This window comes from Apolloniradiicaulis salifontis (assembly GCF_053756655.1).
The window spans coordinates 1,916,078-1,971,913 of record NZ_CM132387.1 but is presented as its reverse complement, the minus strand read 5'-3'; the positions used below and the strand labels follow the sequence as shown (position 1 = coordinate 1,971,913).

General features: G+C 64.9%; 55 protein-coding genes and 1 tRNA gene (2 of these 56 only partly in view). 39 read left to right on the top strand and 17 right to left on the bottom strand.

Annotation, left to right across the window (positions count from 1 at the left end):
- On the top strand, positions 1–430 hold the 3' end of the coding sequence (locus tag ACWCOP_RS09535) for a DUF3137 domain-containing protein (protein ID WP_478248053.1). 557 nt of this gene lie to the left of the window's left edge; only the last 430 of its 987 coding nucleotides appear in the window; its start codon lies off the left edge, out of view; the stop codon is at positions 428–430.
- On the opposite strand, the gene ACWCOP_RS09530 is transcribed toward ACWCOP_RS09535, so the two are convergent.
- From ACWCOP_RS09530 to ACWCOP_RS09515, 4 genes are all read right to left on the bottom strand, one after another.
- Entirely contained in the window at positions 427–1,617 is a 1,191-nt protein-coding gene (locus tag ACWCOP_RS09530; RefSeq protein WP_478248052.1) for a vWA domain-containing protein, read from the bottom strand. The genes ACWCOP_RS09535 and ACWCOP_RS09530 overlap by 4 nt on opposite strands.
- An 86-nt stretch (positions 1,618–1,703) precedes the next feature.
- Positions 1,704–2,282, bottom strand: coding sequence for a DUF427 domain-containing protein (locus tag ACWCOP_RS09525; protein WP_478248051.1), 579 nt, complete (start codon positions 2,280–2,282; stop codon positions 1,704–1,706).
- A complete protein-coding gene (locus ACWCOP_RS09520) occupies positions 2,283–3,128 on the bottom strand; it encodes an AAA family ATPase (RefSeq protein ID WP_478248050.1) in 846 nt (281 codons plus the stop codon).
- Positions 3,129–3,245: 117 nt separating this feature from the next.
- Positions 3,246–5,057 carry a tetratricopeptide repeat protein gene (locus tag ACWCOP_RS09515; RefSeq protein ID WP_478248049.1) on the bottom strand — a complete coding sequence of 604 codons (1,812 nt, stop codon included), beginning with the start codon at positions 5,055–5,057 and terminating at the stop codon, positions 3,246–3,248.
- Positions 5,058–5,251: 194 nt separating this feature from the next.
- On the opposite strand from ACWCOP_RS09515, the gene flbT reads away from it, so the two are divergent.
- The 7 genes from flbT (at position 5,252) to ACWCOP_RS09480 (ending at position 10,849) form a co-directional block, all read left to right on the top strand.
- Positions 5,252–5,671, top strand: coding sequence for a flagellar biosynthesis repressor FlbT (gene flbT, locus ACWCOP_RS09510; RefSeq protein ID WP_478248048.1), 420 nt, complete (start codon positions 5,252–5,254; stop codon positions 5,669–5,671).
- A 5-nt stretch (positions 5,672–5,676) separates the two neighbouring features.
- A complete protein-coding gene (gene flaF / locus ACWCOP_RS09505) occupies positions 5,677–6,036 on the top strand; it encodes a flagellar biosynthesis regulator FlaF (protein WP_478248047.1) in 360 nt (119 codons plus the stop codon).
- A 311-nt stretch (positions 6,037–6,347) separates the two neighbouring features.
- The gene (locus ACWCOP_RS09500; RefSeq protein WP_478248046.1) at positions 6,348–7,178 is read left to right on the top strand and encodes a flagellin; all 831 of its coding nucleotides are present in this window, start codon (positions 6,348–6,350) and stop codon (positions 7,176–7,178) included.
- A gap of 359 nt (positions 7,179–7,537) precedes the next feature.
- Entirely contained in the window at positions 7,538–8,362 is an 825-nt protein-coding gene (locus tag ACWCOP_RS09495) for a flagellin (protein ID WP_478248045.1), read from the top strand.
- A gap of 110 nt (positions 8,363–8,472) precedes the next feature.
- On the top strand, positions 8,473–9,300 hold the full coding sequence (locus tag ACWCOP_RS09490) for a flagellin (RefSeq protein ID WP_478248044.1): 828 nt from the start codon (positions 8,473–8,475) through the stop codon (positions 9,298–9,300).
- A 125-nt stretch (positions 9,301–9,425) separates the two neighbouring features.
- A complete protein-coding gene (locus tag ACWCOP_RS09485) occupies positions 9,426–9,797 on the top strand; it encodes a flagellar protein FlaG (RefSeq protein WP_478248043.1) in 372 nt (123 codons plus the stop codon).
- Between the two features lie 203 nt (positions 9,798–10,000).
- Positions 10,001–10,849, top strand: coding sequence for a flagellin (locus ACWCOP_RS09480; RefSeq protein ID WP_478248042.1), 849 nt, complete (start codon positions 10,001–10,003; stop codon positions 10,847–10,849).
- Between the two features lie 63 nt (positions 10,850–10,912).
- Here ACWCOP_RS09480 and purD read toward each other — a convergent pair whose 3' ends face one another.
- Positions 10,913–12,205, bottom strand: coding sequence for a phosphoribosylamine--glycine ligase (gene purD, locus ACWCOP_RS09475; protein ID WP_478248041.1), 1,293 nt, complete (start codon positions 12,203–12,205; stop codon positions 10,913–10,915).
- Positions 12,206–12,351: 146 nt separating this feature from the next.
- On the opposite strand from purD, the gene xseA reads away from it, so the two are divergent.
- Complete coding sequence (gene xseA, locus ACWCOP_RS09470) at positions 12,352–13,827, top strand: exodeoxyribonuclease VII large subunit (RefSeq protein WP_478248040.1); 1,476 nt, start codon at positions 12,352–12,354, stop codon at positions 13,825–13,827.
- 13 nt (positions 13,828–13,840) lie between these two features.
- Here the strand turns inward: xseA and ACWCOP_RS09465 are convergent, their stop codons facing one another.
- Both ACWCOP_RS09465 and ACWCOP_RS09460 read right to left on the bottom strand, forming a co-directional pair.
- Positions 13,841–15,967 (bottom strand): hypothetical protein, encoded by a 2,127-nt coding sequence (locus ACWCOP_RS09465; protein WP_478248039.1) that lies wholly within the window; start codon positions 15,965–15,967, stop codon positions 13,841–13,843.
- A 131-nt stretch (positions 15,968–16,098) separates the two neighbouring features.
- A complete protein-coding gene (locus ACWCOP_RS09460) occupies positions 16,099–16,320 on the bottom strand; it encodes a hypothetical protein (protein WP_478248038.1) in 222 nt (73 codons plus the stop codon).
- A gap of 172 nt (positions 16,321–16,492) precedes the next feature.
- Here ACWCOP_RS09460 and ACWCOP_RS09455 point away from each other — a divergent pair, with 172 nt between their 5' ends.
- Together ACWCOP_RS09455 and ACWCOP_RS09450 are read left to right on the top strand one after the other, a co-directional pair.
- Positions 16,493–17,755: a DUF418 domain-containing protein gene (locus ACWCOP_RS09455; protein ID WP_478248037.1), complete on the top strand. Its 1,263-nt coding sequence runs from the start codon at positions 16,493–16,495 to the stop codon at positions 17,753–17,755.
- A 1-nt stretch (position 17,756) separates the two neighbouring features.
- Entirely contained in the window at positions 17,757–18,152 is a 396-nt protein-coding gene (locus ACWCOP_RS09450) for a gamma-glutamylcyclotransferase family protein (RefSeq protein WP_478248036.1), read from the top strand.
- Here ACWCOP_RS09450 and maiA read toward each other — a convergent pair.
- On the bottom strand, positions 18,149–18,823 hold the full coding sequence (gene maiA, locus ACWCOP_RS09445; RefSeq protein WP_478248035.1) for a maleylacetoacetate isomerase: 675 nt from the start codon (positions 18,821–18,823) through the stop codon (positions 18,149–18,151). The two genes, ACWCOP_RS09450 and maiA, sit on opposite strands and share 4 nt — an antisense overlap.
- A gap of 140 nt (positions 18,824–18,963) precedes the next feature.
- Between maiA and hppD the strand changes: the two genes are divergently transcribed.
- The 5 genes from hppD (at position 18,964) to ACWCOP_RS09420 (ending at position 24,409) form a co-directional block, all read left to right on the top strand.
- Entirely contained in the window at positions 18,964–20,025 is a 1,062-nt protein-coding gene (gene hppD, locus ACWCOP_RS09440; protein ID WP_478248034.1) for a 4-hydroxyphenylpyruvate dioxygenase, read from the top strand.
- 3 nt (positions 20,026–20,028) lie between these two features.
- Positions 20,029–20,514: a MarR family winged helix-turn-helix transcriptional regulator gene (locus tag ACWCOP_RS09435; protein WP_478248032.1), complete on the top strand. Its 486-nt coding sequence runs from the start codon at positions 20,029–20,031 to the stop codon at positions 20,512–20,514.
- 114 nt (positions 20,515–20,628) lie between these two features.
- Positions 20,629–21,297: an alternative oxidase gene (locus ACWCOP_RS09430; RefSeq protein WP_478248031.1), complete on the top strand. Its 669-nt coding sequence runs from the start codon at positions 20,629–20,631 to the stop codon at positions 21,295–21,297.
- A gap of 102 nt (positions 21,298–21,399) precedes the next feature.
- On the top strand, positions 21,400–23,343 hold the full coding sequence (locus ACWCOP_RS09425) for a calcineurin-like phosphoesterase C-terminal domain-containing protein (protein ID WP_478248030.1): 1,944 nt from the start codon (positions 21,400–21,402) through the stop codon (positions 23,341–23,343).
- 58 nt (positions 23,344–23,401) lie between these two features.
- The gene (locus ACWCOP_RS09420; RefSeq protein ID WP_478248029.1) at positions 23,402–24,409 is read left to right on the top strand and encodes a Vgb family protein; all 1,008 of its coding nucleotides are present in this window, start codon (positions 23,402–23,404) and stop codon (positions 24,407–24,409) included.
- A gap of 118 nt (positions 24,410–24,527) precedes the next feature.
- Here the strand turns inward: ACWCOP_RS09420 and ACWCOP_RS09415 are convergent, their stop codons facing one another.
- Positions 24,528–27,182: a TonB-dependent receptor domain-containing protein gene (locus tag ACWCOP_RS09415; protein ID WP_478248028.1), complete on the bottom strand. Its 2,655-nt coding sequence runs from the start codon at positions 27,180–27,182 to the stop codon at positions 24,528–24,530.
- Positions 27,183–27,505: 323 nt separating this feature from the next.
- Here ACWCOP_RS09415 and ACWCOP_RS09410 point away from each other — a divergent pair.
- From ACWCOP_RS09410 to ACWCOP_RS09395, 4 genes are all read left to right on the top strand, one after another.
- Positions 27,506–27,581: transfer RNA gene (locus tag ACWCOP_RS09410), tRNA-Phe, on the top strand.
- 533 nt (positions 27,582–28,114) lie between these two features.
- Positions 28,115–29,038, top strand: a complete 924-nt coding sequence (locus ACWCOP_RS09405) for a hypothetical protein (protein WP_478248027.1) — start codon at positions 28,115–28,117, stop codon at positions 29,036–29,038.
- Positions 29,039–29,292: 254 nt separating this feature from the next.
- Positions 29,293–30,378, top strand: a complete 1,086-nt coding sequence (locus ACWCOP_RS09400) for a VOC family protein (RefSeq protein ID WP_478248026.1) — start codon at positions 29,293–29,295, stop codon at positions 30,376–30,378.
- 131 nt (positions 30,379–30,509) lie between these two features.
- A complete protein-coding gene (locus ACWCOP_RS09395; protein ID WP_478248025.1) occupies positions 30,510–32,702 on the top strand; it encodes a TonB-dependent receptor in 2,193 nt (730 codons plus the stop codon).
- 55 nt (positions 32,703–32,757) lie between these two features.
- Here ACWCOP_RS09395 and ACWCOP_RS09390 read toward each other — a convergent pair whose 3' ends face one another.
- The 3 genes from ACWCOP_RS09390 to ACWCOP_RS09380 all read right to left on the bottom strand — a co-directional run bounded on the left by ACWCOP_RS09390 (position 32,758) and on the right by ACWCOP_RS09380 (position 34,012).
- Entirely contained in the window at positions 32,758–33,090 is a 333-nt protein-coding gene (locus ACWCOP_RS09390) for a hypothetical protein (protein ID WP_478248024.1), read from the bottom strand.
- Positions 33,091–33,216: 126 nt separating this feature from the next.
- Positions 33,217–33,378, bottom strand: coding sequence for a hypothetical protein (locus ACWCOP_RS09385; protein ID WP_478248023.1), 162 nt, complete (start codon positions 33,376–33,378; stop codon positions 33,217–33,219).
- A gap of 4 nt (positions 33,379–33,382) precedes the next feature.
- The gene (locus ACWCOP_RS09380) at positions 33,383–34,012 is read right to left on the bottom strand and encodes a TetR/AcrR family transcriptional regulator (RefSeq protein ID WP_478248022.1); all 630 of its coding nucleotides are present in this window, start codon (positions 34,010–34,012) and stop codon (positions 33,383–33,385) included.
- Positions 34,013–34,362: 350 nt separating this feature from the next.
- On the opposite strand from ACWCOP_RS09380, the gene ACWCOP_RS09375 reads away from it, so the two are divergent.
- From ACWCOP_RS09375 to ACWCOP_RS09310, 14 genes are all read left to right on the top strand, one after another.
- Positions 34,363–35,160 carry an outer membrane protein gene (locus ACWCOP_RS09375; protein ID WP_478248021.1) on the top strand — a complete coding sequence of 266 codons (798 nt, stop codon included), beginning with the start codon at positions 34,363–34,365 and terminating at the stop codon, positions 35,158–35,160.
- A gap of 125 nt (positions 35,161–35,285) precedes the next feature.
- Positions 35,286–36,260, top strand: a complete 975-nt coding sequence (locus ACWCOP_RS09370) for an NADPH:quinone oxidoreductase family protein (protein WP_478248020.1) — start codon at positions 35,286–35,288, stop codon at positions 36,258–36,260.
- 185 nt (positions 36,261–36,445) lie between these two features.
- A complete protein-coding gene (locus tag ACWCOP_RS09365) occupies positions 36,446–36,946 on the top strand; it encodes a Na+/H+ antiporter subunit E (RefSeq protein ID WP_478248019.1) in 501 nt (166 codons plus the stop codon).
- Complete coding sequence (locus ACWCOP_RS09360) at positions 36,943–37,263, top strand: MrpF/PhaF family protein (RefSeq protein WP_478248018.1); 321 nt, start codon at positions 36,943–36,945, stop codon at positions 37,261–37,263. The genes ACWCOP_RS09365 and ACWCOP_RS09360 overlap by 4 nt, the downstream gene beginning before the upstream one ends.
- Positions 37,263–37,622 carry a monovalent cation/H(+) antiporter subunit G gene (gene mnhG / locus ACWCOP_RS09355; RefSeq protein ID WP_478248017.1) on the top strand — a complete coding sequence of 120 codons (360 nt, stop codon included), beginning with the start codon at positions 37,263–37,265 and terminating at the stop codon, positions 37,620–37,622. Before ACWCOP_RS09360 ends, mnhG begins: the two co-directional genes overlap by 1 nt.
- Entirely contained in the window at positions 37,619–38,176 is a 558-nt protein-coding gene (locus ACWCOP_RS09350) for a DUF4040 domain-containing protein (RefSeq protein WP_478248016.1), read from the top strand. The genes mnhG and ACWCOP_RS09350 overlap by 4 nt, the downstream gene beginning before the upstream one ends.
- Positions 38,176–38,619: a Na(+)/H(+) antiporter subunit B gene (locus ACWCOP_RS09345; protein WP_478248015.1), complete on the top strand. Its 444-nt coding sequence runs from the start codon at positions 38,176–38,178 to the stop codon at positions 38,617–38,619. The genes ACWCOP_RS09350 and ACWCOP_RS09345 overlap by 1 nt, the downstream gene beginning before the upstream one ends.
- Before the next feature lies 1 nt (position 38,620).
- Positions 38,621–39,025 carry a cation:proton antiporter subunit C gene (locus ACWCOP_RS09340; protein ID WP_478248014.1) on the top strand — a complete coding sequence of 135 codons (405 nt, stop codon included), beginning with the start codon at positions 38,621–38,623 and terminating at the stop codon, positions 39,023–39,025.
- A 3-nt stretch (positions 39,026–39,028) separates the two neighbouring features.
- The gene (locus ACWCOP_RS09335) at positions 39,029–40,564 is read left to right on the top strand and encodes a monovalent cation/H+ antiporter subunit D family protein (protein ID WP_478248013.1); all 1,536 of its coding nucleotides are present in this window, start codon (positions 39,029–39,031) and stop codon (positions 40,562–40,564) included.
- A complete protein-coding gene (locus ACWCOP_RS09330) occupies positions 40,561–42,033 on the top strand; it encodes a proton-conducting transporter transmembrane domain-containing protein (RefSeq protein ID WP_478248012.1) in 1,473 nt (490 codons plus the stop codon). Before ACWCOP_RS09335 ends, ACWCOP_RS09330 begins: the two co-directional genes overlap by 4 nt.
- Entirely contained in the window at positions 42,030–42,395 is a 366-nt protein-coding gene (locus ACWCOP_RS09325; RefSeq protein ID WP_478248011.1) for a hypothetical protein, read from the top strand. The genes ACWCOP_RS09330 and ACWCOP_RS09325 overlap by 4 nt, the downstream gene beginning before the upstream one ends.
- Positions 42,388–44,112 (top strand): Na(+)/H(+) antiporter subunit D, encoded by a 1,725-nt coding sequence (locus ACWCOP_RS09320; RefSeq protein WP_478248010.1) that lies wholly within the window; start codon positions 42,388–42,390, stop codon positions 44,110–44,112. The genes ACWCOP_RS09325 and ACWCOP_RS09320 overlap by 8 nt, the downstream gene beginning before the upstream one ends.
- A gap of 144 nt (positions 44,113–44,256) precedes the next feature.
- Positions 44,257–44,601 carry a helix-turn-helix domain-containing protein gene (locus tag ACWCOP_RS09315; RefSeq protein ID WP_478248009.1) on the top strand — a complete coding sequence of 115 codons (345 nt, stop codon included), beginning with the start codon at positions 44,257–44,259 and terminating at the stop codon, positions 44,599–44,601.
- Positions 44,601–45,335 (top strand): DUF6456 domain-containing protein, encoded by a 735-nt coding sequence (locus ACWCOP_RS09310; protein ID WP_478248008.1) that lies wholly within the window; start codon positions 44,601–44,603, stop codon positions 45,333–45,335. Before ACWCOP_RS09315 ends, ACWCOP_RS09310 begins: the two co-directional genes overlap by 1 nt.
- A 164-nt stretch (positions 45,336–45,499) precedes the next feature.
- On the opposite strand, the gene fliP is transcribed toward ACWCOP_RS09310, so the two are convergent.
- Both fliP and ACWCOP_RS09300 read right to left on the bottom strand, forming a co-directional pair.
- Positions 45,500–46,258, bottom strand: a complete 759-nt coding sequence (gene fliP, locus ACWCOP_RS09305) for a flagellar type III secretion system pore protein FliP (protein ID WP_478248007.1) — start codon at positions 46,256–46,258, stop codon at positions 45,500–45,502.
- Positions 46,255–46,659, bottom strand: a complete 405-nt coding sequence (locus ACWCOP_RS09300; protein WP_478248006.1) for a hypothetical protein — start codon at positions 46,657–46,659, stop codon at positions 46,255–46,257. Before ACWCOP_RS09300 ends, fliP begins: the two co-directional genes overlap by 4 nt.
- A gap of 159 nt (positions 46,660–46,818) precedes the next feature.
- On the opposite strand from ACWCOP_RS09300, the gene flgB reads away from it, so the two are divergent.
- Genes flgB through fliE form a run of 3 tightly spaced genes read left to right on the top strand, consistent with a single transcriptional unit; the run spans position 46,819 to position 48,015 of the window.
- Complete coding sequence (gene flgB, locus ACWCOP_RS09295; protein ID WP_478248005.1) at positions 46,819–47,235, top strand: flagellar basal body rod protein FlgB; 417 nt, start codon at positions 46,819–46,821, stop codon at positions 47,233–47,235.
- Positions 47,236–47,263: 28 nt separating this feature from the next.
- Positions 47,264–47,680, top strand: a complete 417-nt coding sequence (flgC, locus tag ACWCOP_RS09290) for a flagellar basal body rod protein FlgC (RefSeq protein ID WP_478250674.1) — start codon at positions 47,264–47,266, stop codon at positions 47,678–47,680.
- Positions 47,681–47,691: 11 nt separating this feature from the next.
- The gene (gene fliE / locus ACWCOP_RS09285; protein WP_478248004.1) at positions 47,692–48,015 is read left to right on the top strand and encodes a flagellar hook-basal body complex protein FliE; all 324 of its coding nucleotides are present in this window, start codon (positions 47,692–47,694) and stop codon (positions 48,013–48,015) included.
- A 138-nt stretch (positions 48,016–48,153) separates the two neighbouring features.
- Here fliE and ACWCOP_RS09280 read toward each other — a convergent pair whose 3' ends face one another.
- The 3 genes from ACWCOP_RS09280 to ACWCOP_RS09270 form a co-directional block, all read right to left on the bottom strand.
- Complete coding sequence (locus tag ACWCOP_RS09280) at positions 48,154–50,034, bottom strand: DUF885 domain-containing protein (RefSeq protein ID WP_478248003.1); 1,881 nt, start codon at positions 50,032–50,034, stop codon at positions 48,154–48,156.
- Between the two features lie 173 nt (positions 50,035–50,207).
- Positions 50,208–52,016, bottom strand: a complete 1,809-nt coding sequence (locus ACWCOP_RS09275; protein WP_478248002.1) for a tetratricopeptide repeat-containing sulfotransferase family protein — start codon at positions 52,014–52,016, stop codon at positions 50,208–50,210.
- 68 nt (positions 52,017–52,084) lie between these two features.
- Positions 52,085–55,063, bottom strand: coding sequence for a TonB-dependent receptor domain-containing protein (locus ACWCOP_RS09270; protein WP_478248001.1), 2,979 nt, complete (start codon positions 55,061–55,063; stop codon positions 52,085–52,087).
- Between the two features lie 458 nt (positions 55,064–55,521).
- Here ACWCOP_RS09270 and fliQ point away from each other — a divergent pair, with 458 nt between their 5' ends.
- The gene (fliQ, locus tag ACWCOP_RS09265; RefSeq protein ID WP_478248000.1) at positions 55,522–55,785 is read left to right on the top strand and encodes a flagellar biosynthesis protein FliQ; all 264 of its coding nucleotides are present in this window, start codon (positions 55,522–55,524) and stop codon (positions 55,783–55,785) included.
- A gap of 5 nt (positions 55,786–55,790) precedes the next feature.
- Positions 55,791–55,836, top strand: the beginning of a protein-coding gene (gene fliR / locus ACWCOP_RS09260) for a flagellar biosynthetic protein FliR (protein ID WP_478247999.1). It continues 713 nt past the right edge of the window; only the first 46 of its 759 coding nucleotides appear in the window; it begins with the start codon at positions 55,791–55,793; its stop codon lies off the right edge, out of view.

Genomic DNA, 55,836 nt, shown 5'->3' with positions numbered 1-55,836 from the left:
GGTGTTCAACGCGCTTGAAAGCTTCGCCAACAAGACGTTCGGCAAGGCCGGGCGAAAGCTGGACCGCATCGGGCTCGTAGATCCCAAGTTCGAGAAGCTTTTCGAGGTCTATGGCACCGACCAGGTCATGGCGCGCTATCTTCTGACGCCGACCTTCATGGAGCGCCTGCTGGAGCTTGAAAAGCTCTTGTCGGGCAAGAACTCACGCGCCGTGTTCGACGAGGCGCTGGCGCCGGAGAGCGGACGCGGCGAGCTGCTTATCGCCGCCGAGACCGGCAATAATTTCGAGCCGGGCACCCTGTTCAAGCCCCTGACGGACCGCGCCCGCGTTGAGACGCTCCATGCCGAGATCAAGCTCATCGACGACATCATCGCGACGCTGCTGAAGCCGGCCGATTTTCGCGACAGCGAGGCCGGCGCAAACGCCTAACGCTTGGCCAGCTCCTTCATCGCCCGGTCCACCCCGTCGATCGTCAGCGAGAACATGCGTTCCGGGCCGATGATCTCGCGGATCAGCTGCACCGAATAGGTGTGCGGCCACCAGGTCTCCGGCGTCGGATTGAGCCAGATCGTATGGGGATAGGTCTCGGTGATGCGCCGCAGCCAGGCGCCGCCCGCTTCCTCGTTCCAGTGCTCCACCGAGCCGCCGGGATGGGTGATTTCGGTGGGCGACATGGCGGCGTCACCCACAATCACAACCTTGTAATCGCTGGGGTATTTATGCAGCACGTCCATTAGCGGCGTGGTCTCGCTCATGCGCCTCTTGTTTGATTTCCAAACCGCCTCGTAGGGGCAGTTATGGAAGTAGAAATATTCCAGATTCTTGAACACCGAGGCCGCAGCCGAGAAAAGGCGTTCGGTCAGGTCGATATAGGGGTCCATTGATCCGCCTACATCGAAGAATACCAGCACCTTGACTGCGTTACGCCGTTCGGGGCGCATCTTCACGTCCAGATAGCCGTGGCGGGCGGTGGAGGTGATCGTGTCGTCGAGGTCCAGCTCCTCGGCGGCGCCCTCGCGGGCAAACCGGCGCAGGCGGCGCAGGGCGACTTTCAGATTGCGCGTGCCCAGCTCGCGGTCCTGGTCGTAATCTTTGAAGCGGCGGGTCTCCCAGACCTTCACCGCCTGCTTGTTCTTCGACTTGCCGCCGATTCGCACGCCGGCCGGATTCCAGCCTGAATGGCCGTAGGGGCTGGTCCCGCCGGTGCCGATCCACTTGCTGCCGCCCTCATGGCGCTCGGTCTGTTCGGCCAGGCGCTGTTTCAGCGTCTCCATGAGCTGGTCGAAGTCCATACCCTGGATCTCGGCCATCTCGTCCTCGCTCAAATGGCGCTGCAACTCGGCGCGCAGCCAGTCCTCGGGGATCTCCTCGGCCTTGAACAGGTCGCCCAGCGCCTCCACCCCTTCGAAGAAATGGGCGAAGACTTTGTCGAAGCGATCAAAATTGCGCTCGTCCTTGACCAGCGTCGCGCGGCTCACCGCATAGAAGCTGTCAATGTCCTGATCGATCGCGCCCTTCTCCAGCGCTTCGAGCAGGGTGAGATATTCGCGCGTGGACACCGGAATCTTCGCCGCGCGAAGATTGGTGAAGAAGCGATGGAAGAGTGCGTTGGCCATGGCTCCAACCTAGCGCTTGTGCGCCCCTGCGACAAACCGGCGACCCCATGCAAAACACCCGCGTAGAAGCGCGGGCATTGGCCAGCTCACCAGTGTCCTGTGCCGGGGGCGCCCTTGACCGGACCCTTGATTCGCGGCGTCACCCAGCCGGCGTAAAGCCCGCCCGGCTGAGGCGCCGCGCGCATCCCGTCGATCCACGCCTCGTCCACCACAGCGGGATGAAAGGCGATCCAGCCGGCGATTCGCGAATAGCCCAGGTCCAGATCGTCCAGCGGGTGGGGGTAGGCGAAAGCGGCGCGCTGCGCGGTGCTCCCGCCGGCGATGACGTCGAAATAGATCGCTTCACCCTTCCACTCGCACAGGCTGGTTCCGGCGGCGCGTTTGAGATGATCCATCGCCACGTCGGCGGGCGGGATATAGGGGACCGCCGCACTCGCGGTTTCGCACATCTCCAGCGCGCCGGTCGTGTCGGCGATGGTGACGCCGCGGTGGCGCACCATGACGCGGCCCGGCGCCGGGCGCAGCACCGGCGGTCTTGGATAATCCCAGACGCTTTCCTCGCCCACGCCGACCGGCTCGGGCGTCACCTCGGGAGGGCGCGGACCCCAGCCGTCGCGGTGGGGCGCCAGACGCTTCAGCAGCGCGCGATTGCGCTCCGCGTTCACCTAGCCGCCTTCGCGCCGGTTCATGAACGCCAGGCGCTCGAACAGCTGCACGTCCTGCTCGTTCTTCAAAAGGGCGCCGTGCATGGGCGGGATGAGTTTGCGCGGGTCACGCTCGCGCAGGACTTTCGGGTCGATGTCTTCGGCCAGGAGAAGCTTCAGCCAATCCAGCAGCTCGGACGTGGAGGGCTTCTTCTTCAGGCCGGGAACCGAGCGCAGCTCAAAGAACATGTTGAGCGCTTCGGAGAGGAGCCGGCCCTTCAGGTCGGGGAAGTGCACCTCGACGATCTTCTCCATGGTCTCCTCGTCGGGAAACGCGATGAAGTGGAAGAAGCATCGGCGCAGGAAGGCGTCGGGCAATTCCTTCTCATTGTTGGAGGTGATGATCACGATGGGCCGGACTTCGGCGCGCACCGTCTCGCCGGTCTCGTAGACATGGAACTCCATCCGGTCGAGTTCCTGCAGGAGATCGTTGGGAAACTCGATATCGGCCTTGTCGATCTCGTCGATCAAGAGGACCGGGCGCTGGGGCGCGTCGAACGCCTCCCACATCTTGCCCTTGCGGATATAGTTCTTCACGTCGTGGACGCGGTCATCGCCCAGCTGACTGTCGCGCAGGCGCGCCACCGCGTCGTACTCGTAAAGACCCTGGCGGGCCTTGGTGGTGGACTTGATATGCCACTCCAGAAGCGGCGCGCCGGTGGCGGCGGCGACCTGGCGAGCAAGCTCGGTCTTGCCGGTGCCCGGCTCGCCCTTCACCAGGAGCGGGCGCTCCAGGATCATGGCGGCGTTCACCGCGGAGGCGAGCTCTTCTGTGGCGATGTAGGATTTGGTTCCGTCAAAGCGCATGGCGGTCCCTTGCTGAACTGATGCGGGTCGCAGAGTCGTATTAAGACTAGAGCGCGCAAGCCCTACCGCCTAGGGGCGCTGTTCACCCGCCCCGGTCATAAAAGCGTCCTCAGCCCGTCACGCCGCTCCGCGCGCCCGCGTCGAAGCGCGCTCACGCAGGGCCCCGGCGATGCGCCCGATCGGGTCGGCCCAGTCGCGGAAGCGCTCCGGTGCGAACACCGTGGAGCCCGGCGCCCAGGGATGGCGATCGGTTCCGAAACTGGTCCACTGGCGCTTTGCCGGCGACAGCAGGAAGCTTTCCCCGCCGCAGGCGCCGGTCATGGCCAGGGAGGCGTTGTGCTGGCCCACGCTGATATCCATCAAGGATCCCAGCGCGCCGACGCCCTCCAGATCATTCATCAGATCCAGCCCGTCTATGGTGTGGATGGTGACGCCGTACTCTTTCGCACACAGCGCCAGCTCGGTGTCCACGTCGCCGTATTGGAGCGAGACGAACGTGCAGCCGGGCGTCTCCAGCACCGGGCGCCACATCTCGAAGGGTGAGAAATATTTGGTGCGGTTGCCCTTCATCAGCTTGGACTTCCAGCAAAAGCCGACGCGAAGCCCGGGCGGGAGGGCGTCCACCTTTTCTTTCAACGCAGAGAGCGTCTCGTCGGCGGGACGCAGATACGCACCAAGTTCAGGAAAGCTTTCAGGGGTTGGACGCAAGGCGCGCTGGATCGAGCTTAAGGGCCCCCAGAGATCGGGCTTGAATGCGGTCTCCGCGTCCAGCACAGAGCGGATCTGCCGGCCTTCCTTGAAGACGGTCGCGTGCCGCCCGATGAAGGCGAGCCTTGGAAAGCTGCGCTTGAACAGCTCGATCAGGCGACGCTCGCAAACCAGGCCCACCGCGCCGTCCGGGCCCACTGCGTCTATGGCTTCTTCAAGGGCGGTGGTGTGCATGATTTCGTCGCCAAGGCCCTGTTCGCCAACCAGCAGGAGGCGCTTGCCCTGGATGGAGTCCAGCTCTTCTCCCGACCAGTAGGGCGCGGTGACATTGAAATGGACGCAGTTCTTGTAGAGCGGAGAGAGGCGGGCCTCGTAGCGCGTCCAGCCCTCTTTCAACTCACCCACCGACAGAAGCGCCAACGACAGGCCGTGATCCATGGTGGCCTTATCCACCGGCGTCGGGTCCAGGCTGAGGGCCTTGCGAAAATGGGTGATGGCGCTCTCCACATCGCCGGTGAGGTCCTGACAGAATGCCAGATTGTGGTGGGCGCGCGCAAAGTCAGGCTGAATCCGCAGGGCCTCCTGATAGAAGGTCATGGCCTGCAAAGGATCGCCGCTTTCCAGCAATGTGGTGCCCAGCGAATTCCACAGTTCGGGATTGTCCGGCCAGCCATAGATCGCGGCGCGCAGAAGCTCGATGGAATCGGCGAATTTTTGCTGGTCGCGCAACAGGCCGGCCAGGTTGGACACGCCCGCCAGCGAACCGGGCTCCATCTGATTGTGCAGGCGCAGGAACTTTTCGGCCGCATCCAGCATGTCGAGCTTCCAGGCGATCATGCCCAGATTGAGATAGAGCTCCGAATTATTGGGCTCGAGGGCGTAGGCCTTCTGATAAAAGCTCAGCGCCGTAGACAGCCGCCCAAGCCGCTCCATGGTGAGCGCCATGGCCTGGTGAGCCAGGGCGAAATCGGGCGAAAGCTCGATCGCCTTCAGGCAAAGCTGGGCCGCCTTCGCGGTGGCGGCGGGACCGTCGTCCATGGTCTTTACGGCTCGGCGTACAAATCCCAGCGCTTTGGGATTCAGTTTTTTCGACGCCGTACTCTTGGCGTCCAGCGCTGCGGCGAGCGCTTTTCCGGCGCCGGTGCGCTCGCGCTCCACTTGACGTTTGGCGTCCTCGCGGCCTGCGGCGAGTTCGGCGTCCAGATCAAAGCCGGCGGCCATGGCGGCTCCTTTGAAGGCTTGGGAGACATAGTTGACTCCATGGCGGGCCGCTTCGATTAAGGTTTCGCTAACGAACCGCACACAGGCCTGCGGCGCGGGCCCGTCGCGAAACGCTTTGTTCACCCTGAGCTGAAAAGACTAGGGTCGAAGAACAGCGAATCTGCTGTACGTCACCGTGCCTGGAGGGGCTCCGCATGCCGCTGAAGCTGTCACTGAAGCCCGGCGAAAAATTCGTGCTCAACGGCGCGGTCGTGGAGAATGGCGACCGGCGCGCCACGCTGATCCTGCAGAACAAGGCCAGCGTTTTGCGCGAAAAGGACATCATGCAGGAGCATGAGGCCGATACGCCGGCCAAACGCATCTATCTGCCGGTCATGATGATGTATCTGTCCGCCTCCAGCCAGGACGGGCTCTATGACGAGTTCGTCATGCGCATGACCGAGTTCATGGGAGCGATCTCCAATCCCGATGCGCTGTCAGACTGCGTCGCGGTGAGCCGAGAGGTGATGTCGGGCGAGTATTACAAAGCGCTTTTGAGATGTCGCAAAATCATCGCCTATGAGGCGGAACGCCTTGGCGGCGCCCAGGGCGGGAAAGCCGGCGGCGAGGGCTGAAACCAATGTCCTATCAGGCCTACCAGACCGCGTCCGCGCGCACCGAAGATCCGCGCTCGACCGAGTACCGTCTCATGGGCCAGGTGACCCGGGCCCTGATGGAGGTCAAGGAGGCGGCGCCCACCGAGATTCGCAAGCGCGCCGCAGCCCTGGACTGGAACCGCCGGGTCTGGACCGCGTTCGCCGCCGATTGCGCCAGCCCCGACAACCGGCTGCCGAACAATCTGCGCGCCTCGATCATTTCGCTGTCCATCTTTATCTCCAAGGAGACCAGCAGCGCCATGCGCGGCGCCGGCGACATCGACGTGCTCATCGATATCAACCGCACCATCATGCAGGGCCTGGCCCCCAAGGCCGCCGCCTGACGGTCTCGCCGGCTTCATCAGTGTGAAAAGCGCCGCGCCGGCTTTCGGCGCGGCGCTTTTCGTTTTGCGCCAGGCTGGATCGCCAGCCGGGTGCGGTGGGCGGGGTCTGCCCACCGGCCATTCTTGCCGGGGCGAACGCTCCACGCCTTGCGAGCGGGTCGGGGCCGCCATGAGGCAAGTCATTCTTTTATCATGAGGATTGAGTTCGGCGCTGGGGCCCATCCCGGCACGGGCCTTGCGGGTGCGTGTACGGGACAAAAGGTCCGCCGGCCGAGAACGGCCGTTCGCTTCCAGAATGGAGGAACCCCACAATGACAAATTCGGTGAACACCAACGCCGGAGCGATGATCGCGCTCCAGAACCTGAACAAGTCCAATATGGAGCTGCGTGAAGTGCAGAACCGTATCAATACCGGCCTCGAGGTCGCAGGCGCGAAGGACAATGGCGGCTTGTTCGCCATCGCCCAGCGCATGCGTAGCCAGGTGGCCGGCTATGGCGTTGTTCAGCAATCCCTGGACCGCGGCGACGCGACGCTCGACGTCGCGCTCGCCGGGGGTGAAGCGATCTCGGATCTGCTTATCGAGATGAAGGAAAAGGCGCTCGCCGCTGCGGACGCATCGCTGGATACGGCCAGCCGTTCGGCCCTGAACGAAGACTTCACGGCCCTGCGCGACCAGATCGCAACGATTGTCAGCAACGCCGAGTTCAACGGCCTGAACCTCATCGACGGATCGACCTCGGCTTTCGTGGCCCTGGCCAACCAGGACGGCTCGAACACGCTCACCGTACCGGCGGAGGACTTGTCCCTCTCCGGCACCATCGTGACCGTGACCGCGACCGCCTCGTTCGCCACCGCGACCCAGGCCGATGCGATCGCTTCGCAGATCGGGGTCTCACTGGACAATGTGAACGAGGCGCTCGCGCGCCTTGGCACGAAGTCCAAGGCTATCGAGATCCATTCCACCTTCGTCACCAAACTCTCCGATTCACTGGAGAAGGGGATCGGCAATCTCGTGGACGCGGACATGGCCAAGGAGTCCGCCCGGCTTCAGTCGCTGCAGGTCAAGCAGCAGCTGGGGATTCAGGCGCTCTCCATCGCCAACTCCGCACCGCAGAGCGTGCTGTCCTTCTTCCGCGGATAAGAGGCCGAGCCGGAGCCGCCTCATGGGCGGCTCCGGTTTCTTTTTGTGTCCGGCCGCACTTAAGGTTTTGCTAACCAAATCATTGATCCGACTGAATTTTTACACCGCGTTTACCGGCAGATTGTGCCGACGCGGCAAATATTGCCGAGCTAAGAGGCGTCAATCCGGCAGATTTTGCCGGGCAAGGGGGTGGTCGGCGCCATCATCGTTTCCGGATAGCCGATATATTTCATAATTTTAGGCCCTTCTTCTTGAGTGGATCCTGAAACTGGCCCCGCCCTTGCTGTTGCTTCTGTGGGTCAGAAGACCTGTCGCGCAAAAAGCGCGTCTCCAACGTAGAAACGTCAAGGAGCCAAGAAATGGCGACGATCAATACGAATCCGGGGGCGATGATCGCCCTCCAGAACCTGAACAAGACCAATTCAGAGCTGCAGACTGTCCAGCAGCGCATCAATACCGGTCTTGCTGTCAGCTCCGCCAAGGACAATGGCGGCGTCTACGCCATCGCCCAGTCGATGCGCGCGGACGTGGGCGGCTACAAGGCCGTCTCCCAGTCCCTCGACCTGGCCCAGTCCACCGTGGATGTGGCCCTGGCTGCGGGCGAAGCGATCTCCGATCTGATGATTGAAATGAAGGAGAAGGCGCTCGCTGCGTCTGATGCTTCGCTCGATACGGCTTCGCGCAACGCGCTGAACGAAGACTTCACCGCGCTCCGCGATCAGATCGGCACGATTGTCCAGAACGCCGAATTCAACGGCGCCAATCTGATCTCCAACGGCGCCGCGGACATCACGGCTCTGGCCAATTCCAACGGGTCCAATGTGATCACGATCGGCGCGGAAGACCTGTCTCTGACGGGCACCACGCTGACCATCAGCGCCGGCACCTCGATCGCCACCCAGACCAACGCTGCGGCTGCGGCCACAGCGATCGAGACCTCGCTGAACAACCTGAACTCCTCGCTTGCGCGTCTGGGTACGGGTTCCAAGGCGCTGGAGGTTCACAAGACCTTCGTGGGCAAGCTGTCGGATGCGCTCGAAAAAGGCATCGGCAATCTGGTCGACGCGGATCTCGCCAAGGAAAGCGCACGGCTTCAGTCGCTGCAGGTCAAGCAGCAGCTGGGCATTCAGGCGCTCTCGATCGCGAACTCCGCGCCGAGCTCGATCCTTGGTTACTTCCGGTAATCGAGACTGACGATTCTCCGGGGCCGGCGTAGAACGCGTCGGCTCCGGCGAACGCGTGCAAAACGCACGTGAAACCAACCGTAGAAACGGATCATTGAAGGAGCCAAGAAATGGCGACGATCAACACCAACCCGGGCGCGATGATCGCCCTCCAGAACCTGAACAAGACCAATTCGGAGCTGCAGACTGTCCAGCAGCGCATCAATACCGGTCTTGCTGTCAGCTCCGCCAAAGACAACGGCGGCGTCTACGCCATCGCCCAGTCGATGCGCGCGGACGTGGGCGGCTACAAGGCCGTCAACCAGTCCCTCGACCTGGCTTCGTCCACCGTGGACGTGGCCCTGGCCGCCGGTGAAGCGATCTCCGACCTGCTGGTCGAGATGAAGGAGAAGGCCCTTGCCGGCTCTGACTCCTCGCTCGACACCGCGTCGCGGAGTGCTCTGAACGAAGACTTCAAGGCGCTGCGTGATCAGATCAGCACCATCGTCTCGAACGCCGAATTCAACGGCGCCAACCTGATCGACGGGTCGCAGACCGCCGGCATTTCGGCCCTGGCCAACGCCGACGGCTCGAACACGCTCGACATCGACGACGAGAACTTCAGCCTTGGCGGGTCCATCGTGACCGTCGCGGCGACGGCCTCGTTCGGCACCGCTGCAGCCGCCTCTACGGCCGCCGCTGCGATCGAGACGTCCCTGGATAACCTGAACTCGTCGCTCGCGCGTCTGGGTACGGGCTCCAAGTCGCTCGAAGTGCACAAGACCTTCGTGGGCAAATTGTCGGATGCGCTCGAAAAAGGCATCGGCAATCTGGTCGACGCGGATCTGGCGAAAGAAAGCGCCCGTCTTCAGTCGCTGCAGGTCAAGCAGCAGCTGGGTATCCAGGCGCTCTCGATCGCGAACTCCGCGCCGAGCACGATCCTCGGTTACTTCCGGTAATCGATAGGGAAGAGCGGCCGGGGCGTTCTGTGGGGTTCCTCCCGGCCGTTCAACCTATTGCCCATGATGTATTCGCAATGAAAGGAGGCGCCGGACGCGGCGAAAGCGTCTTGCGATGAGGCAAGATGGATATTTCAAAACTTATGTCGGGCAGCGCGATCGCCCGTTCCGCCATGATGGCGGAAGATGAGATCGTGGTTCGCAAGCTCAAACCCGCCCCGCCGGCGAAGCCGGAAGCCGTGGACCAGAGCGAAGACGCGGCGAAAGAAGACGAACGGGCTGTGGTTGAGCGCATCGAGGCGATGCGGGCCGACATCAACGCCAACTCCCGCTCGCGCCTGCAGATTGATCGCGAAGGCGACGCGGGGCGCTTCGTCTACCGCATTCTTGATCCTGACACCGGCGAGACCATGCGCCAGTGGCCGCCTAAGAAATATCTCGAGCTTGTCGCCTATCTGCGTGATCAGCAGGGCGGTCTGGTGAACGAGCGCGCCTGAGCGACCCGGCAAAAAGCGACCGGTTCACAGGCAAGAATTAACCATGCGCACCCCCGTCGCGGCGACGCCCGGCGGGGCATTTTGTTTTTAGGTATATGAAATAAATAAGAGAACTCCCGTGGCCCCGTGTTGGCCCGCAGGTTGCTCCTGTCACTGGCGAATGCCGCCGAATGCGGCGCGGCCAGCCACGCGGGAGAATTCCAATGACGCTGAGCGTCCACACCAACACCTCGGCGATGATCGCCCTTCAGAACCTGAACAAGACCAACACGTCGCTCGCGGATGTGCAGCAGCGCATCAATACGGGCCTGAAAGTCTCCGGCGCGAAGGACAACTCCTCGATCTTTGCGGTGGCGCAAGGCATGCGTTCGGATATCGGGGCGCTTGGCTCTGTGGAATCCTCGCTGGACCGCGCGGTGTCGATCGGCGACGTGGCCATCGCGGCGGGTGAAAGCATCTCCGATCTTCTCATCGAGATGCGCGAAAAGGCGACCGCGGCGATGGACCCGTCCATCGACACCTTCTCGCGTCAGGCCTTCGATAGCGATTTTCGGTCGCTGATGGAGCAGGTCTCGGTGATCATCGACAACGCCGAGTTCGACGGCGCGAACCTGCTCAACGGCACGCTGACCAACGGGATCGCCTTCCTGGCCGACGCCGACGCAACCCGCACCGTGACGCTGGGCGCACAGAACATGTCGCTGGCTGCAACGCCAGGCGCCAACGCCATCTTCACCATTCCTTCCGGGACGAGCCTCGGCTCGGCCTCGCTCGCCGGCGTGGCGGTCTCCCAGATCCAGGCGACGCTGGACAATGTCAATCAGGCGCTGGCCAATCTGGGCTCGGACCTGAAGAAGATGGAGGCTCACCGCACCTTCGTCGGCAAGCTGATGGATAGCTTGACCGAAGGGGTCGGCAATCTGGTTGACGCCGACATGGCCAAGGAGAGCGCGCGGTTGCAGGCGCTGCAGGTCAAGCAGCAGCTGGGCGTTCAGGCGCTCTCCATCGCCAACTCCGAGCCGCAGATCATCCTGTCCCTGTTCGGCCGTTAGACGCCGCGCCTCCCACGCGCAAAAATTCGCCCGGCGTGTACGCGCCGGGCGTTTTCTTTTGCGCTATCCGCGCCCCAGCGCCCGCCATCCGATATCGGTGCGGTGAACGCCTTCCGGCCAGTCGATCTTCCCGACGCCGTCATAGGCGCTTGTGATCGCCTGCTGCAGCGTGTCGCCCACGGCGGTGACGGTGAGCACGCGCCCGCCTTGCGCGGTCCACCAGCCGTCCTCGTTGACGCTGGTGCCGGCGTGAAAGACCGTCACGCCCTCCACCTCGCCGGCTTCCTTCACACCCTTGATCACCGAGCCTTTTTCATAGGCGCCCGGATAGCCGGAGGTGGCCATCACAATGGTGGCCGCTGGCTTTGCAGCGGCGAGATCCGGCAGCAGGCGGGCAAAATCAGCCTGGGGCATGCCGCCGGTGGCGCACGCCAGCAGGGCCGGCACGATGTCATCGTTGAGCGAGGCCATCAGCACCTGGCATTCAGGATCGCCGAAGCGTACGTTGAACTCGACGACCTTGGGCCCGTCCGGAGTGACCATCACGCCGATATAAAGCACGCCCTTATAGGGGTGGCCGGCGTCTCGAAGCCCGTCGATCATCGGCTTTGCGATGGTCTCGTCGACCTCCTGCATCAGCGCCGCACTCATCACCGGGGCGGGGCAATAGGCGCCCATGCCGCCGGTGTTCGGGCCTTCATCGCCGTCCAGAAGGCGTTTGTGATCCTGGCAGGCGGGCAGGGTGAGGCGGTTGGTCCCGTCGGTGAGCACGAAGATGCTCGCTTCTTCGCCCGGCATGAATTCCTCGATCACCAGCTCCGCGCCCGCATCACCAAACTTGCCGCCGAGCATGGCTTCGGCCTCGGCCTGCGCCTCCTCCAGCGTCTGCACGATGACCACGCCCTTGCCGGCGGCCAGCCCGTCGGCCTTGAGCACGTAGGGTGCGGGCAGGGCGGCCAGGAAGGCCTTGGCCTCGCCGGCGTCGGTGAAGCGGCCATATCCGGCGGTGGGCACGTTGAACGTCGCCATCAAATCCTTGGCGAAGCCCTTGCTGGCTTCCAGCTGGGCGGGTTCCCGGTCAGGGCCGAACACGTCAAAGCCGCGCGCGCGCAGCCGGTCAGAGAGGCCGCCGGCCAGAGGCGCTTCGGGGCCGATGACGATCAGGTCCGGCTCCAGCTGCAGGGCGAGCGCCTGCAATCCGTCCACATCGTCGGCCGCCACGTCGAAGCAGGGTCCGATCTTGTCCAGCGCCGCCGACCCGGGCGCGGACCAGACAATGTCCACCAGAGGGCTCTGCGCGATCTTCCAGGCCAGCGCATGTTCGCGACCGCCTGAGCCGACGATGAGGATGTTCATGGCGCGCTCCGTTTTCGTTAGCGCGCTGAATGGCGGGCGCAGGGCGAAAGGTCAACGGGTCAGGACGCGCGGCGCGCGCGCCGTTGCGGCCGGCTTGGTACACCCGCCGCGATGGCTCAGCGGCGAATCCGTATTAGGTTGGGCGTATGACCGACGCGCCCGTTTCCAACATGCCCGAATATACCGTCTCCGAGCTGTCCGGCGCCCTGAAGCGCACGGTGGAGGACGCCTACGGCCATGTGCGCGTGCGCGGTGAGCTGGGCCGGGTGATTCGGGCCAAATCCGGCCATCTCTATCTCGACCTCAAAGATGAGCGCGCGAGCCTGGACGGCGTGATGTGGAAGGGCATGGCCGGCGTTTTGAACTTCCGGCCCGAAGAGGGGCTGGAGGTGATCGCCGAGGGCCGGCTCTCCACTTTCCCCGGCCGCTCCAAATACCAGATGATCATCGAGCGTCTGGAGCCCGCCGGAGAGGGCGCGCTCATGGCGCTTCTGGAGGCGCGCAAGAAGCAGCTCGCTTCCGAAGGCCTGTTTGCGGAAGAACGCAAACGGCCTCTGCCCTTCCTGCCCCGTGTGATCGGAGTGGTGACCTCGCCCACCGGCGCGGTGATCCGCGACATACTTCACCGCCTGGAGGACCGATTTCCGGTCCATGTCCTGCTCTGGCCGGTGCTCGTGCAGGGGGAGAAGGCCGCCGATCAGATCACAGCGGCCATCAAGGGCTTCAACGCGCTGCCCGAGGACGGGCCGGTCCCGATCCCCGATGTTCTCATCGTGGCGCGTGGTGGCGGCTCGGTGGAAGATCTGTGGTGCTTTAACGAGGAGAGCGTCGTGCGCGCCGCGGCCGCCTCGCGCATTCCGCTGATCTCGGCTGTAGGCCACGAGACAGACACCACGCTCATCGACTACGCCTCGGACCGGCGCGCGCCGACGCCCACGGGCGCCGCCGAGATCGCCGTGCCTGTGCGCCGTGAGCTCGCCGAGCGCATCGCCCAGGTGCAGCTGCGCCTGGCCGGCGCCCTGCAGCGCGGCGTCGACCGCAAGGCGGCGGACCTCAAAAGCGCCGCCCGGGCCCTGCCGCGCCCGGAAATGCTGATCAGCGACGCCCGCCAACGCATGGATTATGCGGCTGGGCGCCTTGAGGGCGCGGGCCGCACGCTGGTTCAGGCCCGCAAAAGCCGCTTCGAGGCGGTGGCGGCGGGCCTTCGCCCCAATGCGCTGCGCCGTGACATCGCCGAAAAGCAGCGCCGCTTCGCCCAGAGCGCCGAGCGGCTGGCGCCGGTCTATGCGCGCTCGCTGTCACAGTATGAAAGAACGCTTGTGAGCCTTGGCGCGCGCCTTGAGTCGCTGAGCCATAAATCAGTGCTGGCGCGCGGCTTTGCGCTGGTGACCGGCGCAGACGGAAATCTCGTGCGCGCCGCATCGGCGCTGCAGGATGGCCAGGCGGTGACGCTGGGCTTCGCCGACGGCGAGCGGGCGGCTCGCATTGGAGAGGGTGCAGCCGCTTCGCCGGGCACCTCTGCTGGCGCTCCTGCTCGCGCCTCGACATCCGAAAATCCGGGGCCGGCCAAGCGCCGGCCGGCGAAGCCGAAAGCCCCGCCGGGGCAGGGCTCGCTCTTCTAATACGTCCCCGACACTATCTGCGAGGCCGTTTGCGAGGCTCGGGCTTGCCCTCGTTCTTGTCCTCGCCCGTCTCGCGGCGCGGTTCCCTAGCGCCGTCCTCAGGGTCCATGTTGGCCAGAAGGTCACGCCAGCGCCAGCCGCCGTCACGGCGCGCGCTCTCGGGGTCGGGCTTGCGGCGCGCCTCGCCCTGGCGCTCGGCGTCGGCCAGATCCAGCGGCTCGTCGGGATCATCGGTCGCCGGGTCCTTGAGCTCGAAGGGTTCGGGCTCCTCCGGCTGCGCGCGCGCAGAGCGGCGCGACGGCGCAGGCTTCGACTCGCTACGCGGTTCCGGTCTCGCTTCGGACTTTGGTTCCGGCCGATCTTCAGAGCGGGCTTCGGATCTGGCGCCACGGCGGCCGGTGAGGGGGTCGGGCACTTCATTGATCGCCAGATCGATGGGTTTGCGCCCTGAGGAGACGCCGCCCATGCGCAGGATGAAGTCGGAAAGCAGCTCGTAATTCTGGCGGATGCGCGCCTGGAACTGGGAGTCGATCTCGCGCGCCTGATCGCTGGCCTCGGCGGCGGTTTCGTTGAGGCGGGCCAGCCCGTCCTCCAGCATGCGCTCCATGGCGTGGACGCTCTCGCGCGCATTTTTCGGAGCCGCGTCCATCTTCTCGCGCAAGCCCTCCAGCGCAGCCTCCATGGCGCGGCCTTCCTCTCGGGCGGCCGTCAGCGTATCGGCGAGCCGGCGCTTGACCGCGGCGGAGGCGTCTTCGGCGGCGCGCGCCGCGCGTTCGGTGAGGTCTTCAGCTTCGCGAAGGCGCGCCTGGAAGGCTTCGTCGGAGCGCCGGGCGGCTTCAAATCCGGCTTCGCTGACGCGCTCCAGGGCCGCTTCGGCGTCGCCGGCCTGCTTGCCCAGAGACTCCCCGGCCTTCTCGGCCGCTTCGCGGGCGGCCCTGGCTGCGGCTTGCAGACGTTCCAGCGCGGCTTCCTGGGCTTTCGCGGCGGTTTCGCTCTGACCGGCGATCTCGCTGGACAGGCTCTCGGCGCGCTCCAGCGCTTCGCTCACCGCAGCCTCGAAGACTTCGCCGGCGCGGCGCGCGGCGCTCTTGAGCGTTTCTGCGCCGTCGGCGGCGGTCCGGCTCATGGTCTCCAGCTCGGCCTTGTGGAAATCCAGCGCGGCGGCGATCTTCTCCTGCTCCTTGCGCAGGGTCTCGCTGGCGTCTCCCAGGCGGTCCTTGTGCTTGAGATAGGCCGCTTCGAGCCCTTCGGTGCGCTCCTTCAGCCGGTCCGAGAAATCGCGCAGCTCGGTGGCGCGCGCGTCCAGTGCCAACGCCACGCGGTCGCCGCTGTCCTCAGCCGATTTTCCAGCGCCTTCAAGGCGTTGTGCGGCGGCGCGGATCATCTTGTCGCCGTCATGGGCGCGCGACTCGGCGAGCTCTGCTGCGGCGGCGACCATTTTCGACTGATCCTGGATCGCGGCGGCGATGAGCGCGGCCTTGTCGTCCAGGGTCTCGGAGACTTCCGACAGCTTCTCACGTTCGCCCCGAAGGGACTTGACCAGGCTGTCGGCCTTTTCCTTGGCGCGGCCCGAACTGTCTTCCAGGCTGTCGGCGTGGTGGGCGATCACCTCTTCCATGGCGGCAAGGCGCGCCAGAGCGCTTTCCACCGCGGAGTTGACCCGGTCCACCTGCATGGTGATCGCATCGGCCAGGCGCGCCGCGTCTTCGTCGGCGTGGCGGGCCGGGCTGGCGAGGCGCGCCACCGCCGCATCCAGGCGCCGGGCGCGGGCGCCGGCGCGGGCGACCTCGCGGCCCAGAAGGCCAGCGACCATGAAGAGAAGCGCCGGTGCGACGGCGAAGATCGATACGCCGGCGATCTGAGCCGGAGTAAGGCTGGCCAGATCCATATAACCGGCCAGGTATGCGCCGGCGCCGCCCATCCACAACAGCCCGAAAGCGAGGCCGGAGAAGGCGATCCAGCCTCCGCCTCCGCCTCCACCGCCGTGGCCGGGGTCTTCGCCGGGTTCAGACCGCATTGGCGCGCGCGCCTTGCGTTCGGTCAGGGCGCCGCCCTGGGGCGTATCGAACCCGGTCTCGCCGCGATCCTCAGCGGCCTCGGACCAGTGTTCATCGCGTTCGGAGGCATCTTTCGCGGCCATGGCGGCTCGTCGTCTCCCAGCCGCGTCTGACGCGCAGCTTCATCCACACAGGGGCCCAGACTGACGTGAGTCGCAGCGGGCGCGACGCCGGTCAGGGGCGATTTCCTGTTGTACGTGTGAATTGCGCGAAATTAAAGCGCGGGCATCCGAAGTGCGCGGCGATCGGCCTCGCAATTATCGATTCTCTGCAGACCCGGCAGGGCCGATTCGCCAGTTTCCAGCTCGGCTGTCTCAACGATGGCGGCGGGCTGGAAGCGCACCGGATTGCACTCTTCCTCACGCTCATAGCCGAACCCGATCAGCGAAAGCGCTGCTGCGGCGACCAGATGAAGAAGATCAATCAGGATATGCATGAGTTCCAGCTACGCCCGGGAGACGCCGGGAGCAAGAAAAACCGGCTCCGGTGAACATGAAACCTTGGTAATAAAACCCCGCGGCGCCCCCCGTGAAGGCTTGCAATGCCTGTTGATCGCGGCGAACTTTAAACCCGTGGGTCACGCTTTGGGGGGCGAAATGAGCGCAACAGTGCCGAAGACAGAAGCGCAGAGCGCGGCGAGCGCCGGGTCCGGCCGGGCGCCGGTGGCGTCAGGCGACCGCTATGAGAGCCTGGACGTCCTGCGCGGCGTGGCCGTGCTCGGCATCGCGATGGTCAATGTGCAGGCCTTCATGATGTATTACGGCGCGCTCAGCTATCCGCCGGCCCACATGGACGCGACCGGGGCGAATGCGTCCGCCTGGTTCTTCACCCACGTCTTTTTCGAGCAGAAATTCGTCACCCTGTTCTCCGCCCTGTTCGGAGCCGGGATCGTGCTGATGGTGGGTGAGGCCGCCGACGCGTCGCGCAAGCTCCATTTTTCGCGCATGCGCTGGCTGCTGCTCATCGGTCTGATCCACGGCTTCGTGTTCTGGTTCGGCGATATTCTGACACCCTACGCCCTGGTCGGCTTGATCGCGGTCGCCTTCCGCAAGATGGGAGTCGTCAAATTGCTGGTCTGGGGCGTGCTGCTGGTGCTGCTCACCAACGCGCTCATCGTCGCCAGTCTCTGGGCCACGAGCGCCCTGCCGGGCGGGCTTGATCCGGCGCCGTTCAGTACGGTCCCGGACGCTGAAACGCTGGCCATGTTCACCGGCACCTACCAGGCGGGTTTTATCGAAAGCCGGATTTATAACGCGATCGGCAACGCTGTGGCGCTCTTGAGCCAGCTGACGCTGTTCGGTCCGCGCATCCTGGGCATGATGCTCATCGGCATGGCGCTTTTCAAAAGCGGCTTTTTGCTGGCCCGCTGGAGCCCTGTCGCCTACGGCGCGATCACGGTGGTCTGCCTGGGCTCGGGCCTTCCCGGGCTTTGGATAGCGACCGCGCCCGCCGCCGCTAACGGGTTTCCGGCCGAAACGCTATGGGTGCACGGCTCGGTAAACGCCTTCCTCAGTCTCGTGGTGGCGTTTGGTTACGCAAGCCTTGTCATGCTGATCTGCAAGGCGCCCTGGCTGAAGCTTGTGCGCCTGCCATTCGCCGCCGCGGGCCGCATGGCCTTCACCAACTACCTCACCCAGACCTTCGTCATGGTCGCGCTCGCCACCGGCGTGTTCGGACCGGCGCTGTGGGGCGAGATCGAGCGGGTGCAGCAGGTGCAGCTGGTGATCGTGATCTGGGTCGTCCAGCTCATCATCTCGCCGATCTGGCTTTCGGTCTTCCGGTTTGGTCCCTTTGAATGGCTTTGGCGTTCGCTGAGTTATGGAAAGGCCCAGCCTTTCCTGAAAGGCGCCACGACGACCGGGCCAGCCTGACATGGCGGGCGGCGTGGTGAGGGCCGGCGATCTGATCGCCGTCTACGGGCTATTGCGTGCGGGCCAGTCCGGATTTGCGCAATTCGGCCTGGCACATGCATTCCGGGACGCCGGCCCCTGCGTGCTGAAGGGCGAGCTCTGGGATCTGGGCCGCTATCCCGGCCTTGTGGACGGCGAGGGCCGGGTGCTGGGCGAATTGTTTGAAGTCATGGACCCGTCCGTCATGGCCAGGCTGGACGTGTTCGAGGACTACTGGCCCGGCGATCCGGCCCGCTCTCGCTATGAGCGGCGCAAGGTCCAGCTTGCCGAACCGGACCGCGAGGCCTGGGTCTATGTCTGGATTCTGGGCCTGAACGACGCCCGGCGCATCGAAAGCGGCGACTGGCTGAACCGCTAGGCTTTGGGCGCATCCGGCTGGTTTTCCGGCGCAGCGCGTTCGAACGGCGGCAGGGCGCGCGCGGCGGCGTCGGCGGCCACCAGGCGCGGATAGGCGGCCAGATCCACGCCGAACCGGCGGGCGTTATACATCTGCGGCAGAAGATAGACTTCCGCCAGCGTCGGCCCGTCGCCGAACAGGAAGCCGCTCCCGCCGCCGGCCGTTTCGCCAGCCCCCTGCGCTGAGACCTCCGCGAGCTGCTCCAGCGCGTCAAACCCGGTGGTGATCCAGTGGCGCGCCCAGGCGGTGGCGCCCTCCTGATCGGCGCCGTAGTCGGCCTTCACCTTCTTCAGCACGCGCAAATTCTGGATCGGGTGAATGTCGCAGCCGATGGCCGCTGCAAACGCGCGCACCCGCGCCCGCGCCGCCGGATCTGACGGCAGGAGCGGCTTGTCGGGAAACACCTCCTCCAGCCATTCGAGAATCGCCGGGCTCTGGGTGAGAATCACGCCGTCGGCCTCAAGCGCCGGTACGAGGCCTTGAGGATTGCGGGCGAGATAGTCGGGACGCGATTGCTCGCCTTCAACCAGGTTCACCGGCACGAAATCATAGTCCAGGCCCTTCCAGTTCAGCGCCAGACGCACGCGATAGGTGGTGCCGGAGCGAAAATAGCCGTGCAAAACCAGCTTCATGGTGGGTCTCCCTGTACCGTCGACGCTCTTCGGGGGTGAATTTAGTTGCAAATGATACTATCTTACTTCAGCAACGATGCGCGCGCGGCCCGGCGAACTCAAGCCCCCGCGCGACCACGCCGAAATCAAGGAGCGCGATCATGGCCGATCTGTTCGAGAACCCGCTGGGCACCGACGGTTTCGAATTCGTCGAATTCACAAGCCCGGAACCGCAAAAGCTGGAAGAGCTGTTCAAGCTCCTCGGCTTCACGCCGGTCGCAAAGCACAAATCGAAGGACATCACCCGCTTCAAGCAGGGCGACATCAATTTCCTGGTCAATCGCGAGACCGAAGGCCAGGCGGCCGAATTCCGCGCCATTCACGGCCCCAGCGCCAACGCCATGGCGTTTCGCGTCAAGGACGCGAAAGTGGCCTATAAAGACGCTCTGGAGCGCGGCGCCGAACCCTTCCCGGGAGGGCTGTGGACCGACGCCGTGCCGGCCATCAAGGGCATTGGCGGCTCTGCGCTGTATCTCGTCGACACGTACGGCGATGACGACATCTACGCCGACGAGTTTGAACCCACCGGCGAAGTGGACGAGGGCGGCGCCGGGCTGGAAGTGCTCGATCACCTGACCCACAACGTACTCAACGGCAATATGGACACCTGGGCGGGCTTTTATGAGCGCGTCTTCAATTTCCGTGAAATCCGTTATTTCGACATCAAGGGCCAGCACACCGGCCTTTTGTCGCGCGCCATGACCGGCCCCTGCGGCAAGCTGAAGATTCCGCTGAACGAAAGCTCGGACGACCAGTCGCAGATCAGCGAATACCTGCGCGAATACAATGGCGAGGGCATTCAGCACATCGCGCTCACGACGCCGGACATCTACGCCACCATCGAACAGCTGCGCGACGCCGGCGTCGAGTTCCAGTCCACCCCGCTCACCTATTACGAGCTCGTGGACGAGCGCGTGCCGGGCCATGGCGAGGATCTGGAGCGGCTGAAGAAGAACTCCATCCTGGTGGACGGCGATCCGGAAAACGGCGACGGCCTGCTGCTGCAGATCTTCACCACCACCAATATCGGCCCGATCTTCTTCGAGATCATTCAGCGCAAGGGCAATGAGGGCTTCGGCGAGGGCAATTTCAAAGCCCTGTTCGAATCCATCGAACTCGACCAGATCCGCCGCGGCGTGATCAAGACCGACGCGGCCGAGTAGGCCTTGGCCGGCGCCGGTTCCGGAAATGATCAGGCAGGCGCCGTCGCCTCCCTGCGCCTGCCGTCCTACCTGCCCTACCGGCTAAGCGTCGCGTCCAACAAGGCGTCGAGCCTCATCGCCCGCGCCTATCAGGCCAAGTTCGGGCTCTCCATCTGGGACTGGCGGGTGATTGCGGTGCTGGGCGAGGGGCGTGCGCTCACCGCCCAGGCGGTGTGCGAAGCCACCGCCATGGACAAGGTGACGGTGAGTCGCGCCATCCGCGCCCTGGACGAGCGCGGCCTCGTCCAGCGCAAACCCAATCCCGGCGACAAGCGCGCCAGCGATGTGACGCTGACCCCGGCGGGCGCCGAGGTCTACGGCGAAGTCGCCCCGCTGGCGCTGCGCTACGAGCGGGCGCTGCTGGAGACCTTCTCCGATGCGGAGCGCGATCAGCTCATGGCGCTTCTTGAAAAGCTTGAAGCGCGGCTGGACCAGGGCGGGTTCGAGTAGGGCGCGCGGCGTCCCCCGGCCCGCCTGCGGCATTTCTGCCCTTTCTGTTGCGCGGGGCGCCGGCGATCCCAAATCTGCTAGTGTAAGTTTGATGTCCTGATGGAGAGCCGACCAATGAGCCGTAACCCTGAAGACTCCCTCGAGCTGCGCCGCGCCCCGAAAGGTCTTGGCGACCGCTTTGCGCTGGGCCTGGTGCGGTTCATGCGCGTGTTCGCCGATCTGTTCTTCACGAGCCGCTATGGCCACCGGGCCGTGGTTCTGGAGACCGTCGCGGCGGTGCCCGGGATGGTGGGCGGATTGTTGCAGCACCTGAAAAGCCTGCGCCATATCCGCGACGATCAGGGCTGGATCCGCGAACTGCTGGATGAGGCCGAAAACGAGCGCATGCACCTGATGACGTTCGTGGAAATCGCCAAGCCGAGCCCGTTCGAGCGCGGCCTCGTGATGATCGCCCAGGCGATCTTCTACAACGCATATTTCTTCCTCTACCTCTTCGCGCCTCGCACCGCGCACCGGTTTGTGGGCTATCTCGAGGAAGAGGCCGTGGTGAGCTATACGCGCTATCTCGAGGCGATCGATTCCGGCAAGATGGAGAATGTCCCGGCGCCGAAAATCGCCCGCGATTACTGGGATCTGCCAGCCGATGCGCGCCTGCGCGACGTGGTGTTGAAGGTCCGCGCGGACGAGGCCAAGCACCGCGACGTCAATCACCGCTTCGCCGACACGCTGACCGGCTCGCGCGACAGCCGGGACGAACCCAGGGCGGCCAACGCCGACGCATAGCCGGACGCGCCGGCGCGTGAGCGCCGGCGCCCCGTCCCTGTCATGCGCCCGTCACGCCGGCTTGTTACCCCTCAATGCGACAGCGTCGCAAAGGGGCCCGCCATGATCGTCCGTTTTCTCACTGCATCCGCCATCGCAATCGTCACCGCCGCGCCGGTCCTGGCGCAGGCCTGGTACGGCCAGCCCGAAGTCATGCGCGACGGGGGCGGCGGAGAGATGATCTCCGGCGTCGTGTTTGAGGACTCAAACCGCGACAGCCGGCTTGGCGAAGGCGAAACGGGCGTCGCCGGCGTTCTGGTCTCCAACGGGCGCGACATCGTGCGCACCGGCGAGGACGGCCGCTACGAAATCGCCGTGCGCGACGACATGGATCTCTCGATCGTGCAGCCGTCGGGCTGGCGCGTGCCCACCGACGCGCGGCTGGTTCCCCAGTTCTCCTACACCCACAAGCCCGGCGGCACGGGCTATGAGATGCGCTATGGCGGCCTGCCCGACACCGGCGCGGCGCCGGCGGCGGTGAATTTCCCGATCATCCGCGAGGGCGCGGCTGGAAGCGACTTCACCTGCGCCATTGTCGGCGACAGCCAGACCTATTCCAATCAGGAGGTGAGCTGGCTGCGCGACGGCGTGATCGCCGACATGCTCGACGCCGATCTGGGCCTTGATGACTGCGCCCTCTATGTGGGCGACGTGGTGGGCGATGATCTGGGCCTGCTGGACCGCATCCTGGAAGTCGGCGCCATGGCCGGCGCGCCGCAATGGCTTGTCCACGGCAATCACGATTACGATTTCGACGCGCGCACCGACGAGGATTCCGCCGATAGCTGGCGGCGCATCTACGGTCCGAACTATTACGCCTTCGAGATGGGCGAAGCGCTCTTCGTGGTGCTCGACAACGTGGTCTATCCCTGCACCGCTGAAGACGCCGCCGCAGGCCATGATTTCTGCAGCGATCCGGACCGCCCCACCTATAACGGCCGCGTCACCGAAACGCAGCTTGAGTGGCTGGAAGCGCTGATCAACGAGACCCCGGAAGACCGGCTGATCGTTCTCGCCCACCATATCCCGTTCGTCAGTTTTGTGGACGCCGGCTCCAACAAGCATCAGACCGATGCGCTGGACCGCATTCACGCCATGGTCCAGGGCCGCGAGGCGCTGTCGCTCTCCGGCCATACCCACACGATCGAAAACCACGCGCCGGGCCAGATCTTCGAAGGCTGGGCGCAGAACACCGGGGCCGGGCCGCTGCCCTTCCGCCACATCATCGCCGGCGCCGCTTCGGGCGCCTGGTTCCAGGGCGATTTCAACATTGACGGCAATCCCATGGCGCTGCAGCGCATGGGCGCGCCCAACGGCTATCTGCACATGGAGTTCAGCGGGACCGACTATACCGAACGCTATGCCGGTCAGCGAATCGACCGCGCGCGGGGTCAGTGGGTGGGCGTTTCCACTCCGGATTTTCGCAGCTGGTACAGCGCGATCATGGACTGGCGCGCCGAGGACTATGACACGCGCGATCCGCTGCCGCCCTTCACCCTCAACGACCTGCCCGACACCTCGATCCTGACGCCGGAAGAGCTCGCCGGCGGGGCTTTCGTCACCGCCAATGTCTGGGCCGGTTCGGCCGAGACTCAGGTCACCGCGACCTTGCCCGGCGGCCAGGTTCTGGAGATGACGCGCACCCAGGCCGGCGAGGGCGAGGCGCCGCGGATCGGGGCCGACTATGCCGATCCGTTCGCCACCGAGCGCCAGCTCACCGTGGGGCGCTACGCCTATGAAAGCCGGTCGGGCGATCCCCAGGCGCAAGGCTTTGAACTGTATCAGGGGTCGACCTTCGGCCCTGCCGCGCCCCAGCCCCAGGGCTCCATCGCCGACCGCAACATGCATTTGTGGACCGCGCGCCTGCCCGAAGACCTTCCCGCGGGGGTCCATGCCATCACGGTGACCTCCACCGACCGCAACGGGATCGTGTTCGAGGACCAGTTGATCGTGGAGGTGCGCGACGAACGCCCGCCGCGCTATTTCCGCGAAGAGCTTTGGGACTGACCGGAGCCGCACGGCCGCGACTGTGTTATGATGGGAGCGTTACCAATTTAGGGAGAGAATGATGCGTTTCACCGCTCTGCTCGCCACCGCCGCCTTCGCCGCGCCCGCCGCCGCGCAGGATTTCTCGTCAGATCCCGGCGACGGCCGGATCCTCATCGAGGAATGGACCGTTCCCTATGAAGAGAGCCGGCCGCGCGACCCCTATACCATCGACGGGGATACGGTCTGGTTCGTCGGCCAGCGCAGCGACTATCTCGCCGCCTTCGACACCGGCTCGGGCGAGCTTCGCCGCATCGATCTGCCTGAGGGCGCCGGCCCGCATAACGTGATCGTCGCCGAGGACGGCACGCCGTACTACGCCGGAAATCGCGACGCCCATATCGGCCGCGTGGACCCGTCGAGCGGCGAGATAGACCGCATCGACATGCCGGACGGCCATCCCCGCGATCCGCACACGCTAACCTTCGACGCGAACGGCGATATCTGGTTCACCGGGCAGGGCGCCAACACGGTGAGCTTTCTCGATGTGTCCGAGGACACGGTGGAGACGATCGAGGTTCCGACCTCGAGCGCGCGCCCCTACGGCATCAAGGTTGCGTCTGACGGGACCGTTTGGGTCGTGCTCCTGGGAGTCAACAAACTCGTCGAGATCGACCCGGAGACCATGACGCTCACCGAGCACGAGATCCCGCGCACCGAGGCCCGGCCGCGCCGCATGGCGCTGACGTCCGACGGGCGGATCTGGTACGTGGACTATGCTGGCGGCTATATCGGCGCATTCGATCCGGAGACCGAAACGTTTGAAGAGTGGCGCGCGCCTTCGGGGGCGGACAGCGCGCCCTACGCCATGGCCGTCGACGGCCAGGACCGGCTCTGGTTCGTCGAAACCGGCCCGCAGCCGAACGTCCTCGTCGGCTTCGACCCGTCCACTGAAGCGTTTTTCTCCAGCACACCCGTGCCGTCCGAAGGCGGAACTGTGCGTCACATGCAGTATTACGCCCCGGACGGCGTCATCTGGTTCGGCGCCGACACCAACACGATCGGCCGCGCTGTGGTGGAGCCCTGAGGCTGCACGGCGCTTAGGGGCGGGTCCAAGCGGATCGACGCGTAAAACATCGCTCCCTTCGATGGAACTGGAGCCGCGTCGAACCGCTAACCCGATGTCCGCTCTCGCTTGAAAAAGCCTAGCCCGTCACCCGCAGGCGCAGATACAAAACCCGCCCCCGCGCGTCGTGGACCTTGGTGTCGTAACCCAGAGGCGTCCTGACGAAAGGCGCCTCCTCGTCGAAGACATTGAGCGCGCCCAGCGTCGCCTCCACTGGACTTCCCGCAACATCGCCGCGCCAGCCCGCCTGCAGATCGAAAACGCTCCAGGCGTCGATTTCGGCGCCGGCGTTTTCGTCGTCGTCATAGGCCGAGATATGGCGGACCTGGGCGCGGGCGGTGAGGGGGCCGTTCATCCAGTCGGCGTAGGCTGTGGCGCGAAGCTCGGGCAGGGAGCGGGCGAAATTGGTGAAGTTTCGCGATCCTACGGCCTGGATTTCTCTCGTGAGAACCGGGTCAAAAACCGTGAACTCGTTCACATAGGCGGCGTCCGCGCCGAACCCGATCGCGCCGTACCGCCCCAGCGAGACCGGCTCGCGCGCCAGCGACAGATCCAGGCCCTGGGCCTCTACCTGCGGCGCGTTGGTGAAGCGGGCGCGCACCAGAACCACGTCGCCGGCGGCGCTCAGCTCCACGCGCGGATTATTGTAGATCCCGTCATCGGCCAGATCGGCGGCGAGGATGGCGTTGGCGCTCTCTTCAACGATGAGATCCTCCACCTCGATGCGCCAGAGATCGGCGCGCGCCGACCAGCCGTTCGCGGCGTAGTCGGCCGACAGGGTGAAGGTGTCCGCTGTTTCGGGATCCAGATCGGGGTCGCCCACCGTGCGCACGGGGCGGAACAGCGATTGCGCCCCAAGGGTCAGGCTCTGCAGGGTCGTGCTGGCGCTCACCTGCTGGTGAAGCGAGGGCGCGCGGAAGGACCGGCTCCAGCCCGCCGACAGTGTTAGGGCGTCGCTTGCGTCAAAGGCGAGGGCGAGCTTGGGGTCGGTGGAGGAGAAGCGCTCCAGATCCTCGTGGCGCACCGCACCCTGCAGGCGCAGTCGCTGCGACAGCGGCACGACCGATTCAGCAAAGGCGGAGAGGACGTCGCGCTCGCCTGAATAGTCCGGCCCGCCGACGATGAAGAGGAAGGCGTCGTCGTTGAAGGTCTGGCCGTTGTCCACGTCCAGCGTCTCGCGCCGGATCTGGGCGCCCAGCACCAGAGAGGCGGGCCCGCCCGGCGCGGTGAAGGCGGCGTCGGTGCTCATCACGGCTTCGGCGCTGGTGAGCGAGGCCTCGCTGCGGCGCGTGTTCTCGCCGATCAGCCAGTCCACCAGGGCGGGGTCGTTATAGCGCGGGTCGCCGGCGTCGGTGACAAAGGCGCCGGAACCAAAGGGATTGAAATAGCCGCAGCCGTTGGCGCCAGGGACGACCCCTGAACAGTCCGGACCGCCAAGGCCCACGAGCGCGGCGTCAAGCCTGCCTGCGATCGTGTCGGTGATCGTGGCGGTGAGCCGGTTTTGCGAATGGTTCAGCGTCAGAACACCGGTCCAGTTGCGCCCGGCCAGCGCAAAGTCACGCGCTGCTTCAACGTCCACGCGGAACGTCTCATGGTCAAAGCCCCGCCGCGCCGCGCCGGCGTTCACCCCTTGGGGCCGGCCAAGCCAGACCACATCGCGGCCAAAATAATTGCCCGGATTGGCGGAGGGGATGGTGGGAAAGCTAAGCGCCGGCAGAGACGGCGAGTTGCCCCGCGTCAGCTGCTGGTCGGCATAGGCCGCCCGGATCGTCAGGCGGGTTTCGCTAAAGTCCGCGGTGAGGGCGGAAAACGCATTGAGGCGCGTTTCGTCGGGAATGAGCGAGAAGAACTGGCCGAAATCCAGCTGGCAGAAACCCGGCGCGCCGAACGCCGTGTCCGCGCCCAGCACCAGGGGATTTCCGCCGCCGGCGGCGCAATCGCGGTCGATGATGGCCTGGGGCCCGCCTGAAGCCGTCGTGACTTCAAAGCCGCCGCCCGGCGCCGGAATGTAATAGGCGCCCGGCTGGCCCAGGGCGGAAAGGCCGGTGCCGGGAATGAAGCCGGTCTCAAATCCTTCCACGCCGTCGGTGTCGCGCCAGCTCACAGCCCCGGTCAGGTGCACGCTATCGCTCAGCGCGCCGCCGGCGATGGCCGAGAGGATCGAGGTATAGCCCCCGCCGCCGAACCCGTCCGGACCGCGCGCCTCAGCCTCCACCGCAAAGCCGTCATGGCGGTCGCGGGTGAGCACGTTGACCACGCCGGAGAGCGCGTCCGACCCGTAGAGCGGGCTGGCGCCGTCTTTCAGGATCTCCACCCGGTCAATGGCGATGTCGGGCACAAGGGCGTTCAGGTCCACAAAGCTGGCGCCGTCATCGCTGGCCACGCTGGCCGGGGTCTGGCGCTGGCCGTTGATCAGCACCAGCGTCGCGCCGAGCCCCAGGCCGCGCAGATTGACGCTGGACGTGCCCGACGTGTCGTTCTGGGTTCCCGGATCGTCATTGAATTCAGAGCCCGTGATCGCCGGATCGAAGGCCAGCGCGTCTCCCAGATCCGAGAGGCCGCCTTTGCGCAGCGCCTCGCCGGTGAGGATCGTCACCGGCTGGTCGCCGGCCTGGGCGCCGGCGGCGCGTCCGCCGGTGACGGTGATCACCTCGCGCGCTTCCTGGCTAAGGGCCGGGCCTTCGCCCAGGATGATGAGCAGAGCGGCGGCGCTGACGGTGACGGCGCGCTTCATGGGCAGCCTCGCTTTGATGTCGTTTTCGCGAATAGAGAGCGCGCGTAGCAGGCGAGGGCAGGCCGCACAAGCCGCACCTTGCCGGTGACGCGGACGATTTGATGCGCGCAGCGCTGTGGGTTTCGGCGTCCTTTCGCTCTATGCGGTCGCCAACTTCGCCGGAGCGTCCGGTCTCATGGCCGATTTCGCAAACAGCCTCGTCCCCGCCGCACCGTAGCGCAGATCCTGCGTTGAAATGGCTGCGCAAAGGGCGTGGACACGCGCCGATCGCCGCCCTATAAACCGCGGCCTCAAGCGAGGCTGGCGCACGCGCTGGTCCCGCCGCCCGGGTAGCTCAGTTGGTAGAGCAGCGGATTGAAAATCCGCGTGTCGGTGGTTCGAATCCGCCCCCGGGCACCATTTTCTCTCGTTCCCCTTTGCGTTCGTCTCGTCGATCCTCCCCTGGATCAAGTCCGGAGTTCAGACGGGCGGTCGCCCTTGCGAACCCTGCGGGTTCGAACCTGGGCCGCTATGACGCACAATTCCTTCTTCTGCTTTGTTTCAAAGTCTAAAGGGCGGGAAGCGCACACGCGCCAAGCGTGATCGAGGAAGGCGTCCCCAAACCGTGAGGGCTGCGTCCGTCGATTCGGGCGCCGCGCGCCCGGGCCGGCGAACCGGGTGTCGAGCCTTGCCGCGCTCTGATATGGGCGCCGACGTTCCGACAAAACATAGGCGAGAGGGGCTCCACACGGTTGGTCCTGGAGGCGGACGACCACTGAGCGCTGACGACGCGGTTCAATAGACCAATCCGGACAGAATACAGACTTGACATAAAATGACAGGTCTTGGGGCCTGTGCAGCCCGTCGATTCATCGTTTTTTATTTTCCTGAATGAAAATTGCCGTATACGATCTTCCTGTGCGCTTAATGCACAATTATTAGGACTTTAAGATATGCGTTATCATTCAGCTCTGGGCGCGGCCCTGCTCGCAGCAACTTGTCTGGCGACTCCTGCGCTCGGACAAGATTACAGTCTGAACCCAACCTACGGGACCTATAATCTGCAATCGGGGTTCCTGCCGGATCCGCAATTGATCCAGGTCGTCGCAGGCGGCTCCAATAATGTGTCTGCAATGACGGGCGGGCAATGCGCCGGCTTCGCCGCCGAGGCGCCGGATGTTCGCATCAACTTCACTGGAGGGTCCTTCAGCGAAATCAATTTCTCGGCCCGTTCGAACGCGGACACGACGCTGATCGTCAACGACCCCAACGGCCAATGGTTTTGCGACGATGACAGCGGCGAGGGTCTCAATCCCCTGGTCGAATTGACGCCGATCAGCGGCCAGTACGATATCTGGGTGGGCACGTTCGGCTCGAGCACGGCCCAAGCGACGTTGGCGGTGTCCGAACTTCCCTATGGCGGCGGATCAGCCGGTCCGGCGCCGAGGCCTGCGCCTCAGCGCTCGTCCGGCCCGGATTATTCACTGGCGCCGGGCTACGGGACCTACTCGCTGGCTTCGGGCTTCACCCCGGACCCGTTTGAAATTCAACTCGTCGCCGGCGGGCCCAACAACGCCTCGGACTGGAGCGGTGGACAATGCGCCGGCTTTATCGCTGACGCCCCGGATGTGCGCCTGATGTTTCAGGGCGGATCCTTCCCGGAGCTTTACTTCTCCGCCGGCTCCAGCGCCGATACGACGCTTGTCATCAATGGGCCGAACGGCGAATGGTACTGCGATGACGACAGCGGCAATGAAGGGCTGAACCCTCTTGTGCGCATGTCGCCGGCTTCAGGCCAGTATGATATCTGGGTGGGGACCTACGGATCATCGACGGCGAGCGCCGTTCTTTCGATTTCCGAACTCTATTCGCGATAGACACCGGCCCTGAGACGGCCAAAGCGCCGCCGGACACGCTCCGGCGGCGTTTTTTATTGCTTCCAGCCGCATTCACTCCGGTGTGCCGCTTTTGGGGCCGCGCATCGTGACCCGCCAGCGTGTTTTGATCGTCTGCGCCACGCCGCGCGGTATGGCGGCCGGCGCCGATATCCGCTCTAACGCCGCCCTGCATCCTCTGGAAAGGTCCGGACAAATGCGTCATGCTCTCCCGGTGTTTCCAGGGGAGTGCGTTCATGGTGTTCAGATCCTTCGCCGCCGCCGCGCTGGGCGCGGCTGCTGTCTTCGGCGCGCCGGCGTGCGCTCAGGTGGATCCGGGGCCGCTTCTTTCGGATGAGCACATCGTCGCCGAACCCTTCGTCGCTGAAACCGGGCGCGGCTGGCAGGAGGCGATTCTCAGCGTGCGCGATCTGGCGCCGATCCGCGACTTCATGGTGGAGGTGGCCGGCTATGAGGTGATGGAGGCCGGGGCGCTGGATCCCACCTGGCTGGCCGCCTGGGATCTGCCCGACGGGGCGGGGGGCGCGTACGCGCTCCTGCGCAGCCCTGGCAAGAGCGTGGGTTGGGTGCGGCTGGTGCGCTTTGACGGGGTGGATCAGGTGCTGATCCGTCCGGGCGCGCAAGCCTGGGACCAGGGGGGATTATTCTCTCTCATGGTGCGCGCCGAGGAGGCCGCAGACGTGGCCGACGCCGCCCATGCGCGCGGCTGGAGCGTGTTCAACCAGCCCCAGATCTTCCAGTTCGGTCCGCTGAGCATCAAGAATGTGGTGGTGCGCCTGCCCGACGGGGTGAATCTGGCGGTGTATTCACGCGTGAGCCCGCCGGTGGAGGGCTGGGACGATCTTGAAGGCTTCTCCTACCCGTTCAACACCATGGCCATGGTCCACGATATCGAGGCGGAGCGGGCCTTCCTTGAAGACGGGCTGGGTTTCGCGCCGTTCTGGGAGGGCGATTATATCGACACCGAGGAGATCGACACCAATTTCGCCATGCCCAACAATCTCTCCGTGGAGATTGCACGCCGCACCGCCATCCTGCAGCAGCGCGAAGGCGAGGACGGGCGCATGGAACTGATGCAGTTCGTTGGGCTGTCCGGCGAAGATTTCTCGAACCGTGCGTTGCCGCCCAATCTGGGCATCCTGGGCGTCCGGCTCCCGGTGGCCGATCTCGCCGCCGTGCTGGAAAGGCTCGACTCTCAAGGCATTTCGCCCGCGGCCGGGCCGCAAACGCGCATTCTCTCGCCTTATGGCGAGATCATTTGGGCCGCGGTGCGCAGCCCGAGCGGGATTCTCATCGAGTTATATGAACAGTCTGAACCCTGAGAGAGTGCGCAAAAGTCACACTTCTATACCATTAGGTCCGGACAAATTGACGAGACGGCTTGAAGTCGTACTCTGACGAACCGCTTCGAGACCGGAACGACCGGCCGGGCGCCGTTAGGGGAGAGACATCGATGACGAACATGTTCCGCACCGTGCTCATGGCCGGCGCTGCGACAGCCGTCCTGTCCACGCCGGGTTTCGCTCAGCAGGAGCCAGCGCCGTCGGCCGGCGGGGTCGAAACCATCACCGTGACCGCCCAGCGCCGCGCTGAGGATTCCCAGGACGTTCCCATCGCCCTGACGCCGATCAGCGCCGCCGACATTCAGCGCCAGGCGATCGAGGAGATCACCGATCTGCGCTTCACCGCGCCCAATGTGAACATCCAGAAGAATACGGGCCTGGCCAACGCCGCCCAGGTCTATATCCGCGGCGTGGGCCAGGATGAGAGCTCGCTGTTCGCCGAAGTGGGCGTCGGGATCTATCTCGACGGCGTTTATCTGGGCAAGCAGAACGGCTCCACGATCGATCTGGTGGATCTTGAGCGCGTGGAGATCCTGCGCGGGCCCCAGGGCACCTATTACGGCCGCAACACCAATGGCGGCGCGATCCGCTTTATCTCCCGCCGGCCCGAGTTGGAGGACACGCGCGGCGTCATCGACGTGGCGGTGGGAACCCAGGGCCGTCTGGATGCGCGCGGCAGCTGGTCGGCGCCCGTTGTCAATGGCGAGAGCGGCTTCAAGCTTGATGTCTTCACCCGCAATCGCGAGGGTGATTTCGCCCTCGCCAACAACCCGCCCCCCGGCGGCCAGGCCTTCACCTTCGATGCAGGCGATGATCCGCGCGACCCAAACAATGTCGAGCGCTACGGCGCGCGGGCGAGCTTCCTGTGGGACAGCTCCGAGCGTGATATCTCGCTCTACGTGGTGGGCGACTGGACGATTGATAACTCCAGCGCCTTCATTCCCACCCCGATTATCCGCCAACCCGACGGCAGCGTCACGGAGCCGTTCGGCCGGCGCGCGGGCGCCATGTCGATTGCGCCTTTCCATGAATATGAAGGCGGCGGTATCTCGGCGGAGCTGGCGATCGGCACGCCGCTGGGCGAGCTGACCTCGATCACCGCCTATCGCGCCTTTGGTCAGAACACCTCGGTGGATCTGGACGGCCCCGGAATTGTCGACCTTTATCAGGAGCTGACCGCCAACCAGTTCAGCCAGGAGCTGCAGCTGGTGGGCTCCAATGGCGCGTTCGATTACGTGCTCGGGGCGTACTATTTCCATGAAGAGGCCGAGCAGCTGGCCGACAACCGCTTCAACGCGGTCTTCTCTTTCCTGATCGGCCAGCCCTACGGGCTCAACGACGACGATCAGACGTCTGAAAGCTATGCGGTGTTCGGGGAGGGGACGTGGAATCTCTCCCCTCAATGGGCCCTCACCCTGGGCGGGCGCTTCACCGCGGACGAAAAGAACGCCGAGCGCGCTCTGCTCAATCCGGCGACGCTGGCCGATATCTGGCGCACAAATCCAAACTATGAGGACGAGAATTTCTCATGGCGCGCCGTCGCCGAATACATGCCAAGCGATGACCTGATGGTCTATGCGTCCTATTCCACCGGCTACAAGGCCGGCGGCTTCGGGGGAACGCGGCCGATCACGCCGGGCAATTCGTTCAACACCTACCAGCCTGAAGAGCTGTCGGCCTACGAGATCGGCGCGCGCACCGATCTTCTGGACGACACGCTGCGCTTCAACGCCACGTATTTCTACTCCACTTACGATGCGCTGCAGCTGTCGGTGCTGGAGCCGGCGACCCTGCAGTTCGGCATCATCAACGCGGACGCCACCGTGCAGGGCCTGGAGCTGGAAAGCACCTGGCGCCCGGCGGACTGGGTGCTCCTCAGCGGCAATGTGGGCATGAACGAGTTCGAGTATAACGAGGGCTCGCGCATTGATCCGGCGGTGGGCGTTCCCTTCGACACCCTCGACGGCAAGCAATTTCCCGACCTGTCCAGCCGGCTCAACGCCGCTTTTTTCCAGGACACGGCGTTCGGGGAGTTCTCGTTCGGCGGTTCGGCGACCTATTCCAGCGAGTTCTTCCGCAATGTGGGCAATTCGGACTCGGTGCTCTCGCCGTCAGTGACCACGGTGGATCTGTTCGCCGCGCTGGAGAACGGCGCCTGGCGTCTGGCGCTGGAAGGCCAGAACGTCACCGACGAGGACATCTTCCTGGCCGGCAGCGCGGCCGGCGCCGCGCCGGGCAGCCGGGGCAGCCGCTACTACACCCATGGCGCATTGTGGAGCGCCAGCCTGCGGCTGGAGTTCTAGATCTGGCTCAAAGTCCAGGGGACGCGCCCCGGGCCGGCTGGTCCGGGGCGTTTTGCTATCCGGCGGAGACCTGACGCCACAGGAAGATCACCACCGCGCCCTGGAAAAACAGGCCGATGGAAAACCCGGCCGCGCCGGCGAACGCCGCCGCGATAATCGCGGCAAACCGCACCGGCAGCCGGACGCGGTTGTCCCAGCGCTCTCGCGGCGTGGCGTAGGGGCTCTTGATGATCTCGGTGAGGTCGACGAAGCCGCGGCGCATGAGGCTGGCGATCAGCCACAGCCAGAGCCCGGCGAACAGCCAGCTGACGATGCGGGTCCACGTCCCGATGGCCGGATCGCCCAGCACATCGCTCCAGAAATCCCCGCCCTGGAAGAACGCCTCCATCAAGACCCCTCGTTCGGGCGGTGGGCGCGGCCTATCCCTTGACCCGGCCGGCCATCGCCGCAATCCCCACGACAACCCGGCCACAATGGCGCTTCAGGAACGCCGCGTCGAGGTCCTCGCCCGCTGTTAGAGCCGTCCAGCCAGGCGGCGCTGCATGATCTCGGGCTCCGTAAAGGGCGACTGGCCGAGCCCGCAGACATTGGGATCAAGGTGGATGCAAGGGCGGGGGGGGGGCTGGACTCCGGTGGGCGCGGCCGTGCTGGAGAGCGAGGTCTCGCAACCGGCCATGGGATCAATCCTCGTTCTTGGGGGTGAGGCCGGCGGTGAACAGCCGGGAGAGATCCTGGAAGAAGCCGGTCATATCCAGCGGCCGCGTCTCTTCGCCCGCCAGAAGGCGCTGGTGCAGCACCGCCACCAGAACCGGTGCATAAAGGAAGATCGCGGCGTGGCGGACAGTTTCCGGCTTCGCCCCATCGGGATCGACATTGGGCGCAAGGCGGCGTTCCAGCGCGTTCAGCGACGGCTCGATGATCTGTTCCAGATAGGCGCGCGCCACCTCCCGGTCGTGGATGGACTCCACGAAAGCAAAGGCGTGGGCCTGCGCAAACACGTCCGAGCGCGATCCCTCCACGGCCAGATCGCCATAGCCGTTCACCGCCGCTTCAAGGCTGGGCGCCGACTGGGCGGAGCGTTCCAGCCAGTCGCGCGCACCGTCCGCGAAATAGCCGATAATGGTGATCACCACGCCGCGCCGGTCGGTGAAATAGTGGCGCAGCGTCGGTTCGGACACGCCCGCCTTGATCGCAAACTGGCGCAGGCTCACCGGCGCGCTGCGCTCGGCGATGGCGATGTGCGCCAGCATGGCCAGAAGTTCGCTTCTGCGGTCCGAACCCGCATTCGATTGCGCCGCCGCAGTACTCATAGTGTCACCAAGCCCCCGTCGGTCGCGCGCCGACATTCATTCACCCACGCCCGCCGCACGCCATTACGCGCTGACATCGATTCACCGAACGACACTCTAAACACCGCTCGCCCGGGCGCCACCCTGCCGGCGCGCCGTGACATGATCGGCCCGCGGGCCAAGGCGGGCGCGGGCGTCGGGCGCGGGCGTCGGGGGCGTGTGGGCGACGTCTTGATCAGATCAGGCTGAAACGAATCGCCGCCGTCGCTGGTTCGTCTCACCGCGCCGGGTTGCCGTCTCGTCGCTCTATACCATATACGATATACAATAGCGCCGGACAGGCTGGCGCTGCAGTCAACGGGAGATCTTCAATGACCCTGCTTTCTCGTCTCGCCGCCGGGGCCGCTCTGGCCGCCATCGCATCAACGCCGGCTATGGCCCAGCAATACGTGTCCGGCTCCGCCGGCTTCAATTTCCAGGCTGACAGCGACAATAGCGGCGCATTCTCGCGCGACTTCACCACCGGGAACGGCGTGGCCGTTCCCGCCGGCACGGTGCTGCCCACCGGAACTGATCTTGGCTGGACCACCGAGTTTGACGAAGGCCTCTTCCTGGCCGCCGCCTACGGTTATCGCTTCGACGCCGGAATGGCCAATGGCGGCACGTTCCGGGTCGAGGGCGAGATTTCCTACACCTCGGCCGATGTGGACACCCATACAGGCGTGACGGCCGGCGGTGCGGCGCTGGGCGGCGCAGACACGGCGGTTCTGATCACCGGCGCGTCGCCGCTGGGCGTGACGGTGGCCGACACCGTGGCGGACGGCCGCGGCGACATCACATCGGTCGGCTACGCCGTGAACGGCTATTACGACCTGCCGATCCAGGACACGGCGTTTTCCGCCTATGCCGGCTTTGGCCTCGGCATTGCGGAAGTGGACGTGGACTACTCGCCGTCCGGCGTCGCCATTGTGGACGACACCGAGATGGTGGGCTTCTACCAGGTGATGGTCGGCGGTTCCTACGCCATCTCGGAAGGCGTCGAGGCGTTCGGCGGCTATCGCTATCGCCAGAGCCAGGACGCCGAGACCGATTCGGTGCTGGTTCCATCCTCGCTGGACATCGAGAACCAGAACCACATCCTCGAAGTGGGCGTGCGCTACAGCTTCTAGCGCCCTTCCGTGACGGATAATGGAAACGCCCTGCGCAGTTCGCGCAGGGCGTTTTCTTGTGTGAAGCGGGGCGGCGCCTCTATCGTGCGCGCTGATGACCCTTTTTTCCGTCACGGAGATGCCTGATGCGCGCCCTCGTCTGTAAAGACTTCGCACCCTACGACCAGCTCAAAGTCGAGGATGTGCCCGAGCCTGAACTGGGCGAGGGCATGGTGATGATCGACGTCAAGGCGGCCGGGGTGAACTTCCCCGACATCCTGCTGGTCGAGGGCAAGTATCAGATGAAGCCGCCGACGCCCTTCGTGCCCGGCATGGAGGCCGCCGGCGTGATCTCGAAGCTCGGCGAGAAGGTGCAGGGTCTGGAAGAGGGTCAGCGGGTTCTGGTCGCCACCATGCTGGGCGCCTTCGCCGAAAAGGTGCCGGCGCACTTTTCCCAGGTCGTGCCGATGCCGGACTCCATGAGCTATGAAGAGGGCGCCGCGCTCACCACGATCTATGGCACCAGCTATCACGCGCTCAAAGACCGCGCGAAGCTGAAAGAGGGCGAGACCGTGCTGGTGCTCGGCGCCGCGGGCGGGGTGGGAATCGCCACCGTGCAGCTGGCCAAGGCCATGGGCGCGAGGGTGATCGCCGCCGCCTCCAGCGATGAGAAGCTCGCCTTCGCCAAAGAGAACGGCGCCGACGAGACGGTGAATTACACCACCGAGGATCTCAAAGCGAAGGTGAAGGAGCTCACCGGCGGCAAGGGCGTGGACGTGGTCTATGATCCGGTGGGCGGCGATTTCGCCGAGCCGGCGCTGCGCGCCTCGGGCTGGGATGCGCGCTATCTGGTGATCGGCTTTGCGGCCGGCCCGATCCCGAAAATCCCGCTGAATCTGGCTCTGCTCAATTCGCGCAACATCATGGGCGTGTTCTGGGGCGCCTGGGTGGGCCGCGAGCCGCGCGCCAATGCGCAGAACATGAAAGAGATCTTCGACTTTTTCGAAGCCGGAAAGATCAAGCCGCAGATTTCCGCGAGCTATAAGCTGGAGGATGTCGGCAAGGCCTTCGAGGATCTCATCGAGCGCCGGGTCAAGGGCAAGGTCGTCCTGACCCCCTGACCAGCGCCGCGCCGCGTCAACGCGGGCGTCAGCCGACCCCCGCCGCCCGACCCCACACCGCTCGTGGTGAAAAATCCGCACCTGCAGCGACCGGTTTTGCTGGAAATGGCCAGGCGGGTTTCCTAGAACCCGGCCACGGTAGCGCATCCGCTCGATTTGGAAGCGATGAAAACGGGAGACGTCTTTTGGGCCGCAAGCTCGTCTATATCGTTGTGCTCACCGTCGTTCTGGCGGTGCTGTGGCTGCTGCTGTCGGGCAAGTGGGACCACATCCTGCTGCTGAGCGTCGGCGCCGCGTCCGTGGTGGCGACGGTTGTGATGATGCTGCGCATGGGAATTCTGGACGGCGAGGCGGTCCCGTTCGGCGGCTTTGTCAGCTTTTTCTCCTACTGGATCTGGCTTGGCGGCGAGATCTTCAAGGCCAATATCGCCGTGGTCCGTCTGGTGTTGAAGCCGGATATCGACATCAGGCCGGTGATGACGCGCGTCGCGTGGACCGGCGGCAGCGATCTGGCGAGCGCCACCTTCGCCAACTCCCTTACGCTGACGCCCGGCACGGTGACGGTGGAGGTGGAGAAGACCGGGTTTCTGGTCCATGCCCTTGACCAGAGCTTCGCCGATCAGGAGGGTTTCCGCGATATGGAGCGGCGGGCCGTCGCCGCATCAGACCGGAAGGCGAGCCCATGATCATGCAGGTGGTGGACTTCCTGGTCGCCGCAATGGTGGCGTTGGGAATGGCGATGATCCTGGCGCGCCTGTTCGTGGGGCCGACGCTCTATGACCGGGTCCTCGCGGTGAACGCTTTCGGGACCAAGACGGTGCTGTTCCTCGTCTGCTTCGCCTTGATGGTGGACGAGACCGCGGCCATCGACATCGCTCTGCTTTATGCGCTGGTGAACTTCATCGCGACGATCGCGATCCTGAAGTTCTTCCGGTACCGCTCGCTGGAAGTGGCGCTGTCGCAGATGGCGCTGCGCCGCGCCGTGGATCGCGAGGACGACTGATGCTGATGCAGGGTCTCCAGATCGCAGTCGACATCGTCTCGGCGGTGATGATGCTCACCGGCGGCGTGTTCGTGCTGGCTGGCGCGCTGGGCATGCTCCGGCTTCCCGACTTCTACACGCGCATGCACGCGGCCGGCGTCACCGACACGATGGGTGCGGAACTGATCATTTTCGGGCTGATGCTTCAGACCGGCTTCACGCTGGACACCGCCAAGCTGGCCTTGTTGGCGCTGTTTGTGTTCCTGACCAGCCCCACGGCGACCCACGCCACGGCGAACGCGGCCTACAAGGCGGGGCTGAAGCCTCTGCTCAGCCGGTTTCGCCCGCATGACGGCGATGACGAAGGGGGCGCACGATGAATTTCGACTACACCCAGATCTTTGATTACGCGCTTTTGCTGATGATGCTGGCGGTGGGCGTGGCGGTGATCCGCCTGCGAAACCTGTTCGCCATCGTCATGCTCACCGGCGTGTACTCGCTGCTTTCGGCGGCCTGGTTTGTGTCGCTGGACGCGCTTGACGTGGGGTTCACCGAGGCTGCGGTGGGCGCGGGGATCTCCACCGTCCTGTTGCTTGCGGCGATGCTTCTGACATCGCGCGAATGCGCGCCGGTGGGCGCGATCCGCCACTGGGCGGCGCTGGCGGTGACGGTGGCGGCGGGGTGCGCGCTTTTCTATGCGCTGCCCGACATGCCCCAGTACGGGGCGCTCGCCAGCCCTGCCAATTCCGGCGTCGGCATGGACTACATGATGCGCACCGCCGACGAGATCCATATTCCAAACGTGGTCACCGCGGTTCTGGGCTCCTATCGCGGGTTCGACACCATGGGCGAGGTCTTCGTGGTTTTCGCCGCCGGTGTCGGCGTCGCGCTCATTCTCCGGCTCACCGGCCGGCGGCGGGAGGAGGACCTGTGATGACGCCTCATCTGATCTTGCGGGTGGTGGCCAAGCTGCTGATCCCGTTCATCCTGGTTTTCGGCTTCTATGTTCACTTCCACGCCAAGTACGCCCCGGGCGGCGCCTTCCAGGCCGGGGTGATCCTTGCGGCGGCGCTCATTCTTTATGCGCTGATTTACGGCGTGGATGCGGCCAGGGCCGCGGTTCCGCCCTGGGCGGTGCGCGTGACCATGGCGCTGGGCGCGGCGATCTTCTCTGCGGTGGGGTTTGTGACCATGGCGCTGGGCGCCAATTATCTCGACTACACGCCGCTGCATCCCAATCTCGAGCTCGCGCGCGGCCAGTATATCGGCATCGTCGTGGTCGAGATCGGCGTGCTGATGACGGTCACCGCCGTGATCATCGCAATCTTCTATGCATTCGCCGGGCGCTCCCCGGAGATCACAGAGGAGGAATGGTGAGATGATCGAGATGATCCTAGACCGCCTGCCCTATGTCGCGGCCATCGTGCTGATGATGGTCGGCCTGTACGCGCTTCTGGCCACCGGCAATCTGGTCAAGCGCATGGTGGGGCTGACCCTGTTCCAGACCTCCGTGTTCCTTTTGTACATCGCCATCGGCAAGGTTTTCGGGGGCGCGCCGCCCATCCTCGATTACAAGGCGCTAAAAGCCCATACGCTTGATCCTGCGACCCTGTACTCCAATCCGCTGCCCCAGGTTCTGATCCTCACCGCCATCGTCGTGGGCGTCGCCACGCTTGCGGTGGGCCTGGCGCTGGTGGTGCGTATCCGAGAGGCCTACGGCACGATCGAGGACGACGAGATCGCCCAGGCCGACTATTCGCTTGAACTTGAAAAGGGCGTGTAAGCCGTGAGCGAAGCGTTCTTCCTGCCTGCGGTCCTTGCGGAGCACGCTCCGGTTCTGCTCGTCGCGGTCCCGCTGACCCTGTCGGCGGTCTGCGCGGCGCTCCCCTCGGGCCGGGCGGCCTGGCTGGTGGCGCTGTTCGGCGTGACCGTTTCGCTTCTATGCGCAATCGAGCTGAATGACGCCACGCGCGCGCCCATGGCCGTCGTCAGCTATGCGCTGGGCGGCTGGGAGCCGCCCTACGGCATCGAGTTTCGCGTTGACGGGCTGAACGCGGCCATCGTGCTTCTGCTGGCGCTCATGGGCTTTCTTGCGCTGATTTTTGGAGCGCCGAGCGTCGAGGATGAAATCCCCGCGGATCGCAGATCGCTGTTCTATTCGGCGTTCCTGATCTGTTTTTCCGGTCTCAGCGGCGTGGCGATCACCGGCGACGCGTTCAACCTGTTCGTTTTCCTGGAGATCAGCTCCATCGGCACCTATGCGCTCGTGGCCATGGGCCACGGCGCTGATCGGCGCGCGCTCACCGCCTCGTTCAACTATCTGGTCATGGGCACGATCGGGGCGACGTTTTTCGTCATCGGGGTCGGCTTTCTGTACATGGCGACCGGCACGCTGAACATGGCCGACATGGCCGTGGCGATCGGGGACGCGGGCGACAACCGGGTGATCCAGATCGGCTTCGCCTTCATCCTGGTGGGCATGGGGCTGAAAGCGGCGATGTTCCCGCTGCATCTCTGGCTGCCCAGCGCCTACGCCTTCGCGCCGAGCTTCGTGACCACCTTCATCGCCGCCACGGCCACCAAGGTGGCGTTCTACGTCATCATACGGTTTTCCTACGACGTGTTCTCCATCGATTCAGGCTTCGTGGAGAACGCCATGACCTATGTGATCACGCCGCTGGCGATCGCCGGCATGCTGATCGCCTCGGCGCAGGCCTTCTTCCAGGTCGATGCGCGCCGCCTGCTGGCCTATTCCTCGGTGGCGCAGGTGGGCTACATGCTTTTGGGCCTCGGCATCGGCACCGGCGCCGGGGTCACCGCCGGCATCCTGCATCTGGTCAATCACGCCTTCATGAAGGGCGCGCTCTTCATGGCGCTGGGCGCGTTCACGATCAGCTATGGCGTGCGCCGCATCGATGATCTCAAGGGCCTGGGCCAGGCCATGCCGTTCACGGCGGCGGCCTTCACCATCGGCGCGCTGTCGCTCATTGGCGTGCCGTTCACGGTGGGCTTCATCTCGAAATTCTATCTGGTGCAGGCGGCGCTGGAAAACGACTGGTGGTGGGCGGTCGCGGCGATCCTGACCAGCTCGGTGATCGCGGTGTTCTATTGCTACCGCATGCTGATCGCGCTGTGGGTCCATCCGGCGCCGCAGGCGGCGAACCGGCCGGGCGGCGAGGTGCGCTCGGCGCCGCTGATGATACTGGCCCCGCTCTGGTTCCTGGCGTTCGCCAATCTCTGGTTCGGCGTAGACGCAACGCCCATCGTCGATCTCGCCCGCACGGCGGCTGAGGCCGCGATCAACGGAGGGCTGAACCGGTGAGCTGGACTCCTGAACTCGCGCTCGCCCTGGCCCTGATCATCCCGCTCATCGGCGGGGCGGGCGTGGCGGCGCTGGGGCGTTATCCCAACTGGCGTGAAGCCGTCACCCTGATCAGCGCCGTCGCGCTGGCGATCAATGTCGCCTATCTGGTCGAGGCCGCCGCCGGGCGCCCGACCCTGACGCTCGTCGAATTTGCGCCGGGCCTGACGCTGACCTTCACGCTGGAGCCGCTGGGCGCGGTCTTCGCCATGGTGGCCAGCGGTCTGTGGATCGTGAACTCGCTCTATTCCATCGCCTATATGCGTGGGAATAACGAGAAGGATCAGACCCGCTTCTATATCTGCTTCTGCCTGTCCATCGCCTCGGCCATGGGCATCGCGCTGGCGGGCAATCTGATCACGCTGTTCTTTTTCTACGAGGCGCTGACGCTCTCCACCTATCCGCTGGTGGCCCACAAGGGCGACGCCAAGGCCAGGAAGGGCGCCTCGATCTATCTGGGCATTCTGCTGGCCACCTCCATCGGGCTTTTGCTGCCGGCGGTCCTCATCACTTACTTCATGACCGGCACCACCGACTTCACCGCCGGCGGGATCCTGTCCCAGGCGGCCGGTCCCGTTGCGGGTTCGATCCTTCTGGTCATGTTCGCCTTCGGAATCGGCAAGGCGGCGCTGATGCCGATCCATCCCTGGCTGCCCAACGCCATGGTGGCGCCGACGCCGGTCTCCGCCCTGCTGCATGCGGTGGCGGTGGTGAAGGCTGGCGTGTTCACCATGCTCAAAGTGGTGATCTACATCTTCGGGCCCGCCTATATGGACACGCTGCCCGCCGCCGACGTGCTGGCCTGGGTCGCGGGCGCCTCCATCGTGATCGCCTCGATCATCGCCTTCACCAAGGACAATCTGAAAAGCCGGCTGGCCTTCTCCACGGTCAGCCAGCTGTCCTACATCACGCTGGGCGCCATGCTGGCCAGCCCCGCGGCGCTTCTGGGCGCCTCGCTTCAGATCATCATGCACGCCTGGGGCAAGATCACGCTCTTCATGGCTGCGGGCGGCATCTATACCGGGACCAAGAAGGGCGAGATCAGCCAGCTGGACGGGCTGGGCTGGTACATGCCGGTGACCTTCGCCGCCTTCCTGGTGGGCGCGCTGTCGATCATCGGCGTGCCGCCCTTCGGCGGGGTATGGCCGAAAATCTTCCTCATGGAAGGCGCCGCGGACGCGAACCAGCCCTGGCTCATCGCCATGCTCATCGGCTCGACGCTTTTGAATATCGGCTATCTTCTGCCCATCGTGATCCGCGCCTTTCTGAAGCCCAAGCCTGAAGTCAGCCCGATGCGGCCCGGGATGGCGCCGCCGCTGGCGTACATCGCGCCGGCGATCACGGCGGCCGGTACCATCGCGCTGTTCTTCGCCATCGGACCGCTGATCGACTATCTCGCTCCCGTCTTCACCACGGAGATGACGCCATGAGCCGGGCCAAACCGCCTGCGCCGGGCCGGGTTCACCCGCTCGCCAAACCGTTCCAGCGCCTGTCCGGGCCTCGCACCGGGCTGTTCATCACCGCCGGGCTGCTGGCGTTTTTGCTGATCAGCTTTGCGGTGGAGTTCGCGCTCACGGGCGGCGAGGGCTGGTCGAAATACCCCGAAGTTCTGGGCGGCTACGAAATTCTGCCAGGCCTGGCGCTCGCCGCGGCGATTTTCGCCGGCTGGGCTGTGCGCGGGCTGCTGTCGGCCAGCGCCGGCTTTTACGAGCGCGGTGATCATGCTGGAGACCGCGCTGGCGATCAGGGCGGCGACGGGCGAGACGAGCCCAGGAGCGCGGCCCGTGACTGATCTGCTTGGCTTCCTCCACGGCCTGTCGCCGGCCTGGCCGCTGATCTTCGGCGGGCTTGTGGCGCTCGCCGTGCCGCAGCAGGCCCTTCGCAAGGCGATCATGATCGCTGCGCCGCTGGTGGCGATCGCGTGCTGGTTCGCCACGCGCGAGCCCGGGATTTACGGCGTCATCGAGCTGGGGCCCGTGACGCTGGAGACCTTCCGCTTTGACGCGCTGTCGCGGGTCTGGGCGCTGGTCTTCGTGCTCATCGCCTTCATCAACGGGATTTACGCCTTTCATGAGCGCGGGCCGCTTTCCGACGCCAGCTCGCTGATCTACGCCGGTTCGGCGGTGGGCGCTGTGTTCGCCGGCGATTTGCTGACGCTGTTCTTCTTCTGGGAGCTGACGGCCATCGCCTCGGCGCCGCTGATCTTTGCGGCCGGCGGAGCCCGGGCGCGGCGCGCAGGGCTTCGCTATCTCGCCATCCAGGTGCTCTCCGGCGTTCTGGTGCTGGGCGGCGCGGCGATGTGGGCGAGCGAGACCGGATCGTGGACGTTCGAGGCGCTGAACCTTGAAAGCGCCGCCGGCTGGCTTCTGCTCATCGGGTTCGGGATCAAGGCCTGCTTCCCGCTTTTGCACATGTGGATGCCCGACGCCTATCCCAAGGCGACCGCGTTCGGCGCGGTGGTCCTTTCGGCCTTCACCACCAAGATGGCGATCTACGCCCTAGCGCGCGGCTTTCCCGGTGAGGAGCTCCTGATCTATGTGGGCGCGGTCATGGCGGTGTTCCCGATCTTCTTCGCCATCGTGGAGAACGATCTGCGGCGCACGCTCGCCTATGCGCTGATCAATCAGCTGGGTTTCATGATCGTGGCGATCGGGGTGGGCACGCAGCTGGCGCTGAATGGTGCGGCGGCCAACGCCTTCGTGGGTGTCATCTACATGGCGCTGATGTTCATGGTCACCGGCGCGATCCTGAAACGCACCGGAACCACCAAGGCCACCGAGCTGGGCGGATTGTTCTCGGCCATGCCGGTCACTGGCGTGTTCGCGGTGCTGGGCGGGCTGGCCGTCGTCGGCGCGCCGCTGTTCTCCGGTTTCGTCGCCAAGACGCTGATCCTGTCCAGCGTTCACGAGGCGCATATCACCTGGCTCTACGTGCTGATGATCTTCGCCTCCGCCGGGGTGATGGAGCAGAGCGCTCTGAAAGTTCCGTTCTTCGCCTTCTTTGGCAAAAAACGCGCGTGGCGCGTGGAGGAGGCGCCCACCGGCATGCTGGTGGCCATGGGGCTGTGCGCCTTCCTCAGCGTTTACCTGGGCACGCACTATCAGGCGCTCTACGGGCTCTTGCCCTTCGAGATGGACTACAAGCCCTACAAGCTGGATTCAGTCATCGGCCAGCTTCAGATCCTGGCTTCCGGCGCGCTCGCCTTTGCTGTCCTGGTGTGGCTGAAGCTCTATCCGCTGAAAGACGACCGCACGATTCTCGACGCCGACTGGCTCTATCGCTATGTCGGCGACGGGCTGGCGCGCTGGGGCACGGCCATGGGCCGGCTGCTGGCAGGCTTCGTGGAGGGGCTTCTGGGGTCCAGCCTCAAGCGGTTCGGCGGGCGGTTGTTTAATGTGTTCAGCCCGGCCGGCGACTTGTCGCGCGACTTTCCCTCCGGCCTCATGGCGCTCTGGACGGCCATCGTTCTGGCCGGCGTCCTGCTTGTGGCCTACTTCTCCCCGTTGTAATCGGCTCGCCTTATGGGCGATACGCTAGCGTGCGCTAGAAAAAGCCGCACGCATCATAGGAAAGTTATCCTCGCGTTCTTCTCTTGTTCCTATCATGCTCCACCAAACGGGGTTTGATGGACACGAGACGAACGGGAGAACGACGTGACTCACTCACGTGATCTGGAGGACCGGGCGCGAGCCCGGCTGACATTACAGACGGTGGCCTATGCGCTTGGCGTGCCGGCCGAAGAGATTGACCAGCCCACACGCGGCGCAGCGCGCGCCTCGCTGGCGCGCCAGGTGGCGATATACCTCACCCATGTGGCGTTCGAAATGAGCCTGCAGCGCTGCGCGGCGGCGTTCGGGCGTGATCGCTCCACCGCCGCCTACGCCTGCCATCGAATTGAGGATCGGCGCGACGAGGCGGAGTTCGACGCCTTTCTTGACGATCTTGAAGCGTGCCTGCGCGCCGCGCCGCCGCCGGCCCGGCTGCTGGAGCGGGCGTGATGAGCTGGATCGAGCGTCTCGCCCGGCCAGGCCGGCTGCTTGCGCCCCTTCCAGCGGGAAGGGCGGGCTATGGCGTCTTCGCCGGGGGCGACCGGCGCCGGCGCCCGCTGGCGCTTGTGAGCAAGGCGGAGCTGCGCCGGGCCTTGAGCGACGGCGCCCTGGAGCCGGTGGCGGGCGGATATGCGCTGACCGGCGACGGCGAGGACCGCGCGCGCCGCGACGAGGCGGGGGCGGCCGGGTTCACGGTTCAGCACGGGCGGGTGGAGCGGCGCATCGTGATGGAGCGGGAGGGCGAACGCTCGGTCTTCGCGCGGTCCGGCGGCCCGCTGGCGCGTTATTTCAGGGCGCAGAACGGCAAGCCGCCGTTGCTTCAACCGGTCCACGCCGCCGCCGCGCAGCTGCTTGAGCGCGACTACACCCTCTCCGCCCTGCAAAGCCGGGTCACCCAGGACTGGTCCGGCATGCCGCGGGCGTCCAGCCGCGCCGCCCCCAGAGACCGCGCCGAGGCGCCGGTCTCACGCCTCGACGCCCAGGAGCGCGTCCTGGCGGCGCTAGATGCAGTGGGGCCGGGCTTTGACCGGCTCTTGCTGAACGTTGTGATCCGCGAAACCGGCATGAGACTCGCCGAGCGCGAACTGGGCTGGCCCGAACGCACCGGCGCGCCGGCCCTGAAACTGGCGCTGGACCGGCTGGCGATCCACTACCGGCTCAAACGGCGCGAGCGGGTGGTGTGATCCCTGGTGTCATCCCGGCCGAAGCGAAGCGCCGCGCCGGGACCCCAAGGCGGAGCTTCACGTCCTGAGGTCCTTGAGAGCGCTTCCGCGCTTCCGGGACGACAACGAATATTAAGCCTCTAAAACTTTGTTGGAAATGGGCGCGCGGGCGCTCAAACCCCGCGTCACCCGGGCGGTAGCGTCCCGCTCTCGAAGCTTTGCACCAGAGAGCCCACGACCAGCCGCCAGCCGTCCACCAGAACAAAGAAGATCAGCTTGAACGGCAGCGAGATCACGATGGGCGGCAGCATCATCATGCCCATGGACATGAGGATGGAGGCGACCACCAGGTCGATGATCAGGAAGGGGATGAAGAGAAGAAAGCCGATTTCAAACGCGCGCCGCAGCTCCGAAATCATGAAGGCGGGGGCCACCACGTGCACCGGCGTGGCTTCAGGCGTTTCCGGCTCGATCTCGGCGATCCCCAGAAACAGCCCCAGATCCTCCTCGCGCGTGTGGGCGAGCATGAACATCTTCACCGGCTGGGTGGTCTGGGTGAAGGCCTCTTCGGTGGTCAGTTCACCGTTCAGCAGTGGCTCGATTCCCTGCTGATAACTCTGGGTGAAGACCGGCGCCATGATGAAGGCGGTGAGAAACAGCGCCAGCGAGATCAGCACGGCGTTGGGCGGGCTTTGCTGCAGGCCGATGGCTGTGCGAAGGAGCGAGAGCACCACGATGATGCGCACGAAGCTGGTGGTCATGATCAGGATGGACGGCGCCAGGCTCAGCACCGTCAGCAACGCGATCAGCTGCAGGACTCGCTCTGTGAGCCCCGTGCCCTCGCCGAAATCGACGCTGATCGCCGGCTGAGCCAGCGCCGGCGCGCCAAGCAGCAGGACAAGCCCGGCTGCAAACGCCGCCAGTTTCAGGGCGCGCGCGATCATTCAGCGGCCCGGAGGCTGGATTTCTCGGCGGACTCTTCGTCTCGCGCGCCGTCTTGCCCGTCCCCGGCGTCAGCGGCCGACTCATCCTCTAAGTCCGCGGGCGCGATCGGCGTGAACACAGGCGCCGCCTTCACCGGGCGGGTCTCCAGCACGGTTTCGCGTTCCGGGCCGAGCAGGAGCACGTGCTCCACATCATCGCTTTTGACGATGACGATGCGTCGGCGCGGATCGAGAATCAGGCTCTCCTTCACCGCGAGGCGGCGCTCGCGCCGGTCCAGGCCCTGAAAACTCGCCAGTCCCGAGGGCAGCCAGCCCTTGCGCAGAATCACCGCAACCCCGCCCAGAAGGCCGAGCACCACCAGAAGGGCGGCGAAATAGCGGGAGAAATCGATCAGATCCAAAGCGCTGCAGCCCTTGCCCGCGCCGGTTCGGGGCGACCCCGGCGCTTGTCCGACTAAAACAGCTAACGGGAGTCGGGCCGGTCGTTAAGCCCGGTTAAGCGCCTCTTAACCGGCGCGCTTCAGGGTGAACACTCTCGTAACCCATGGGAGCCGTCCAACATGGCTTTCGACGACATCAATGTTCTGTCCACGCTGCGCCAGGCGCTGGGCTATCACAACGCCCGCCAGCGCGTGCTGGCGGAGAACGTGGCCAATGTGAACACGCCGGGATTCACTCCGGGCGAAATCTCCCAAGGCCAGTTCGAGCGTGTGCTGAACGGACAGGCGAGCGCGTCGTCCGGCGGCCTGCGCGTCACCGATCCGCGCCATTATGGCGGCGGCACGGCGGGCTCGAGCGCGGCCTATCGCACCGAACAGCGACCCGACAGCGAGACGACGGTGAATGGCAACTCGGTGGTGATCGAGGAACAGATGGTTCGCGCCAACGAGAACCGCATGAAATATGAAACCGCCCTGAGCCTCTATCAGAAAAGCCTCAACATGATCCGGCTCGCGGGCCGGCCCCCTGGTCAATAGGGCCTCAGTCAGTCAGCCAAGGAGCTAGATCTTGGATAAAGCTTCAGAAACGCTCCAGATCGCGGCGGCGGGCCTGCGCGCCCAGGCGTCGCGCATGCGCGTCATCGCCGAGAACGTCGCCAACGCCGACTCCACCGGTCAGACCGCCGAACAGGATCCCTATCGCCGTCAGATCCCGGTTTTCGACGCCGTGATGGACCGAGAGCTGGGCGCAAGGGTTGTGCGGATGAACGATGTTCGCCCCGACCAGAGCGAGTTTCGCAGCGTTTACGAGCCCGGCCACCCGGCGGCGGACGCGGAAGGGTATGTGAAGTACCCCAACGTCTCCAGCCTGATCGAGCTGATGGACATGCGCGATGCGCAGCGGTCCTACGAAGCGAATCTCACCATGGTGGAAGGCACGCGCCGCATGCTCGAGCGCACGCTCGACCTTTTGCGCCGCTAAGGAGCTAAGCCATGGATCTCGCCGCCCTTCGCGCCTACGCCGCCGTCGCCCAGCAGGCCGGGCGCGCCGGCGCCCCCAACCCGGCTGACGAAGCCGGCCAGGCCGGCGCCGCCGGCGCGCCGGATTTCGCAGGCATGGTGCGCGAGGCCGTGGGCTCGGTGGAGGCGACGGTGCGCGGCGCTGAATCCATGACCACCGCCGCGGCTACCGGCCAGGCGGAAATGATCGACGTGGTCACCGCCGTCGCCGCCGCCGAAGTGCAGCTGGAGACCGTGATCGCCGTGCGCGACCAGGTCATCCGCGCCTACCAGGAAATACTCAGAATGCCGATCTAGCGATGTTCTCTCCCGGTTACGGGAGAGGACATCGCCCCGGCCTTGAGCCGGGGGTACGCAAGGGGGCGTGCGCGACGGTCAGTGCTGCGCAAGCCCCCTCGATATCCGCCAGCCGGGGCGGAGACCCCGGCGTGACGCCTACCCCGCCTGGACCTCGGCGATCCACGCGTCCACGCGCTGTTCCAGAAGCGGCAGGGGCAGGGGCCCGGCGGTGAGGACGGCGTCGTGGAAGCCGCCCCAGCGGAAGTCCTCGCCCAGCGTGTCCTGCGCGCGCGCCAGCAGGTCCTGGATCGTCAGCATACCGATCTTGTAGCTCACCGCCTGGCCCGGCCAGACGATATAGCGCTCCACTTCCGGGGTGATGTCGCCCTCGGTCATGGGCGTGTTCTCCAGCATGTAGGCGATGGCCTCTTCGCGGGTCCACTGATGGTGGTGGAGCCCGGTGTCGACCACCAGGCGCACGGCCCGGAACACCTCATAGGAGAGGCGGCCGAAATCGGAGTACGGGTCTTCGTAGAAGCCCATCTCCTTGCCCAGCCACTCGGTGTAGAGCGCCCAGCCCTCGCCATAGGCGGAGTTCCACGCCAGGCGCTGGAACAGCGGGACTTCGTCCAGCTCCTGGGCCAGGGCGACCTGGAAATGGTGTCCCGGCGCGCCTTCGTGCAGCGACAGGCTTTCCAGAAGATAGGTCGGGTTGTCCGGCATGTGGGCCAGGTTCACGTAGTAATAGCCCGGTCGCGAGCCATCCAGCGCCGGTCGCGAATAGAAGGCCCCGGTGGCCGTGGCCTCGCGCCAGGATTCCACCTTGCGCACTTCGATATCCGCCGACGGCAGGGTGTCGAAATAGGCCGGCGCCGCTTCGATCACCTGGTTCACCACCTGCGTGGCGCGGTCCAGATACTCCTGGCGGCCTTCATCGGTGTTGGGCAGCTGGAATTGCGGATCGGTGCGCATGAACTCGAAGAAGTCCTGCAGCGAGCCTTCAAAGCCCACTGCGTCCATGATGGCGCGCATTTCGGCGTGGATGCGCTCCACTTCCGACAGGCCGATCTGGTGGATGTCTTCGGCGCCCAGATCGGTGCGGGTGGTGAATTGCGCCAGAGAAGCGGCGTAGGCCGCTTCGCCGTCGGGCAGTTTCCAGATGCCGGCGCGGTCGTCGGCGCCGGCCTCCATATCGTCCAGCGCGGCCATGTAGCGCTCCACCGAAGGGGCGAATTCTTCGGTGAGGGCGGTGCGGGCGTCGGCGAGGAGGGCGGCTTCGGCGTCGGCTTCGAGCTCGAGCGCTTCCACCTTCTCTTTGAAGTCGGCGTAGAGCGCGCTGTCTTCCCCCTCTTCATAGGGATAGCCGGAGATCAGGGCGCGGGCGCCGGCCTCCAGGCGCGGATAGGCGAACAGCGGCAGGCGGACATCGTTTTCCGCGCGGGCGAGAGCGCGCTCGACGAGCACGTCGATCTGCGTGTCCATGCCCTGAAGCCGGCTGACATAGGCCGCGGCGTGGGCTTCGGACTCCACGCGATGATTGTTGATCAGGAAGGTGACGAGCCCGGACACCGCATCGCGCATGGGCGAGAAGGCGTAGCGGCTGTCGCGCACGGCGTGCTGGCGCGCCTCGTTTTCCGCCTGCAGGACGAAGAAATCGTAGGACAGCCGGGCGCCGGCGGTGAGGGCGTCATAGTCGAAAGTCTCGCGCATTTCGCGCACATAGGCCTGGCCGCGCTCGAAATCCTCCAGCACGGCGGCGTCGGAAGCGTCGTCCCAGCGTCCATAGGCGTCGAGATCTGAGATCATCCCCAGCGACGTCATGGACTGGGGCGAGCGGGCGATCTCGGCCTCGAACACCTCCTGGAACCAGGCGTAGAGGCGCTCGCTCTCGGTCTGCTCGGCGCCTTGTTCGGTAGAGGCCTCGGCGGCCTGGGCCGCGGCGCTGACAACGAACGCCGGTGCGTGCGGCTCATGGGCGAAGCCGGCGTTGGTGAGAAGTGCGGCTGCGGCGGCGCCGGTGAGTAACAGTTTCAGCATGATCTTCCCCTTGAAAGTCTTATCGTTTGGCGTGGGCGTGCAATTTGGCGCGCAGTTAAGCACCGCCAGCGCCGAACGCGAAGGGCCTGGCCGAGTCTTTTGGCTGTCATGACGACAGTTTCAGCGACCGCACGCGAGAGGCGCTTATAAGGCCAGGTGCGGAGCGATGGGGCCTAAAGCCGGTCGCGGAACCGGTTCAGGGTCTGCGGCCCAAGCGCGATCTTCAGGTCTTCAAGATGCGCCTCAACGGCTCGCCATGCGCCCACGCCCTCGCTGTAGAGGGGCCGCCGGACCTGCTCGCTGCTGGCGGTGCGCACAGCGCGCCGGGTCTCATGAAACTTGAGGCATCCCGGTTCAAACGCCACGCCGACACCGGCCAGCAGGGTCTGGATCATCGGCTCGGGCGATCTGACCAGATCTTCGTACTGCACGTGCAGGACTTTGCCGGGCAGGACGCGATCCCAGTGGTCCATGATCTTTAGATATCCGTTGTAGTAAGATCCTATGTCTTTGAGATTATAACTGAAATCAACGCCTTGCGCGAAGTATTGCTTAAACAGGCTGAACCCGCAATCCATCGGATTTCTGCGCACGTCGATGATGACGGCGTTTGGTAATATTTTATGGATCAACCCGACATGCTCGAAATTATTGGGCATCTTGTCGGTGAAGAACGCGCGGTCTCCGGTGCGAAACAGCGTGCTCTCTTCCAGATAGGCCCGACCGAGCGCCTCAAGATCGCTTTGGGGCATGCGGCCGATATTGGACAGATAGTCGCCGCCGAATCGCTCAACGCAGCGCAGATGTGCCGTTCGCTTAACAGCCGGCAGGGTGGGCTGCTCGATCGTGGCCTCGATCTGTGAGTGGCTTGCCAGAATCTGCTCCACCAGGGTCGACCCGGATCGCGGCAGGCCGACGATGAAAATCGGCGTTGCGCCGCCTGGCGCGGCTGCAGCCTGCGCCGAGACTGTTTCGGCGGTATAGGCTTGGACAAGCCTGTCGGCTGCGGCGTCAAAGCGTTGCGGATCAAAGGCGTGGTCATTGTGCAGCGCGTTCGCCTTGATGTAGAGCGGCATCGAGGCCGCCCCGTCGTCTTCAGTCTCGTGCGCTTTGGCCAGAGCGAATGTGGCGATGCTCTTCGTCTTCCGGTCAATGTCCGGCCGCGCCGACAGCGCTCTGATCGCCTGCTGTTCGGCCTGCGAGAACGCATAAGTCTTCATGTCAGCCAGCGCCCACCAGGCTGCGGCGTTGCGCGGATCGTCGGCGAGGCTTGCGCGGAACAAGTCGATGCTCGCCTCACGGTCTCCCGTTATCCGGCGAATCTGGCCGCGGACCAGTTTGACAGCGCTCTGTTTCGCCGGGGCTGAGTTTACGTGGCGCTCGGCCCGATCGCAGGCCTCCAGCGCCTCGTCGTTCCGGCCATAGCGCAACAGCACCATGATCAGCGGCCAGAGCGAGTCGAACGACTCCTCGATGCGGGCCAGCTCCTTCGCCGCCGCAATAGCACGCCGATAGGCGCCGGAGTGCTCCAACGCGCCGATCAGCATCGTGCGCAGGACAAGATTGGCTGGAGACAGGCGAAGCGCGTTTTCCAGGATTGCAACGGCGCCCTCGTGATCACCCCTGGACGAGGCGAGATGCGCCAGGGTGAAGACCGCGCGCGGGTGGCCTGGATGCTTCTCCAGCATCGCGTTCGCGACCGATCCGGCCTGCGCGAAATCGCGGCTCTGCATGGCGCGCTGGATGAGCTGGAACTGAGCGGCAAGAGGATCTGCGCGCTCGGCGGCCTTCACCGCCTGAACAGCTTCAGCGTAGCGCTGCTCGTGGTAGAGCAGGTTTCCAAGCCTGATCCAGGCGTCGAAGGCTCCGGGGTACGCCTCAAGAAAGCCCTTCAACGCAGCGATCGCCTCGCCGCGCTCGCCACGGGCCGCCATTTTTTCGGCCTCTCGCATCGCGGCGGTGTAGAGCGCGTCAGGGTCCATGAGATCTCTATAACAAAAAAATGCGGAGGCTTTCGCCTCCGCATTCCATTTCCGTCACTCTGAGCGTCTTAGCGGGTATAGACCGCGCCGAAAAAGAAGAATCGCCCGCGCGGTCCGACCGGCCAGGCGGTCTGGGTCGAGAACGGCTCTTCGTCGGTGAGGTTGTTCACCCCGCCGTAGAAGCGTAGCGAGTCGCTGAACTCATAGGCCCCGTTCAGATCCAGAATGTAGACTTCATCGTAGAGGCCGGCTGCGCCCAGATCGTCGAAATCCTCGATTTCAGCGGCGAATTGCTCACTCTGATAGCTGGTCTGAAGCGCGGCGCTCCAGGGACCGCGATCCCAGCCCAGGGTCAGATTGCCGGACCATTCGGGCAGCTGGATTTCCCGCACTTCCGGGTCCACGTCGGCCGGATCGAGCGGGTTGAAGAAGCGGTCCAGCTTTTCCTGGTGCGAGCCGACGAGGCTGGCGCTGAACGTGTTGGCGCCGACGTCGTAGGAATAGTTCACCGCAAAGTCGACGCCGGAGGCTTCCAGGCTGGCGAAATTGATCTGGCCGGATTCCAGCGAGTTCAGACCACCGTCACCGCGACGCGTGAAGAACGAGCAGAAGTCCAGGGCCGGGTAGTTGGCCGAGTCCAGGCAGCCGTTCAGGATGTCGGCCGCGCCGACTGCGGAGATCGCGTCTTCGATGGTGATGTCCCAGTAGTCGACCGTGATCGACAGATCCGGAAGGAAGCGAGGCTGGATGATGGCGCCGACCGTGAAGGTTTCGGCCGTCTCCACATTCAGATCAGGGTTGCCCCCCGAGACGCCGGAGAACCGCCCGGTGAGCGGGTTCTGCCATGCATACGCGCCGCCCGCGTCCAGGATTGCGGAATCCGAAACGCCCGCGGCCCGAAGGTCGGCGATGCAGTTGGCCTCACGCTGGGCCGGGTTTGAACCGCTGCCCACATTGGTCAGATCGCAAGGATCGGTGGTGGCGTTGACGAAGATCGGCAATTGAGGATCGAAGAGCTCGGCGATATTCGGCGCGCGAACGGCTTCAGAGATCGTGCCGCGCAGGGTGACGTCCCGGACCGGCGTGTAGGTGCCGCCAACGCTCCACGTCGTGGCGTCGCCGACAGTGGAGTAATTCGATGTGCGAACCGCACCGGAGAGGGTGAGTTCTTCGGCGAACGGGCGATCGCGGAAGATCGGCAGTTGGACTTCAAGGAAGACGTCGGTCGCGTCGTATTCGCCGCGGGTATTGAACTGCTGGGTGTTGTCGATGCTCGTGAAGGAGTTGAGGAACGGATCGACGGAGCTCACCAGCACACCCGGCGTGAACGACGTGCCCTGGGGCAGGATGCCAAGCGTGAGCGGGTCGAGCTTGTTGTTGCTGCTCTCTTCGCGATATTCCACGCCGCCGGCGTAGCCGAGCGCGCCGTCGAGCGCCCAGTCAAACCGGTTGAATTCGCCCACGACGATCGCCGAGAACACGGTCTGCTCGATTTCCAGTTCGTCCCTCAGATTGGACGTGACGAAGTTTTGCGCTTCGGGGCTGGCGGAGTAGGTGCCGAACGGGTTGAGCGGCTGGCACTGCCCGTCGCCCGGGGTGAAGGAATAGTAGCGGTTCGATGCGAAAGCGCCGTCGGCGAAGCCGTTACCGCCAGCGAAATAATCGATCTCGTAGAACGCATTGGGATCCAGGTCGGAGCGGCAGACGATCTCGCCGGTCGCCGGATCAATTGTGGAATCGATGGCGGCGAAAACCCGGTCGAGATAGAGGCCGGTCGTGAGCGATTCATTGTTGAAGTTGCCGTGGTTGGCGGACACTTCAAGCGTATGGCCCGGAGCGAATTCCCACTCGACGCCGCCGACGATCCGCAGAGTTTCGCGCGTGTACTGGAACGTGTTGTTGTCGCTCCAGTCGAGCGGATCCTGGGTGAGCAGCAGACCGCCGCGCGCGGCGACCACCGGATCAAGCTGGGACGGGATGAACGGGTTGTCCGGCAGGATGAAAAGCGTGTCGTAGAAGCTGTCCTGCTCGCCGAAGGTTCGCGACGTCGCCTGAACGAACTTGATCTCCCCGAAAACGCGCAGGGTGTCAGTGCGGTCGTAAGTGGTGTTCACGTTGAACACGGCCCGGTCGGTTTCGGGCATCAGCGTGTCGCGGTTGAAGTTCACCCGGCCGCCGTCGCCGCCGATTCCCCAAAGACCGTTCAGGACGGTGCCGTCCTGGTTCACGCGCACGGAGCCGTCCGGATTGGTCAGCCAGCACCCGGCGAGGAAGCCGACACGGCCGCCTTCTGATTCCTGACAGTCGGCGACGCCGTTTCCATTAATGTCGACATAGTTGACGCCCCGGCCGCCGAACCCCGGCGCGATGGAGCCTTCCTGCGAGGTGAGCCAGAAGCGTGGATCCTGGATGATCGCGCGAGGGGGCGCGTTGGGATCGGTGAGACTTGCAGGATTGGTCTGCACCTGGTCGATACCGTTATCGCGCGACCAATCGCGATCGCCGTGGGTGAGGGCGGTGTCTTCCTCGATCGTTATGCCCAGAACGATATTGCCGCGGCCCTGGTGGAAGTTGTTGCCCATCAGCAGGTCGGCGGAATAGTTCTCCGCATCGCCTTCGCCGGACACGCCGCCGCGAAGGTTCAGCTGCACGCCTTCAAAATCGTCCTTCAGGATAAAGTTCACCACGCCGGTCACGGCGTCGGCGCCGTAAATCGCCGAGGCGCCGCCCGTGGACACCTCGACGCGCTCGACAAGGGCGCGCGGGATCGTCCCGGTGTCCACAGCCTGGGTGCCGCGGAAACCGGCCACGTGACGCCGGCCGTTCACCAGGGTCAGCGTGCGTTCTCCGCCAAGGCCGCGCAGGTTCAGCGAGTTTGCGCCGGTTACGGAATTTTCCGCCGTCAATGACGAAATCAGGGCCGGAATGTCGTTGACCACGTCAGCGATGTTCAGTTCGCCGGATCGCAGGATGGCCTCTTCATTGACCGATTGCACCGGAACCGGGGCGGTGAGGTTTGGATCGCGGGCGATGCGCGAGCCGGTCACGACGACCCGGTCGGCCGCCGCTGCGGTTTCTTCACCCTCCGCCTACTGCGTGAAGCCTGGCGCGGACGCCAGCACTGCAAGCGATGCGCCGGCAAGCGCGACACTGCGCAAGTGCGAGAAACGAGTTTTACGAATATTGGCCATTATGATCTCCCCGGTTGACCTCGGGCGGGCCGGCGTTGTTGCGCTCAATCCACCTTCGAGCCATGAGGCTGCGTTACTCTGCTGCGGCGCAGCAAGGGTATTTAATAAATTCATTCATCAAAAATTACGAACGTTGCAATTTTGTCATACATCTGACGAACGTAAAAAAGTGCGTCTCAATATAATCAGTATACAGATAGATTAGAAAATCTTTAACCTTCCTTAACCGCTTTCGTTAACTTTTGCGCAAGCGCATAGAATCCGCGCAACAGACCTTTGAGCGCCGTAAAACGCGGCGTGAACGGAGACCGGTCATGACAGGCGGCGAAGTCCTGGACATCGGCGCGGAAGCGATCTGGACCATGCTGGCCATGGCCGCGCCGGTCATGCTGATCGGGCTGGCCGTGGGCGTCGTGATCGCGCTGTTGCAGGCGCTGACCCAGGTTCAGGAGATGACGCTGGTCTTCGTGCCGAAGATCATCGCGATCTTTCTGGCGCTGCTGATCTTCCTGCCGCTCATGGCGGCGCTTCTGTCCAGCTTCATGATGACGATCGTCGACAGAATCGTCGCAGGCTGACCGCCATGGTCGCCGGGTTCGACATCTCCATCACAGTGTTCGCCGCAGCCC

Bases quoted from the DNA above. Each gene is read 5' to 3' on its own strand.
- mnhG (WP_478248017.1), top strand. From the start codon at position 37,263: ATGCTGATGCAGGGTCTCCAGATCGCAGTCGACATCGTCTCGGCGGTG.
- ACWCOP_RS09480 (WP_478248042.1), top strand. From the start codon at position 10,001: ATGACGCTGAGCGTCCACACCAACACCTCGGCGATGATCGCCCTTCAG.
- ACWCOP_RS09495 (WP_478248045.1), top strand. From the start codon at position 7,538: ATGGCGACGATCAATACGAATCCGGGGGCGATGATCGCCCTCCAGAAC.
- ACWCOP_RS09275 (WP_478248002.1), bottom strand. From the start codon at position 52,016: ATGGACCCTGACGCGCTCTACACCGCCGCGATGCGAGAGGCCGAAAAA.
- ACWCOP_RS09430 (WP_478248031.1), top strand. From the start codon at position 20,629: ATGAGCCGTAACCCTGAAGACTCCCTCGAGCTGCGCCGCGCCCCGAAA.
- flgB (WP_478248005.1), top strand. From the start codon at position 46,819: ATGGCTTTCGACGACATCAATGTTCTGTCCACGCTGCGCCAGGCGCTG.
- ACWCOP_RS09400 (WP_478248026.1), top strand. From the start codon at position 29,293: ATGGTGTTCAGATCCTTCGCCGCCGCCGCGCTGGGCGCGGCTGCTGTC.
- fliQ (WP_478248000.1), top strand. From the start codon at position 55,522: ATGACAGGCGGCGAAGTCCTGGACATCGGCGCGGAAGCGATCTGGACC.
- maiA (WP_478248035.1), bottom strand. From the start codon at position 18,823: ATGAAGCTGGTTTTGCACGGCTATTTTCGCTCCGGCACCACCTATCGC.
- ACWCOP_RS09500 (WP_478248046.1), top strand. From the start codon at position 6,348: ATGACAAATTCGGTGAACACCAACGCCGGAGCGATGATCGCGCTCCAG.
- flbT (WP_478248048.1), top strand. From the start codon at position 5,252: ATGCCGCTGAAGCTGTCACTGAAGCCCGGCGAAAAATTCGTGCTCAAC.
- ACWCOP_RS09375 (WP_478248021.1), top strand. From the start codon at position 34,363: ATGACCCTGCTTTCTCGTCTCGCCGCCGGGGCCGCTCTGGCCGCCATC.
- fliE (WP_478248004.1), top strand. From the start codon at position 47,692: ATGGATCTCGCCGCCCTTCGCGCCTACGCCGCCGTCGCCCAGCAGGCC.
- ACWCOP_RS09310 (WP_478248008.1), top strand. From the start codon at position 44,601: ATGAGCTGGATCGAGCGTCTCGCCCGGCCAGGCCGGCTGCTTGCGCCC.
- fliP (WP_478248007.1), bottom strand. From the start codon at position 46,258: ATGATCGCGCGCGCCCTGAAACTGGCGGCGTTTGCAGCCGGGCTTGTC.
- ACWCOP_RS09350 (WP_478248016.1), top strand. From the start codon at position 37,619: ATGAATTTCGACTACACCCAGATCTTTGATTACGCGCTTTTGCTGATG.
- ACWCOP_RS09325 (WP_478248011.1), top strand. From the start codon at position 42,030: ATGAGCCGGGCCAAACCGCCTGCGCCGGGCCGGGTTCACCCGCTCGCC.
- ACWCOP_RS09415 (WP_478248028.1), bottom strand. From the start codon at position 27,182: ATGAAGCGCGCCGTCACCGTCAGCGCCGCCGCTCTGCTCATCATCCTG.
- ACWCOP_RS09360 (WP_478248018.1), top strand. From the start codon at position 36,943: ATGATCATGCAGGTGGTGGACTTCCTGGTCGCCGCAATGGTGGCGTTG.
- ACWCOP_RS09345 (WP_478248015.1), top strand. From the start codon at position 38,176: ATGACGCCTCATCTGATCTTGCGGGTGGTGGCCAAGCTGCTGATCCCG.
- ACWCOP_RS09370 (WP_478248020.1), top strand. From the start codon at position 35,286: ATGCGCGCCCTCGTCTGTAAAGACTTCGCACCCTACGACCAGCTCAAA.
- ACWCOP_RS09485 (WP_478248043.1), top strand. From the start codon at position 9,426: ATGGATATTTCAAAACTTATGTCGGGCAGCGCGATCGCCCGTTCCGCC.
- ACWCOP_RS09280 (WP_478248003.1), bottom strand. From the start codon at position 50,034: ATGCTGAAACTGTTACTCACCGGCGCCGCCGCAGCCGCACTTCTCACC.
- ACWCOP_RS09380 (WP_478248022.1), bottom strand. From the start codon at position 34,012: ATGAGTACTGCGGCGGCGCAATCGAATGCGGGTTCGGACCGCAGAAGC.
- hppD (WP_478248034.1), top strand. From the start codon at position 18,964: ATGGCCGATCTGTTCGAGAACCCGCTGGGCACCGACGGTTTCGAATTC.
- ACWCOP_RS09420 (WP_478248029.1), top strand. From the start codon at position 23,402: ATGATGCGTTTCACCGCTCTGCTCGCCACCGCCGCCTTCGCCGCGCCC.
- ACWCOP_RS09490 (WP_478248044.1), top strand. From the start codon at position 8,473: ATGGCGACGATCAACACCAACCCGGGCGCGATGATCGCCCTCCAGAAC.
- flaF (WP_478248047.1), top strand. From the start codon at position 5,677: ATGTCCTATCAGGCCTACCAGACCGCGTCCGCGCGCACCGAAGATCCG.
- ACWCOP_RS09520 (WP_478248050.1), bottom strand. From the start codon at position 3,128: ATGCGCTTTGACGGAACCAAATCCTACATCGCCACAGAAGAGCTCGCC.
- ACWCOP_RS09395 (WP_478248025.1), top strand. From the start codon at position 30,510: ATGACGAACATGTTCCGCACCGTGCTCATGGCCGGCGCTGCGACAGCC.
- ACWCOP_RS09460 (WP_478248038.1), bottom strand. From the start codon at position 16,320: ATGCATATCCTGATTGATCTTCTTCATCTGGTCGCCGCAGCAGCGCTT.
- xseA (WP_478248040.1), top strand. From the start codon at position 12,352: ATGACCGACGCGCCCGTTTCCAACATGCCCGAATATACCGTCTCCGAG.
- ACWCOP_RS09530 (WP_478248052.1), bottom strand. From the start codon at position 1,617: ATGGCCAACGCACTCTTCCATCGCTTCTTCACCAATCTTCGCGCGGCG.
- ACWCOP_RS09385 (WP_478248023.1), bottom strand. From the start codon at position 33,378: ATGGCCGGTTGCGAGACCTCGCTCTCCAGCACGGCCGCGCCCACCGGA.
- ACWCOP_RS09450 (WP_478248036.1), top strand. From the start codon at position 17,757: ATGGCGGGCGGCGTGGTGAGGGCCGGCGATCTGATCGCCGTCTACGGG.
- ACWCOP_RS09425 (WP_478248030.1), top strand. From the start codon at position 21,400: ATGATCGTCCGTTTTCTCACTGCATCCGCCATCGCAATCGTCACCGCC.
- purD (WP_478248041.1), bottom strand. From the start codon at position 12,205: ATGAACATCCTCATCGTCGGCTCAGGCGGTCGCGAACATGCGCTGGCC.
- ACWCOP_RS09515 (WP_478248049.1), bottom strand. From the start codon at position 5,057: ATGGCCGCCGGCTTTGATCTGGACGCCGAACTCGCCGCAGGCCGCGAG.
- ACWCOP_RS09405 (WP_478248027.1), top strand. From the start codon at position 28,115: ATGCGTTATCATTCAGCTCTGGGCGCGGCCCTGCTCGCAGCAACTTGT.
- ACWCOP_RS09465 (WP_478248039.1), bottom strand. From the start codon at position 15,967: ATGGCCGCGAAAGATGCCTCCGAACGCGATGAACACTGGTCCGAGGCC.
- ACWCOP_RS09390 (WP_478248024.1), bottom strand. From the start codon at position 33,090: ATGGAGGCGTTCTTCCAGGGCGGGGATTTCTGGAGCGATGTGCTGGGC.
- ACWCOP_RS09340 (WP_478248014.1), top strand. From the start codon at position 38,621: ATGATCGAGATGATCCTAGACCGCCTGCCCTATGTCGCGGCCATCGTG.